Consider the following 57,671-nt stretch of genomic DNA (forward strand, 5'->3'; position numbering starts at 1 on the left):
AACTGCACATTTGAGCTTCTTAAAACCAGTCCTTTTGAGCCAGAAAAAACCACAAAAGTCAAAGTGACTTATCCATTGGATAATAATAACGATAAAGAGGCTTACCAACCTATGCTAGATGAAAATGGTCAACCCTTTGAACTTTTAGAGACCAGTGAATGCCAAAGTTGGCGCAGTATTACCGTTGACTTATCAGGCAGGCAAATAGGATAGGTAAAAAATGAACAATGCTTTCTCAAGCAAGAAAGCATTAGTTAATCAAGATTATTTAAAAATGAACGTGAACAACGCCCACCTTTCAAATGACTATCATTCATCTTAAAAACGATATTTGACACCCACAGTGATAGTTGAATGCTCATTATCTAGCCCCTCTCCATTTGGAGCATAAGATGTCACACCAGTCTTAGTGTTGACTATAGTTACATCAGTCTTCGCTTCAGAGTATTGACTGTATACGTATTCGGCAAACAAGGTGACACTTTGCGTATAATGATAATCATAATTGACAGATACAGAGAGAAAGTCAGACGACTCATGACTATTGTCATAAAAGGTCAAATCACGGTCATAATGATTATCCTTATCTTTAGCATTCACCCAGGGACTCCATTTAACTTGCATACCAATTTCAGACTGCTTAAATTTATAGGCACCAACAAGCCCTAAATAAAGGGCATTAAATTCTTGTTTATAATCAATGCCAACAGTATTTGGAAAAACGCCCACATCAGCGCCATTATTATAAGAATAAGTGCCCCCTATACCGTCCCATTTAAAGGTGTTGTATTGATAGCCTCCCAGCACGCCTAATTGATACTGAGATACATTAATGAGCCAATAAATCGCACTTAAATCGATTTCATAAGCTTGTTTTAATTGTGTCGCAGGACTAATAGAGAGATGTGTATACCCGTGATACTTGAAGATGCAGGATTCAGCTGGAATTAAAAGCCTTTTAGGCAAGGCTTTGAACAGCGTGCCTAGTCATTCTAAGCTGATGTTCAATAACGCAGTATAAAAGGCTTTTAAACCAGCCCTTTGGGAGTCTGTAAAATCACCTACTTCTGCGTTGTATCACCTTAAAAGGCAATAAGCATTCTTACAATAATACGCCTTGAATTAGGCACTTTTACAGGCTCTGAAAACATGCATCTTCAAGTATCACGGGTATTAGGTAGATTGAGTAGAATCCAACCAATCTCGGTCTTCCATATGAGCATTACCATTATTGGTGACTACCGACCAAAACCGCCCCTTGAATGTCCACTGCTCATTTAAATCCCAGTTAGCACCTAATTTAATGATAGGAACATTATTAATATCCCAATCCAGCTGGCTCAGCTTTCTACCTGTACTCTCATAAACAATCTCAGTGGATGAGCCATCTAATACGCCTAACGCCCCCTCAAATGTTAACTGATTATTTTCAGCAATAACCTCAGGGTAACGACTAAGGATAGTATTAGTGCTAATTTTTTCATAAAGCTATATCAAACTCCGAAATGTCAACATATTAATAATGCTGATTAATTTAATTATCTTATCGGCGATAATGATATGAGTAAAAGTTAATATTCACTATCAGACCTCTGTCTAACGCCTTAAGTAAATGAACTTTAAATATACAATGCACTAAATAGACACTGCCAAAAGGTCAACAATTGAGTATAATCGAAGGCAATTAAGATTAAGTCCATTAAACACGCGGTATAATGCATGACCATCAAAACAGACGAACTACGCACCTCCCTATTATGCAAAGTCATTTCTCCTGCGCAATTAGCTTCTGAATACCCTTTAACACAAGCGGCTGCCGATTATCTTATCGAGCAACGGCGAGAAGTCGAAGCCATTATCAGCGGTGAAGATCAACGCTTATTGGTGATCATCGGTCCTTGCTCTATTCACGATACTAAAGCTGCCTTAGAATATGCTGAGCGCCTTGCGAAACTTCATCAAGAGCTAAAAGATGATCTTTGTATTGTCATGCGTGTCTATTTTGAGAAACCCAGGACCATAGTAGGGTGGAAAGGTCTCATTTCTGATCCCGATCTTGATGGTAGCTTTAGCCCCAATAAAGGCTTGCGCATGGCAAGACAGTTATTACAACAAATCACTGAACTTAAATTGCCTATTGCCACAGAATTTTTAGACATGGTCAATGGTCAATACATTGCCGATCTGATCACATGGGGCGCCATTGGCGCTCGCACAACGGAAAGCCAAATTCACCGAGAAATGGCTTCAGCTCTGTCTTGCCCAGTTGGTTTTAAAAATGGCACTGACGGCAATATCAATATCGCCGTCGATGCCGTTCGCGCCGCTCAAGTACCGCATATTTTCTATTCACCCGATAAAGATGGTGCTATGGCAGTTTATCGCACTCATGGTAACCCTTATGGCCATATTATTTTAAGAGGCGGTAAACAGCCTAACTATAAAGCTGAAGATATTGCTACTGCCAGCCAACAACTAACCGCCCTTGGGATCACCCCACGCATGGTAGTCGATTTCAGTCATGGGAACAGTCAAAAACAACATAAACAACAGCTTAATGTTGCCGCAGATATCATGGAACAAATGCGACAAGGCTCCACCGCAATTGCAGGAATAATGGCAGAAAGCTTTATGCTTGAAGGCAATCAAAAGGTGATGAATGATCAGCCCCTTGAATACGGTAAAAGTATTACCGATGCTTGCTTACATTGGAACGATTCAGAAAAGCTTCTAAGAGACTTAGCAAAAGCTTCTCGTGATAGACGTGAATATTTACACAAACGATAAGCACATTACCCAAGCATAAAGGTTATCCCTTTATGCTTCTCTTTTAATGTTCATCAAGAGAATTAATTTCTTTAATATAAAGCATTAATCGTACCAACTTGAATCATATAAGTTAATCACTTGTTTTATTCCTGTTCTTTTCTAAGCAATGTGACTATAATCTCGCCCGAATTTTATCCGTATAATCTCAGGTTGTAGTATGTCCTTTGCCAGCGAGTCAATATCCAAAACCATGGCGCTTCGAATTGAACAATCGGAAGCCAGAGTCATTAAAGTCGTCTTTCCCTCATTAACCAATCACCACAACACACTTTTTGGTGGTGAAGCACTGTCTTGGATGGATGAGACCGCCTTTATTGCCGCAACACGCTTTTGTCGTAAAACCTTAGTAACGGTGAGTTCTGATAAGATTGATTTTAAAAAATCCATCCCAGCAGGAACGTTAGCAGAAATTGTTGCTCGCGTGATATATGTTGGAAACACTTCAATCAAAGTAGAAGTGAATATTTTTGTCGAAAACATGTACGAGGACATAAGAGATCACGCCATAAAAGGCGTATTTACTTTTGTTGCGATCGATAGCGATAGACAACCGACCCCAATTTGGCAGGAACCCACTGAAAAATAGTCTTGTAACCTGATACTGAAATAGCCTAAAACACGATCGCTTTAGGATAGAAAGTGCACTCTTTCTATCCGTAAAGGCCAACTGATTATTCATCTAAAAGGATCAATCTAAATAGGATCGATAAACTCACAATAATCACCATTTTATATTCCCCTTAAAAATGCAGCATTAAAATACACACTTAATTAACAATAAACAAAAGCAATAAAAACAAATAAGCAAAAATAAAAACAACAATAAACAAATGCAGTATTAATAAATACATTCAAAACTACAGAAACCATAAAAAGACAAAATAAAGAACACAATAAAAACAAATAAAGAACAATAGTAAATAATCACCCTTATTATAGAGAGATATGATCGTGTTATTCACTGTAATTCATTAAGAATATTGTGAACCAAGCCTCTATAAATTAAATAAAAAATCAAAAAATGATTATTTTTTGATTAAAAAGTCACTTTATTGGTAATTAGGAATAAAATCGATAGAATAACGAATAGATAATCTGTTACATTAAACTTATTCCCGCACCACAAACTTAACATTAGATAAATTCATGAAGTCTGAAAAACTAACTATTATTATTGCGGATGATCATCCTTTATTTAGAAATGCACTAAGACAAGCATTAACCAACGTATTTACCAATACCCTCTGGTATGAAGCTGATAGCGCAGATGCATTACGATCTTCATTGGATAATCCCGAATTAAATCCCGATCTAATATTACTCGATTTACAAATGCCAGGATCAAACGGTTACTCTACTTTAATCCATTTAAGAGCACACTATCCCAGCATTCCAGTGGTTGTTATTTCAGCATATGAAGATAACGATACTATCAGCAGAGCAATGCACTATGGCAGCTCAGGTTTCATTCCAAAATCAGCTTCTATGGATACGCTCGCTAATGCGATCTCCACTGTTTTATTAGGCGACTTTTGGTTACCCGAAGGCGTTGAATTACAAGAAATCAATAATGATGATATTAATCAAATGGCTTGTAAATTAAAAACATTAACGCCTCAACAATATAAAGTGCTGCAAATGTTCGCAGAAGGGCTCCTCAACAAACAGATAGCCTATGATTTATCTGTATCAGAAGCCACCATTAAGGCCCACGCCACTGCTATTTTCAAAAAGCTTGGCGTGAGAAATCGAACACAAGCCGTCATATCATTAAAACAATTAGAAATGAAAAAAAGCCCGATAGAGTAACACTAATACGGGCTTTGGTGCGCAATGTTCCCATTAAAAATCGATTGTGGTTTTTAATGGGAATGCTGATTCATAAATCGATATCAAAATGCTTAGCATGAAACACTAAGTGCTCTTCTATGAAACTGGCAATAAAATAATAACTGTGATCATATCCAGATTGCATTCTCAATGTAACAGGATAAGCGTTATGTTCAAGCAACGCTTGTAAACTTTCGGGTTTAAGCTCTTTATCTAAAAAAGGATCATCCAAACCTTGATCGATAAAAATGGGCGTAGATATGCCATGAGAGCGTATTAATTCGACTGAATCATATTGCTTCCATGAATCAATATTCTTGCCTAAATACGCAGTAAAAGCTTTTTGTCCCCAAGGCGATGACATTGGATGACAAATAGGACTAAATGCAGAAATAGAAGTATATCGCTCTGATGTTAATCCTAACACCAACGCACCATGTCCCCCCATTGAATGACCCGAAATAGCCCTTTTATCACTTACGGAAAAGTTTGCCTCAATCAGCTCAGGTAATTCAACAGACACATAATCAAACATACGATAATGCTCAGCCCAAGGCTCCTCTGTGGCATTAAGATAAAACCCGGCTCCCTGACCTAGGTCATAAGCCCCATCTTCAGCATCAGCAACGTTATCCCCTCTGGGACTGGTATCCATCGCCACAATGGCAATACCCAGTTTTGCGGCAACACCCAAAGCCCCTGCTTTTTGCATGAAATTTTCATCCGTGCAAGTGAGGCCCGATAACCAATATACAACAGGAACAGGCTGAACATGACTTTGAGGCGGTAAAAAAATGGCAAAACGCATTTCACAACCCGTACTTGTCGACATATGTTGATACTGTTGATGTAATCCACCAAAAACTTTATTACTGCTAAGCAGAGTCAGGGGTGATTTATTTTTCATTAATCATTACCTCAATCACTAAAAGTGGATCACGCTGCGAATACTTTTTCCTGCATGCATTAATTCAAATGCCTCATTAATGCCTTCAAGCGTCATTGTATGAGTAATGAAATCGTCAAGTTTAAAATCACCTTGTAAGTAACGCTCAACAATCTCAGGTAATTCAGAGCGCCCTTTCACGCCACCAAATGCAGAACCTTTCCATACACGTCCAGTCACTAATTGAAATGGTCGTGTACTGATCTCTTTTCCAGCACCTGCCACACCAATGATCACAGACTCTCCCCAACCTTTATGGCAACACTCAAGCGCTGAACGCATCACATCAACATTACCGATACACTCAAAAGAATAATCCACCCCACCATCCGTCAATTCAGTGATGAGCTCGGCAATCGGCTTGTCGTAATGTTTAGGGTTAATGCAATCAGTTGCACCTAGTTTTTGCGCTAACGCGAACTTACTTTCATTGATATCAATCGCGATAATACGGCTCGCTTTAGCCATAGCAGCGCCAATAATCGCTGACAAACCAATGCCACCTAGACCAAAAATAGCCACTGTTGCACCGGTTTCCACTTTCGCGGTATTTAATACCGCCCCCATACCCGTTGTCACGCCACATCCCAACAAACATACCTCCTCTAATGGCGCCTCAGGATTGACCTTTGCAAGGGATATTTCGGGTAGCACTGTATATTCAGAGAAAGTAGAACAGCCCATATAATGAAAAATAGGCTCACCGTCTTTATAAAAACGTGTTGTTCCATCTGGCATCACACCTCGCCCTTGGGTTTCACGTATTTTCTGGCACAAATTAGTTTTACCAGACAAACAAAATTTACATTCACCACATTCAGGCGTATAAAGCGGGATCACATGATCGCCCACAGCAACACTGGTCACACCTTCACCCACAGATTCCACAATACCGCCGCCTTCATGGCCTAAAATACAAGGAAAAATGCCTTCAGGATCATCACCCGATAGCGTAAAAGCATCGGTATGGCACACACCTGTCGCGACAATTTGAATGCGTACTTCACCTGCTTTAGGGGGCATGACATCAACAACTTCCATTGATAAAGGCTGCCCAACTTTCCAAGCAACTGCGGCTTTTGATTTGATAATTTCTGCTGACATATCCTGTCCTGTATTAAAGTGTAATATAGCTAAATCAATAGGTACTAAACCTATCAAATTTCATTAAAATCATTATATTCATTACCCCAAAAATGATAATCATGTAAAATTGAAAATAACTTTTACTGTATAGTAATAATGAAACCCTGTTCATCAGTATTAATCATAGTGAGTAAATAATCATGTTAGGTTGGGAGGGAGTTTGCGAATTCGTGGCTGTTGCCGAAACAGAAAGCTTTACCTTAGCGGCAAAAAAGCTGGGTATTTCAACCGCTCAAGTCAGTAGACAAATCACGGCATTAGAAGCAAAACTCGCCGCAAAACTTTTCTATCGCACAACACGAAAGGTATCGGTCACTGAAGTGGGTAAAATATATTATCAGCATTGTCGCCAAATATTAGACGGTTTAGATGAAGCAGAACGTGCTATCACTAATCTTCACTCTACTCCTCGAGGTTATTTAAAGTTAACCGCTCCAAATACTTACGGTGAACGTACGATTGCCCCTATCATCAACGATTTTATTGCTCGCTATCCAGAACTGAATGTCCAGCTTCACCTATCAAATAAACCATTAGATCTCGTAGATGAAGGCTTTGACTTAGGCATACGCTTAGGGCATTTGGAAGATTCCAGTATGATGGCCAAACAATTATCATCACGAAAACTTTATGTATGCGCGTCTCCTGATTACATCAAGCGTCATGGTTTGCCCGTTCAATTAAGCGATCTTGAGCATCATAATTGCTTACTTGGAACAAAAGATTATTGGCAATTTAGAGATCAAAGTAAAAGACGCAGTCTTCGCGTCAAAGGTAACTTACGCTGTAATAGCGGCCAAGCGCTCACCGATGCGGCATTAAAGAGCATAGGCATTATTCAATTACCTGACTATTATGTCCTTCCCTATATTCAACAAAAATTACTGATTAACCTGTTTGACGATTATATAGATTCAGATGGGATCTGGGCCATATATCCACATAATCGCCATTTATCACCTAAAGTAAGAATGCTAGTGGATTACCTAGCCAAACAATTAACCCCATAAAATTAAATAATAGAAGAGTTGACACCCCTTTCTATTATACTATCCATTAATCAGACTAGACATAAGCCCTTTCAGCGCTGCAGGTTTAACCATTTTTGCCATGAATTCATAACCTCGTTGATGAACATCATCAATCAATGTTTTTTGCGTATTGGCAGTGATCAGGATCCCAGGAATAGACTCACCATAGAGAGCACGGATTCCATCCATTGCATCAACGCCATTTTTACCATCATCTAGATGGAAATCTGACAAAATAATATTCGGTACAACGTGTAAACGAACCAATAATGCCTTTGCCTCATCGAAGGAAGCAGCACAGAACACCTCACACTGCCAACGAGTTAACAAGGATTCCAACCCCGCTAAAATAGCTTCTTCATTATCAATACATAACACCTTAATGCCCGCTAAAGGCTGCATTAAGGAAGGCGTTACACTTAACTGTGGTTTAATGATGGACTGACCAAAAGGAATACAAATAGAAAAAAGCGACCCTTTTGTCAAAATGGATGCCACATGAACTTTATGATTTAGCACACGACTAATACGATCCACAATCGCCAAGCCTAATCCTAAGCCGCTGACCTGTTTAGTTTCAGGATTTTCAAGTCGCTTAAATTCTCTGAAAATATGACTCAAATCAGACTCAGCAATTCCACAACCAGTATCAATCACTTGGATTTCTAATCCATGGGGTCGATGGCGACAACCGAACACCACACGACCCCCTTTTGCATAACGATAAGCATTGGTCAAAAAGTTTTGTAGCACACGCCGCAATAAATAAGGATCAGAATTGACTGTTGCCGAACAAGAAATATAACTAAAATCGATGCCACAATCAGTGGCCATGGCCTCAAACTCTATGGCCAATTCACTCATTAAATTCTTAATCATAAAGTCTTTACGATTCACGTCCACCGTACCAGAGTCTAGCTTTGAAATATCAAGCAAATCCGTCAACAACTCTCCAGCAGCTTTCAATGAACGACCAATATGGGATAAGGTTTCCTGACCTGTTTGATTAAGATCAGGATCTTGGGATAAAGAAGCAGAAAACAAACGTGCAGCATTAAGCGGCTGCATCAAATCATGCCCCACTGCAGCTAAAAATCGACTTTTAGAGGCGTTTGCTTTTTCTTCTTCTGCTTTGGCGCGGATCAATTGTGTATTTAAAACGGACAGTTCATGTGTTCTCGCTGTCACTCGTGTCTCTAAAGTATCATTCATCTCTTGCAAGGCTTTAGCTTGCTCTCGATATTGAGTAATATCAGTAAAGGTCATCACAAAGCCACCGCTCGGAATAGGATTGCCTTGCACCTTAATCACTCGGCCATCTTGCCGTTCCCGCTCTGAAACATGAGATGAGCCTTGACGCATAAATTCCACTCGTTTAGCAACTTGCTCCTCAATATCACCTTCACCGCAATACCCCCTCATTGCATTAAAGCGGATCACATCCGCAATCGGCATGCCCGCTTTTAAAAAGGTGTCAGGATAATCGTATAACTTAACGTATTTTTCATTCCAAGCCACTAAGTTTAAGTCTTTATCAACCACGCTCATACCTTCATAAGCGTGTTCTATTGCCCCACGTAACATTTCCTGACTTAGCATAATTTTTGAAGAAGCATCATCAACAAGATTAAACACTTCATCAATGGCTAAATCTCTGCCATGTACCACAGAATCCATCACTAAAGCCGCACTGGACCCACCTAAAATTCCCGCAAGTAAATGCTCCGTTTGCATCACTAATTCAGGCGGAGCCACTTTATCTCGCATGTCATTTTTGACCGCATCCTTTGAAAATTGAGAAAAACTCTCATAGGCGTCTGAAGCACTCATAAAACGGCTCGCGAGCATTAATAAATCTTGATGAGTAATAGATGTAGAGCGATTGGTTGAAGCACTTTTTAATGCGCCAGGTGTCACAAAAGCACGCGCTTGCATCCTTTCAACAACACCCGCACGACACCAAATAGAACCTAGAATGTAACCTAGAATATTGGCCAGCAAGGCATAAGAAATATCAATGGCATCAGGCCTTATTGCCGACATAAAATCAACATGCAGCACTTGATCACCAACCGAGTCAATCACCTCTTGCCATAAAATGATAAACCAAACACTAAAGCCGGTAATTAAGCCAATGAAAACACCACCACGATTACCATGCGTCCAATACATACCGCCGATTAATGCCGGCGCAAGCTGAGCAAAAGCACCAAAAGATAAAATACCTAAGCCCGCTAATGAACGGCTATCTAACAAAGCGAGATAACACAGATAACCCATACCTAAAATCAAAATAATGGTTAGCCGTCTCGCATTCAGCAACACACTTGAAAAGTGACTAAAGTTTTTTTGCTTAATTTGCTCAGTGCGAAGCATAATGGGGACAACCCATTCATTGCTCACCATGACACTAATGGTCACAACAGCGACAATAACCATACCTGTTGCAGCTGAAATCGTGCCCAAAAGGGCAATAATCGATAAAGAAGGATGTTGTAACACTAAAGGTAAGTTAACCACATAACTATCCGGTGAAACCACATCCCCTAAAATACTTTTTCCTGCCAACGCTATAGGGATCACAAATAAAGCAAATAAAATTAAATAAAGTGGAAACAACCAACGTGCCTTCACTAAGGTTTTCTCACTGTCGCACTCCACCATCATGACGTGAAACTGTCTCGGCATACATAAAAAAGCGGCCATACCCACAAAGAGCTCAGGCAATAACGACATAAAATTAAAGTCGGTTTGGCTGATCACATCTTGACTGACTGTGTTTTGCCACAGATCGCCCACACCATCAAACACATCAAATATGATGATTAAACCAATTAATAAAAATGCAACCAGCTTTACCAGTGATTCAAACGCAATCGCCAATATCATTCCAGGATTATGTTCTGTCGCATTGAGTTTTTGCGTCCCAAATAAAATCGCAAATAAGGCTAAAATCACAGTGATAATCAAAGCTTCTGTTTCAGTATCAAATAATCCCTCCCCTTGCTGAAACAAGCTCATACCAAATACCATGGCTTTTAACTGTAAGACGATATAAGGCATAATGGCAAAAAGGGCAATCAAAGTCACAATAGCCGCTAACACTTGTGATTTACCGTACCTTGCAGCAATAAAATCGGCCACTGAAGTAATATTATGGGTTTTTGTTACCACCACTATTTTCTTCAGTAATCCAAAACCAACAGTAAAAAACAATAATGGCCCGAGAAATATTGGCAGAAAAGACCAAATGTCTTCCGCTGATTGGCCCACTGTTCCTAAAAAACTCCAAGAAGAGCAATACACACCTAAACTCAGCGCATAGATCCACACTTGCATTCGTTTAGTGATTTTAACAAACCAACGTTCAGCTCCCCAAGCTAATAAGAATAATGTCAAAGCATATAAAATGGCTGTTGCACTGATAATAATTGTAAACTTCATAACTCTCTCATTGCTAAGGTATGCCGAACTTTTATAGTGGGTTCAACAGCCCTTAATTTGACTCTCAATATCATCCTAGACTCGTACCAAAGACATTGACTCAGCTCATTTGAAAATACCTGTTTTCATTCATTAAAAATAAATGCCTCAAAAAAGCCAAAATGCACATGCGTAGTCTATCGAGAATAAAAACCAACAGCTATCAAATTCATACAAGTCATTCTCTGAAATAAAACCTATAAGCATTCAATAAAAGAATCCCTCTAAAAACAAACTCAGAAAACCAACAAATAAAACCAAATACAAACAAAATAAAAACAAAGGCTGTTAATCAACAACAAAAAGCCTTGTATTTGAACTGGTTCAAGCCAAAATTTAATGCTATTTTAAAATCACTTTCTCGCCTGAACATTAACAGGGAATTCTAATGGAAGCTCAATCTCTCTACAAAATTCCAAGTACCATAGCCGAAAAAACACTGATAAATGACGAACAATACAAAAAAATGTATCAAGAGTCAGTCATTAACCCAACAGGGTTTTGGCGAGAACATGGTAAACGTATTGATTGGATTAAACCTTATAGCCAAATAAAAAAAACCTCATTTGACGATCATAACCTTTACATAAAATGGTTTTATGATGGCACACTTAACGCTTCAGCTAATTGCCTTGATAGGCACCTCAAACACGATGAAAATAAACTCGCCATTATTTGGGAAGGCGACGATGCCAAAAAACAGCGAACGTTAACTTATTTAGAATTGCACCAACAAGTCTGCCAATTTGCCAATGCACTATTAAGTCAAGGTGTAAGACGTTCCGATGTTGTCACTATTTATATGCCAATGATCCCAGAAGCCATTATCGCTATGTTAGCCTGTGCGAGAATAGGCGCTGTACATTCAGTGATCTTTGGTGGATTTTCTCCCGAATCCATTGCAGCCAGAATAATAGATGGGCAATCAAAAGTGGTCATTACTGCCGATGAAGGGATCAGAGCAGGTCGTATCATTCCATTAAAAAATAATGTGGATGAAGCCATATCGCACACTGACGTTACTTGTGTAGAGAAAGTCATTGTCATTGAACATACTTCAGGCGATGTCACTTGGAATAAAGAAAGAGATGTCAGTTGGCATGCACTCATGAGTACGGCATCAGAGCATTGTCCCTATGAAGAAATGTCTGCAGAAGATCCCTTATTTCTTCTTTATACATCAGGCTCCACTGGTAGTCCTAAAGGAGTTTTGCATACAACAGGTGGCTACATGGTCTATGCATCAATGACTCATGAGTATATTTTTGATCATAAGAAAGACGATATCTATTGGTGTACTGCCGATGTAGGCTGGATAACGGGTCACTCCTATATGGTCTATGGTCCACTCGCCAATGGCGCCACCATTTTAATGCATGAAGGTGTCCCCAACTATCCTAGCCCTTCACGATTAGGCGAAATAATAGATAGGCATAAAGTCACCACCTTATACACTGCACCCACCTTAATACGCTCACTAATGGCAGAAGGAAAAGAGAAATTTTCAGCATTTGATGGCAGTTCATTACGTATTCTAGGATCCGTTGGTGAGCCGATAAATCCTGAAGCATGGCGCTGGTATTATGACACCATAGGAAAACAAACTTGCCCCATTGTCGATACTTGGTGGCAAACGGAAACAGGCGGTGTGTTGATCACTCCGCTACCTGGTGCAACGAACACAAAACCGGGGTCAGCCACCCGTCCATTTTTTGGCGTTCAACCAGCATTGGTTGATAATCAGGGTAGCTTATTAGAAGGCGAAAGCGAAGGTAATCTAGTCATTCTTGACTCATGGCCTGGTCAAATGCGAACGATTTATGGGGATCATGATCGCTTTATTTTAACTTACTTTAAAACATTCAACGGCATGTATTGTACCGGCGACGGTGCACGACGAGATGAAGATGGTTACTATTGGATCACAGGCCGTGTTGATGATGTTATCAATGTTGCTGGGCACCGTTTGGGCACCGCTGAAATTGAAAGTGCACTAGTTGCTCATTCTCACGTCGCTGAAGCAGCCGTTGTCGGATATCCTCATCACATTAAAGGTCAAGGTATCTATGCATATGTCACCTTAAATACAGGCGTAAATGAGAGTGAGCAATTAATACAGGAACTCATTAAGTGGGTACGTAAAGAAATTGGCTCAATCGCCTCCCCCGATCTCATCCAGTGGGCGCCCAGCCTGCCAAAGACCCGATCAGGCAAAATTATGCGCCGATTTTTGCGAAAAATAGCCTCAAATGAAACCACACAATTAGGCGATGCTTCAACCCTTGCCGATCCCAGTGTTATTGATGTTTTAATAGCCAATCGATTAAATAAATAGTACCTACACTCTCTCGAGCTCAATGGCTCGAGAGAGACAAAACCATGATAAAATTCAACAGTACTGGTATGCTTACGGCAAATAAACATCATGATCATGCTACGTGAAATTAAGAGACTACCAACAAGATTCTGTCGATGCCGCCATCAATCACTTTAAACAAACAACAGACTCAGCGGTCCTTGTACTGCCCACTGGCGCAGGGAAAAGCATTGTCATTGCCCAGCTCGCTAAAATCGCAAAAGGACGTGTACTGGTTCTCACCCATGTAAAAGAGTTAGTGGCACAAAATGCAGAAAAAGTAGCATTACTCACCACTGCCGCCAGCATTTATTCTGCTGGATTAAAACAAAAATCCACCTCGGGTAAAACGGTGGTTGCGAGTATTCAATCTGCTGTAAAAAAGCCAGAGCAATTCAATGAAGCCTTTTCATTAGTCATTATCGATGAGTGCCATCGTGTCAGCAGTGAGAAAACCAGCCAATATCAACAATTATTAACTCATCTTTTCAAGCAAAATCCCAAATTAAAATTACTGGGCTTAACCGCCACCCCTTATCGCTTAGGAATAGGGTGGATATATCGACACCATTATCATGGAAAAATGGGTAACCCTGATAACGCCACTTTTGAGAAATGTATTTTCGAATTACCCATTCGTCCTCTGATCAAGTCAGGTTTTCTCAGTCAACCAAAAATGTTAGATGGCCTGTCGGCTCAATATGATTTTAGCCAACTCACACCGTCAAAGGCGGGAGAATATTCAGAAAGTGAAATAGACTCCTTACTTAACCATTCTGGGCGAGCGACAACAGCCATCATCAAACAGCTTATAGAATTAGCAAAAACGCGTCAGGGTATTATTATTTTCGCCGCCACTATCAGACATGCCCAAGAAATGATGGCTCAGCTAACTTCTGAGACCGCCGTCCTCATTACAGGTAGTACATCAGGTCAAGAAAGAGATGCTTATATTACTGCTTTTAAAGCAAGACAAATTAAATTTTTGGTCAATGTCTCAGTACTGACAACGGGCTTCGATGCACCTCATGTGGATTTGATAGCCATATTACGCCCCACAGCATCCGTCAGTTTATTTCAGCAAATGATTGGCCGAGGCCTTAGGATCTGTGAAAACAAGCCTGATTGTCTCGTCATCGATTATGCTGCTAACGGCTATGACCTTTATTTTCCCGAAGTCGGTCAAATAAAACCTAATAGCAAAAGTAAGCCAGTACAAGTACTCTGCCCAATATGCCAATTTGCTAATATTTTTTGGGGAATAACCGATGATGATGGCGATATTATCGAACATTTTGGTCGGCGCTGTCAGGGACTCGTCTCACAAGGTTCAAACCAAAAACAAACCCAATGTGACTTTAGGTTTCGCTCTAAATCTTGCCCTCAATGCGGTGAAGAAAACGATATTGCCGCTAAAATTTGTCAACATTGTCAATCTACACTCGTTGATCCCGATAAACGTCTAAAAGAAGTGCTACAGCAAAAACACCACCACCTTTTCAAATGTCAGACCATGCTATTTGAAAGCCTCGATACGCATTTACTTGTGCGCTATATCGATATAGATGGAAATGATTTTATACAACGCTTTTCAATGCAAACACCTGCACAGATCAGGGCGTTATATGCTATTTTTATTCACTCTCACACACGCACTCCCGGTATCGCGCATCCTAAATACACTGAGCCCAAAGACATCATTCAACATGCAGATAATTTCAGGAAACCCGACCTTCTATTGTTGAAAAAAAATAAAAATCGTTGGGATCTTATCGACACCTTCTTTGATTACCAAGGCCGATACCAAACTGATCGATTCGTTGAATTGGAATAAATACTCTCGCCATTATGAAATACTAAAGCCATATGGTATAAATACGGCAAAGATATTTTAGGAGCTAATATGTTTGTTGTTATTTTTGGCCGTCCAGGCTGCCCTTATTGTGTTCGAGCTGTACAACTATCTGAACAACTTGTTGAAAAAAGAGATGATTTTAATTTTAAATATGTCGATATTCATGCAGAAGGGATCAGTAAAGCCGATCTAGAAAAAACGGTTGGCAAGCCAGTTGAAACAGTCCCACAAATTTTTGTCGATAAAGAACACGTCGGCGGCTGTACTGAGTTTGAACAATATGTCAGAGACAATGATTTATTATAATTGCTCTGCTATCGAAAGAGGTGTTTACACCTCTTTTTTATTGCCCTTATCTTTCCCATTTCCTTTACTAAAAAGATACAAAGCTTAAGCTTATCAATAAATAAAAGGGCTTCACAGTCTGACTTGACGAAAAAGGCCGTTATAAGAAATGATAAAAAACGGCTTGTCATTGGATGCAACAGTGCATCTCGCTCAATGTAAAAACACTTAGTCTATTAGCAATCAACACAATATCGATTCAAAGAATATAAGAAAAAATTAGATGTAAATAGAAATGAAAAAGAAGTGGTGGGTCGTGAAGGATTCGAACCTTCGACCAATTGGTTAAAAGCCAACTGCTCTACCGACTGAGCTAACGACCCATCGAGTATTGCTAATGTCTAAATTCTCACTAATTTTTTAATCAGTGACACCCTTAGAAGGTGGTGACTCGTGCAGGTTTGTAACCTAACCTTATTTGATAATAAAGCGGTTAAAAGCCAACTGCCCTTGCTTTACAAAAAAGCGACTGAGCTAACGACCCATCGAGTATTGCTTATGTCTAAATTCTCACTAATTTTTTAATCAGTGACACCCTTAGAAGGTGGTGACTCGTAAAGGATTTTAACTTCACTTTATTTAATATTAAAGTTGTTAAAAACCAACTGCCCTTGCTTTACAAAATAGCGACTGAGCTAACGACCCATCTAGTATTGCTTGTTTCTACATTATCAATTGAACAACACTATAAAAATAGTGGTGGGTCGTGAAGGATTCGAACCTTCGACCAATTGGTTAAAAGCCAACTGCTCTACCGACTGAGCTAACGACCCATCTGATATTGCTTCTACATTTTATACTCTATACAAGAGTGATGTTCCGTTTTAATTTAGTTTTTAACCTATTGGTTAAAATCCAACGGCCCTTGCTTTACAAAATAGCGACTGAGCTAACAACCCATCAAGTATTGCTTATTTCTAAATACTTCAACTGAATGAGACTTTTAGAAAATGGTGGGTCGTGAAGGATTCGAACCTTCGACCAATTGGTTAAAAGCCAACTGCTCTACCGACTGAGCTAACGACCCATCGAGTATTGCTTATGTCTAAATTCTCACTGTTTTTTAATCAGTGACACCTTTAGAAGGTGGTGACTCGTGCAGGTTTGTAACCTAACCTTATTTGATAATAAAGCGGTTAAAAGCCAACTGCCCTTGCTTTACAAAAAAGCGGCTGAGCTAACGATCAATCTGGTATTGCTTATTTCTAAATGCTTCAACTGAATGAGACTTTTAGAAAATGGTGGGTCGTGAAGGATTCGAACCTTCGACCAATTGGTTAAAAGCCAACTGCTCTACCGACTGAGCTAACGACCCATCGAGTATTGCTTATGTCTAAATTCTCACTGTTTTTTAATCAGTGACACCTTTAGAAGGTGGTGACTCGTGCAGGTTTGTAACCTAACCTTATTTAATATTAAAGTGGTTAAAATCCAACTGCCCTTGCTTTACAAAATAGCGACTGAGCTAACAACCCATCAAGTATTGCTTATTTCTCTATTCTCAACTGAACAACACTTAAAGGGTAGTGGTGGGTCGTGAAGGATTCGAACCTTCGACCAATTGGTTAAAAGCCAACTGCTCTACCGACTGAGCTAACGACCCATCTGGTATCAATATGTTAATGATAAATAACATTTAAAGCCGCTATTACCAATAAACTATTTGAAGCCCTCAAATACCCGTCTCGTTCTGAGGGCGCCTATAATACCGTTTTAATCTCGCCATGCAAGTGCAAATTAAACCTTTTTTGTCAGTTGCCTGAAAAACAATCGAGAAGGTTGATTTTTGAATAACGACGATTACAAATCGGCTAGTTTTTGCTCTGCTATGCGAGCAGCGGCGCTGTTCGCATACTCTTTAATGACATTTTGATAGAATTTACGAGCACTGGTTACATTACCTTGCTTTTTGGCTATCATGCCAAGCTTAACCATGCTATCTGCCCGTTTGGTTGAGTCTTTGTATTTCTCAACTACTGTGGTAAAAGCAGTTTGAGCCTGAACGAGGTCGCCTTTATTATATAACAGTTGACCCAACCAGTAATTTGCATTAGCAGCATATGTCGAATTAGGATACTCATCGATAAATTGACGAAAAGCAGGAATAGCCTCATCATACTGACGCTGTTTAAGCACTAAATTAACCGCTTTTTCATAACTTGCCGTTTCACCTAATGAGCTTGACGCCGCTCCCGTAGGCTGGCTTTTCTTTGGTGTGGTAGCGGCATTTGTTAAGTTAGCGATATCATCATATAACTGCCTTTGCCGCTGCAGCATCTGCTCAATTTGATAACCTTGTTGCTCTGTCAGTCCCCGTAAATCCAAAACATCTTGCTGCAAAGCATCCAAGCGTTGCTGCATCTGAAATTCACTCTGTTGTTTTGCCTTAATAATCCTTTCTAACTTCGCCACTCTTGTATTAATAGAGCTTGAAGCAGTAGCAATATCCTCAACAGGAGCAGGCGCCGCAAAAGCAGCGCCTGTCGTAAGGGATATTGCCGCAATATATGCGGCGACTTTCATAAATTTAACCCTGTACTTTAATTAATAAACCAAAACAGCTCGACGATTTTGAGCAAAGCCAGCATCAGTGCGAGATGTATTAGCAGGTTTTTCTTCGCCGTAACTCACAATACTCATTTGAGACGGTAATACGCCCATTCCTTGTAAGTATTTAGCAACAGATTTCGCGCGGCGCTCACCAAGTGCAATATTATACTCTGGCGTACCACGATCATCAGTATAACCTTCAATCACCACTTTTACATTTGAATGAGCCACTAAATAGGCAGCATGCGCGCTTAAAATTTCTTCAAATTGAGGCGTGATAGTACTATTATCAAATTCAAAATAAATGGTGTTCTCTTTTCTTAACTCTTGAAACTTAAGACGTTGCTGCTCCTCAGGTGAAACGATCGGAGCGACACCACCCGTTTGAACGCCATTTGCTGCTGACTCACTTGATGTCGACCCATTCGTACTTGTTGCATCGGTTTCAGTTTCCGATGTTGAACTACAAGCACTCACTGCCATAATAGGAAGTACAACCAACATTGCTTTAAAGAGCTTATTTAAATCCATTATTAAATCCTTAATCTTATAGTTTAGTTAGAGATATGGTGACCAAGAAGGTGATTTTACTTCCCCTTGTCCCATTGGTAATCTTGCTTTAAATCGCCCATCCATTGATACTGCAGCCAATACCTGTTTGCCTTGATAAGTCGTCCCATAAATGACCATAGTACCATTGGGCGCAATACTTGGAGATTCATCAAGATGCGTTTCAGTCAACACTTGCATAAAGCGTGTCTTTAAATCCATTCTTGCGATATGAAACTTACCCTTTGTCCTATTCACAAACACAATTCCACGTCCATCAGGCATAACAGTCCCACCCAAGTTCCACTCACCTTCAAAGGTCAAGCGAGAGACTTTCCCAGTGTCTAAATAAACACGGTACAACTGCGGCCTTCCCCCTCTTTCAGAAGTAAACAACAAAGATTTACCATCTGGAAACCACTTAGCTTCTGTATCAATAGCATAATGATTAGTGACACGTTTCAGGGCTTTAGTCGCAATATCAACAATATAGATATCAGGCTGTCCATCTTTTGAAAGCGTAATCGCTAATTTTTTACCATCTGGTGAAAACGCAGGCGCGCCATTTATATTGGGATAACTCGTCACTTTGGTTCTTGCCTGGGTATAAATATCTTGGATATAAATCTCAGACTTTTTATTTTCAAAACTGACATACGCTAACCGTCTTCCATCTGGTGACCAGCTTGGGGACATTAATGGCTCAGGTGAACGTAATAACATTTGCTCGTTATAACCATCATAATCGGCAATCATTAACCGATAAGGAAATTTATCACCATGCTTCACTACAACATATGCAATACGCGTTAAAAAGGCCCCTTTAATCCCAGTCAATTTCTCATAAACAATATCACTGATCCTATGAGCATATTGCCTAAACTGCGCATCAGAAATCACCGCTTCACGAGTATCAAGGACTAAATCACTTTTCACAGCCGTTGGAGTCTGCTGTGCTTTGATTAAATCAATTAATTCAAAGGTGACTAAATACTGCCCTGCGCCATAAGGTTTAACCGTACCAGCAACAACGGCTTCAGCACTCACATTCTTCCAACTCGCGGCATTAAAATCACTTATACTCGATAAGGTTTTTTGTGGTAGTCCAAATGTATCAATAGGATTGAATGTACCACTTCTCGCTAAATCAGCTGTCACTACATCTGATATTTGTGAAGGCGCTGGACCTTGGCCTTCCCATTTGAACGGCAATACAACGATAGGCCGCGCCGCATCAACCCCTTCGGTAATTACAATGTCCAATGCAGCCTTGACTGGCGCTGAACAAAATACAAGTATTAAAACTAAATATTTTCCTAATACTTTCATAAGAATCCTTTAATTAAACTTATCGGGAGACACTGTTAAGTTGATTTCTCTTAACTTTTCATAAACATCCGGCTCAGCAGATACAGGTAAACGTCCGGCTTTTGTTATTGCCGTTTTCGCTGCGCGACAAACAACATTATCACCACCCAATGTTTTCACCGCAGTGACAAAACCATCCTTAGCCAAACGAATAAACACTTTACAACTTTTCCCTCTCATTGATTCATTCGTCACTAAGTTTCGCTCTATCGTCGCTTTTATCATTGCACGATATTTATTGACCTCAGACACCAACTGTTTATTTTTAAGACTAGAAAGATTGGCTTGCTCTTCTGCTAACGCTTCTTGCATCATTCTTTCTTGTTCTTGGCGTGCTTTTTCTTCGGCTTGTCGTTTACGCTCAGCTTCTGCTTTTCGCTTACGTTCATCAGCCGCTTTTTTCGCGGCAACCTCTTCTTGCTTACGTTTTTCTGCCGCCTGTTTCGCTGCAGCCTCAGCAACTTGTCGCTCTTTTTCTTTTTGTTTACGTTGATTTTCAGCTTGTTGCGCTTTTTCCAATTCTTGCTGCTGCTTTAATTTAGCCGCTTTCGCAGCCGCCAATGCCTGTTGCGTTTCTTTTTCTTTCTGCTGGCGCTGTTGCTCAAGCTTCTTAATTCTTAACTGTTCTTGCTCTCTGTCTTTTCTCGCTTTGTCCGCTTGACGTTTGAGCTCATCTTGTCGCTGTTTTTCTTTTCGCTCAGCGGCTAACTTTTGTGCTTTAAGCTTTTCAACCTGCTGGTTAACTTGCGATTGATTAACAACCACCGCTTGTAATGCTGGCGCACTTGCCTGAGGAATGACATCAGGTTTATCATCAAACTTAAGATTCAGCACCAGCAGTACTATCACGCCTATGTGTATTGTTGCCGAAATAGAAATCGGTATACTTAACTTCGGTTTTTTAGCCACCTATTTCTCCTTTGGCGCATCAGTCATTAAACCAACCGAAGGCACACCTGCGTTTTGTAACGTCACCATTAACTGGATCACTTTTTCATAGGCAATACTTTTATCCGCTTTAACAACAACCGGCCTTTGAGGCTCAAGTTGAATGATTGCAGCCACTCGTACTGCCATATCATCTAAGCTTAATGTCTCACGATTACTCACACTGCCCACATCCAAATAATAATCCCCTTGTGCATCAATAGATGCAACAACAGGCGGTTTACTGTCCGCAGGCAAAGACTCTGCAGCACCTTGAGGTAAATCGACTTTCACTCCTTGAGTGACAATAGGCGCTGTGACCATAAAAATAATCAAGAGAACCAACATGACATCGATATAAGGCACAACATTGATCTCAGCCACAGGACGACGACGTTTTCGTTGATAGCCCTGTTGCATTATCCTTTTTCCTTTTCACTGTAAGCTTGACGGTGCAATATACTGGAAAATTCTTCCATAAAATTCGCATATGCCATTTCAATTTTTTCAACCTGTGTTGAAAAACGATTATATGCAATTACAGCAGGAATAGCGGCAAATAATCCCATAGCTGTTGCAATCAATGCTTCTGCAATCCCAGGGGCAACCATTGCAAGAGTGGCATTTTCCACCGCACCAAGAGCAATAAAAGAATTCATAATGCCCCATACAGTACCGAATAAACCAATATAAGGACTGGTTGAGCCAATCGTTGCTAATAATGGCAAATGGGTTTCTAAATTATCTAACTCTCTCGATAAAGAGACCCTCATGGCTCTATAGCTACCATCCATCACAGCTTCTGGAACTCGGCCGTTTAATTTGCTCAAACGAGCATATTCTTTAAAGCCTGTCACAAATAATAATTCCGTCCCAGTATTACTCTCTTGGCGCGCAGAAAGCTCTTGATAGAGTTTGTTTAAATCAACACCCGACCAAAATTTATCTTCAAACTTATCAGCTTGTACTTTCGCAGAAGTCAATAATTTTCGCCTTTGTAAAATCACCCCCCACGACACAACGGATAGCGCTAACAAGGTCAACATGACAAATTTAACCAGTAAACTGGCCTGTAAAAATAGACCCACTAAAGAGATATCAGCTTCCACAGGAAAACTCCTTGATAATATTTTTCGGTATAGCTTTAGGTTTCATTTCAGATAATGAGATACAAGCCACTAAGATCATTGCTTTACAATACACCACGCCCATTTCATCCACGAGCTGCTGTTCAAATAACAAAGAGGCACGATTAACCTTATTGACCTTAGTCTCCACTATTAAGTTCTGTTCTAATCTTGCCGGTTTACAAAAATCAAGTTCACTGTGTTTAATTGCAAAAGCCAAATCATCTGCCAGTAGATCAGCCTGACTGATCCCCAGTTCATTTAGCCACTGACTTCTTGCACGTTCAAAGAACTTTAAATAATTGGCATGATAAACCACACCACCTGCATCCGTGTCTTCATAATAGATAAAAATGGGCCAGCGAAATATCACGTTAATAAATGCCAATCTAAGTAAAAATAAAGGCATACTATACCTAGCCTATCGCCAATTGTGAATGCTCTGGCAAAATCAGATGCTACAATACGTAACAAGAATAAAGAGAAAAAAACACCATACAAGCTTTAACTCACCCAAACTTAAGTATAAAGAAATAAAACAAACTCCAGACTCAATAATCAAAACAACAAGTTAAACTTTAGTCCAATCGAAGTCCATCCCCCTTGATATAGCAATTGGAAGTAGAAAAAGCGGTATGTTTAACATTAGAGAAGATTAATAATCTGATAACATTGATTTATTAATGAAAAAAGAAAACAACATAAAAAACAATTTAATTTCATCCAGTTACTTAATGAAAGTTCTTTTTATCAACATTTGGAAAAACAATAAGCATTAGAATTACTAATCAATTAACTCAGTTTTTCTCGTTTGTGATCACTAGTTGAAAACCCTATCATTACCACGTTCTCAGGAAGTGTCTACTAGCAGAGATGAGAACATAGAGCTTTATGCTTTAGTAAATGATTACAGAAGTGTTTCCACAGCTTCTTGTGCATGACTTCCTTCCTTCAATTTGTTGATTGCAAACCATATTTTTGCAGCCCGCTGAACATTCAGCGGGCATTTTTCTTTATATGAGCATAAAATCAACGTTTTTATTCATTAATTCAATCAATTTTTACGTTTTAGGCATAGTTTAAATAATTAATTATCATTAATATCATTATCGTAATACCTGCGAGCGGTTCTGTTCCTGAAAATAATAGTAATTTAATCGTTTTCGCCGCCAACAATAGACATCAATATTTAGTGATCTGGATCACAACTCGCCGATTCCGCTCTCTTTCATCAACCGAAAGATTAGAAGCAATCGGCCGCTTCTCACCGTGTACCACGGTCAAAATACGATCGGTATCGATACCACTTTCCAGCAAAACCCCTTTAAGTGCATCCGCTCTCTTCTGTGATAAGGATTGATTATAATGCCTAGAACCATAACTATCGCTATAGGCATCAATTAAAACCAATTCAACATTCGAATCAAAAGCCAAATAAGCTTTAAGCTTTGCTAACTGTTCTTGAGCCGCCGACGTGAGCTGAACTCCACCCGATTGATAAGACAAAACAGTCAATGAAATGTCTTCAAATGAAAAAGGTAATAATTGAGACACACAAGCCTTAAATGCGCTAAATGTCGATTTAAAATTAGCGGATGACAAACCGACCGACACTTGATCTTGCACATTGTACCAATCGTTGTAAGAAAAGGTCGGCTGCATACCTAAATCAAGTTGCGCCAACACATTCCAAGCTAAATCATCCAATAACTCACCGCCAAATGAAGGATAAAAATCAAACTCCGTCAGTAAATAACCCGATTTTCCCGGTTGCCACTTAGGAGCAAGACTTTTCAATGTAACAGGCGTTTTCTTGCTGGGTTTAACCCACATATCCAAGGTAAAATTTAAATTGGTGTCTTTACTCGCTCGACTGGTAAATACCGCTTTGCCATAAGCAGGAATATCATGAACTAATTGGCATGATAACGGATCATTGAGACTAAGCTGCCACTGCGCGGTGTCGAGATCAGCAATAAAGGATCGCAAGTCAGCCTTCACTGGAAAAGAACCACATAAAATAAGAGCCATAAATATACGCCAGCGCATATCAAAATACCTTCGCTATCGAATAATACTCATTATCGGCCTACACTTTGATTGCTTTAGGGGATAAGGATGCTAAATCATGATTTTCATCAGGCACGTTTCAATCGTCTCTTTTGACAGCCCCTCAAAACATACATTTTCAAGTCGCTTGGGGATAGGTATAATAATGCCAGATAAATTATTAGGATAATTGCATGACTGACATTTGCGACGCGCATAAAATGAAACACCGTTTTAGAGGCTACTTTCCTGTTGTCATCGACGTAGAAACTGCAGGGTTTAACGCTCAAACGGATGCGTTGCTAGAAATAGCGGTAACGCTACTGAAAATGGACAAAGAAGGTCACTTGGTATTAGATAAAACACTTCATTATCATATCGAGCCTTTTGAAGGTGCTAACCTTGAGCCTGAAGCATTAGCATTTAATGGCATCGATCCAACGAATCCTCTTAGAGGGGCTGTAGACGAAAAGCAAGCCTTTTTAGACATATTCAAAGAAGTCAAAAAAGCACAAAAGGCAGCCGATTGCCATCGCAGTATCATTGTGGCCCATAATGCTGCCTTTGATCATGGCTTTGTCACTAAAGCCATAGAACGTAATGGATTAAAACGCACTCCATTTCATCCTTTTGCGACTTTTGATACAGCAACCCTAGCAGGGCTTGCCATTGGGCATACCGTACTGGCTAAAGCCTGCTCAATGGCAGGAATTGAATTTGATAACAAACAAGCCCACTCAGCCTTATATGATACTGAGCGAACAGCTGAACTGTTTTGTCTTATCGTGAATCGCTGGAAAAGTTTAGGTGGCTGGCCGTTGATCCATGAATCAAAATCAGCAGAAGATGAAGACAGTGTCAACTCACCCGTAGAGGCATAACCTGAGTTTATCCTCTGAGCCTAATATTCAAGCAATAAAAAAAGCTGCGATAATCGCAGCTTTTTAATACTATTAAATACGCATTGGATCAGAGTAAGTTATAGCTCGTCAGCATTATTGCTAAGGTAAGATGCAACACCTTCTGGACTTGCATCCATACCTTTGTCGCCTTTTTCCCAACCAGCTGGGCACACATCACCGTGCTCTTCGTGGAATTGAAGTGCATCAATCATACGTAGCATTTCATCAACGTTACGCCCCAGTGGTAAGTCATTCACCACTTGATGGCGAACTTGGCCCGCCTTATCAACAAGGAAAGATCCGCGGAAAGCCACACCCGCTTCTGGATGCTCAACATCATATGCCTTACAGATCTCATGTTTCACATCAGCAACTAAGGTATATTTAACTTGCCCAATACCACCTTGATCGACAGGAGTATTACGCCATGCATTGTGGGTAAATTGTGAATCGATAGATACACCAATAACTTCAACACCACGCTTGTTGAACTCTTCAATACGGTGATCAAAAGCGATCAACTCAGAAGGACAAACAAAAGTAAAATCAAGTGGGTAGAAAAAAATTACCGCTGGCTTACCTTTAATTGCTTCGCTTAGGTTAAAGCTGTCAACAATTTCACCATTACCCAGTACAGCTGCCGCTGTGAAATCAGGTGCCGAACGGCCTACTAATACGCTCATTTTATGTCTCCATCTATGGATTGAATAAGATCATCTACAAAAAGCTACAGGCATTATAGGCAGTGTATAGCAAGGTACAACCTATTTAAGACTAATATCGATAAATTTAAATTTAAATCACCTTCATATGCACAAATTACCAGCAGTTTGACCTTGTAAAAATCAAGGAAATACAATCGATAAAGGCAGAGATATGATCTTTATATGTTAATGACAAATCATAAGCACTGGACAAGTAATAAATAGACGTCACACTATAGGACTTTTCGTCACTCAAACAATAAGAAAGAAGCTTATGAATGCTGTCGTGATTGCCGTTTGTTTAATGTTGGTGCTCAGTATAGCTAGAGTTAATGTCGTTATTGCATTAACCGTTAGCGCACTTGTCGCTGGGTTAGTGGGGGGCATTGATATACAACATACTGTCGATGCCTTCAATACCGGTTTAGGTGGTGGTGCTCAAATTGCCTTGAGTTATGCATTATTAGGGGCATTTGCCGTTGCGCTTTCCCATTCAGGCCTAACCACCTTAATTTCACAAAAAGTCATTAGTGCTTTAGGCAAAGAACAGAACACCAGCAATATGAATAAAGTCCGTTGGGGATTATTGTTAGCGATCCTAGCCATGGCTATTTCATCGCAGAACCTCATACCGATACATATCGCCTTTATCCCTATTTTGATCCCACCACTGTTACATGTTATGTCAAAGTTAAAACTTGACAGAAGACTTGTTGCTTGTGTGATCACTTTTGGTTTAGTCACGACTTATATGATCATTCCAGTCGGCTTTGGTGGTATTTTCTTAAATAATATTCTTTTGGCTAATCTCAATAATAACGGCCTTCACGCAGTGCGGGAACAGATACCCAGCGCCATGTTACTGCCTGCAATAGGCATGATAGTCGGATTACTCATTGCTGTATTTATTAGCTATCGAAAGCCGAGAGAATACAGTGAATCGGCGATTTTAAAAGCTGAACCCGAAGAAAAAATACAAAAGAAAAATATCATTATTGCCGTTACAGCCATTTTATCTGCATTAACAGTCCAACTTTACACGGGTTCGATGATTTTTGGCGCCTTAATGGGCTTTATTATTTTTAGCTTTTCTGGGGCATTAAAACATGTCGCCGATCAAGATATTTTCAATCAAGGTGTGCGCATGATGGCCAATATTGGCTTCATCATGATTTCAGCTGCTGGCTTTGCCGCGGTGATAAAAGCCACTGGTGATGTCAATACATTAGTGGCCTCATTACATGACATCATTGGGAATAATAAACCCCTTGCTGCCTTTTTAATGTTACTTGTCGGTCTGCTTATCACCATGGGGATAGGCTCATCCTTCTCGACCATTCCCATTATTGCCACCATCTATGTGCCACTCTCGTTAGGTTTTGGCTTTTCCGTGCCTGCAACTATCGCACTCGTGGGAACCGCAGCAGCATTAGGAGATGCAGGCTCACCCGCATCAGACTCAACCTTAGGGCCCACTGCTGGCCTCAACGCAGATGGTCAACACGATCATATCAATGACAGTGTGATCCCCACTTTCATTCATTACAACATTCCCTTACTGGTATTTGGCTGGATTGCTGCCATGGTACTCTAATCAAGCATGAAACAGCCAATAAAAAGGGAGCTATTAGCTCCCTTTTTATTGCATCACTTAATGGTAACTATTTATTAATTACCACTTATTGATCATTTAGTCCCGAATATTTTATCTCCAGCGTCACCCAATCCAGGTAAAATATAGCCTTGTTCATTGAGACAATCATCAATTGCCGCAGTATATAGTTCAACATCCGGATGGGCCGCTTTTAATGCTTCCACGCCTTCAGGTGCAGCAACTAACACTAACGCTTTAATGGCTGTACAACCCCTATCTTTTAATAAATCAATGGTGGAAATCATAGAGCCCCCTGTCGCAAGCATAGGATCAACAACCAAAGCGATACGCTCATGAATATGACTGGCTAATTTTTCAAAATACGGAACAGGCTGCAAGGTTTCTTCATCACGATACATCCCCACCACGGAAATTCTTGCACTAGGCAAATGTTCTAATACGCCGTCCATCATACCAAGACCCGCACGTAAAATCGGCACAACAGTCACTTTCTTACCTTTGATTTGCTCCACACTGACAGGACCGTTCCACCCTTCAATCGTCACCGTTTCTGTTTCAAAATCCGCCGTTGCCTCATAGGTTAATAAACTACCCACTTCAGCAGCTAGCTCACGAAAACGTTTAGTACTGATATCACCTTCACGCATCAATCCCACTTTATGGCGGACTAAAGGGTGGTTGACTTCAACGACTTTCATAGGTTTATCCTCTTTTTATTGATTTTTGAGACAACAAATTTGCATAATCTTAGTGTATTTGTTCTCATTCTAAAACATAAAATTTCCATATATGAGCCCTTATCACACTTTAAAACACTAAACATGGCTTTCGACCCCTTCAGCAAACTGATAGAATGGCGCCGCATAAAATCCTATAACGATGTACCCGTACCTGAGAGGATCTTCGTGAGCACTCCAACTACTCCATTGAGCTACAAAGACGCAGGTGTCGATATTGATGCCGGAAATGCACTTGTCGATAACATTAAATCTGCAGTAAAACGCACTCACCGCCCAGAAGTCATGGGCAACCTAGGTGGCTTTGGCGCACTCTGTGAGCTTCCCACTAAATATAAACACCCTGTTCTCGTCTCTGGCACTGACGGTGTTGGCACGAAACTAAGACTGGCTATCGATCATAAAAAACATGACAGTGTGGGTGTTGATCTTGTTGCCATGTGTGTTAACGATTTAATCGTATCCGGTGCCGAGCCTTTATTTTTTCTCGATTATTATGCAACAGGAAAACTCGATGTTGCGACAGCGACCGCAGTCGTTAACGGTATTGCTGAAGGTTGCCATCAATCTGGGTGCGCCTTAATCGGCGGAGAAACCGCTGAAATGCCGGGTATGTATGAAGGTGAAGATTACGATCTTGCCGGTTTTTGTGTCGGTGTTGTTGAAAAAGAAGAGGTCATTGACGGCAGTAAAGTTAAAGCAGGCGATGCGCTCATTGCATTAGCGTCAAGTGGCCCTCACTCCAATGGTTTTTCTCTCATTCGTAAAGTCTTAGAAGTCAGCGATGCAGATCCTCTGACTTTATTAGGTGATAAGCCATTAATCGATCACTTAATAGAACCAACCAAAATTTACGTTAAATCCTTACTTAAACTGATTGCAGCATCAAATGTGCATGCGATGGCCCATATCACAGGAGGAGGATTTTGGGAAAATATTCCTCGTGTATTACCCGATGATTGCAAAGCCATCATTCAAGGCCAATCTTGGCAGTGGCCAGCAGTCTTTCATTGGTTAATGGATAATGGCAATATCAGTGAATTTGAAATGTACCGCACGTTTAACTGTGGTGTCGGTATGTTGATTGCCTTACCCCAAGATAAAGTCGAAGCAGCACTATCACTATTAGCAGAAGAAGGCGAGCACGCTTGGTTGATTGGTCATATTGCGCATCGTCAAAGTGATGATGAACAAGTGGAGATAGTTTAATGGCGCAGCCTTGTCGTATTTTAGTTCTTATTTCTGGTAATGGCAGTAATTTACAAGCCATTATGGATAGCTGTGATGATAATCCACAAGCAGATATTGTAGGGGTGATCAGCAATAATCCTAATGCCTACGGCTTAACCCGTGCGCACATGGCTGAAGTGAATACTAGCTGTATTATTCCTCATCAGGATGAAAGCCGCCTTGAATATGACAAACGCCTTATTACAGCTATTGATCACTATCAGCCAGATTTAATTGTATTGGCCGGTTTTATGCGGATTTTAAGCGATGAGTTAGTGTTAAAATATGAAGGTAAAATGCTCAACATTCATCCTTCTTTACTGCCTAAATATCCAGGTCTGAATACCCATAAAGCCGCATTAGCTTCCAATGACAAAGCGCATGGCGCAAGTGTTCATTTTGTCATCCCTAAATTGGATGCAGGCCCCGTTATTTTACAGGCTAACGTTCCAGTTTATGACGACGATACCCTTGATACCTTAGCTGAACGAGTGCATGAACAAGAACATCGAATTTATCCACTCGTAGTGAAGTGGTTCAGTTTAGGTCGTCTGCATATGAAAGACAATCTCGCTTATTTGGATAAACAGTGTCTGCCTATTAACGGCTACGCCTCAGATTAATTCATACTCCAGCTGGAGCCACTTCTCCTCTTAACTCCTAAGTGGCTCCAATACCCTGATTAAAACCTCTTGCGCCATTACCTATTACCTATTACCTATTACCTATTACCTATTACCTATTACCCATTACCTATTACCTATTACCCATTACCCATTACCCATTACCCATTACCCATTACCCATTACCCATTACACATTACCCAGAATAAAGCGAATACCTCTCTTACGTATAAAAAATGATATACTTGCCGAGAATGCTGCCAACCTGAACAGGAAAACCTGAATGAAAAATATTATCTGTGATATTGATGGTGTACTCTTACATGACAACAAACTTATCCCCGGAAGTGATAACTTTATTAAACGCATTTTAGAACAAGGTAATCCACTGGTTTTATTAACTAACTACCCCGTTCAAACCGCAAAAGATCTGCAAAATAGACTCGGCGCTGCTGGCATTACCATTCCAGAATCTCACTTTTATACCTCTGCAATGGCAACGGCAGATTTTTTAACACATCAAGATGGAAATAAAGCTTATGTGATAGGGGAAGGTGCCTTAACCCATGAACTCTATAAAGCGGGTTTTACGATCACCGATATCAACCCCGACTTTGTCATCGTCGGTGAAACCCGCTCTTACAATTGGGATATGATCCACAAAGCAGCTAAATTCGTCGCCCAAGGTGCGCGGTTTATTGCCACTAATCCTGATACCCATGGCCCTTCTTACAGCCCTGCATGCGGTGCATTATGCGCACCGATTGAAAGGATCAGCGGCCATAAGCCTTTTTATGTTGGCAAGCCCAGCGCATGGATTATTCGTTCAGCACTCAATCACCTTCAGGCACACTCAGATAACACTATTATTATTGGTGATAATATGCATACCGATATCCTTGCAGGCTTTCAAGCTGGTTTAGAAACGGTTCTGGTTACCAGTGGAGTGAGTCAGCTCAGTGACATAAACCAATTCCCTTTTAGGCCTAATCACATCTTTGATTGCGCAGAAGACATTAACATAGTTTAATGAGGCTGAATGAATTGATTTTTAAATCATCTTATCGATAATTACATTCCGTTACAGTCTTCTATTTCATTAAATCAGTCTAAAGGTACATCATACTCACAGATTTTATTTAACATTAGTCATGGTTGTGATAAAAAGAACAAAAAATTAACAGGAAAGAAACATGCGCGTGTTCGTAATCGTTTTTTTATTAGCACAAATTATCGCTTGCAGCCCCAATGAAACTGCAACCAAAGCTTCATTTGATGAATCTCATATTCGTCAAGATATTAAAATTCTCTCATCCGATAAATTTGAAGGCCGAGCACCCAATACCTATGGAGAAAAGCTAACCTTACAGTTTCTCACTCGCTCATTTGAAGAAATGGGTCTAAAAAAGCCTAATGATAACGGTTATTTACAGGCCGTTCCAATGATAAGTTACTCCGCTTCAAAGAAACAAGTGATCCGCTTAGGTGATCTTAATCTACAAAGTGGACAAGACATCATGTTGAACAGTCGACACGATAATGAAAACATTGATATCCAACACGCCCCATTGGTTTTTGTTGGATATGGTATCAATGCCCCCGAGTACAAATGGAATGATTACAGGGATATTGATATGAAAGGAAAAATAGCCTTAATTTTAGTCAATGATCCCGGTTTCGCTCACCCTAACAGTGAGTTATTTGATGGAAAAGCAATGACCTATTATGGACGATGGACCTATAAGTTTGAAGAAGCCAGTCGCCAAGGGGCGCTTGGCGCCATTATTATTCATCAAACGAAACCTGCAGGATACCCTTGGTCAGTAGTCACCAATAGTTGGAATGGCCCGCAACAAGATCTACAACCCAATAAAAACGACACCAACAATCGCATCTTAGTCGAAGGCTGGCTCACCTTTGACAGAGCAAAACAACTCTTTAAACAGGCAGGTTTGCCCCTTAAAAATGTGTTAGACAGGGCTTCAGCCAGTGAAATAAACCTGCCTCTGAACATGACAGCCTCTATTTCATTTAAAAATAAAACTAGTTATTCAAACAGTTATAATGTTATTGCCACACTACCAGGCTCAACGCAAGCTGATGAACATATTATTTTCACCGCCCATTGGGATCATATTGGTACAGACAAACAAAAGACAGGTGATAACATTTATAATGGCGCTGTCGATAATGCTTCGGGCACGGCAGGAATGCTAGCCATAGCAAGAAAATTTATTCAACTCGCTAAAGAGAATGGCCCACTAGCCCGCTCTTTAACCTTTATTGCCACTACAGGAGAAGAACAAGGTTTATTAGGCTCTCGCTACTATGTGGATCACCCTATCTACCCATTGTCTGAAACTGTCGCCGTTTTTAATTTAGATAGCAGCAATATTTATGGTCCCACCACGGATTATATTATTGTGGGAAAAGGCAAATCTGAACTTGAAGATTATCTGATAAAAAATGCCACGCTTCAGCAGCGCCATGCCATTAGTGAAGCCAAACCTGAAGTCGGTGGTTTTTTTCGCTCAGATCATTTCAGCTTTGCTAAAAATGGCGTCCCTGCCGTTTTTGCTGGAGGTGGAAACCACCCCATCGATGAAGCAACGGCAATAAAGAAAGCACAGATGAAAAAGAATGTACAAGGCTGCTATCATGATATTTGCGATGAATACCGTGAAGATTGGGATTTACGTGGCGCCATTGAAGATCTCAATGTGTATTTTAATGCTGCAAACGAATTAGCCAGCAATCATGATTGGCCAGGTTTCTATAAAGGCAGTGAATTTTACTCTTTAAGGCCTGCCCACCCTCCTATTACAGATTAAAGCCTCTTTTTATTAAAAGAAGTAAATCAAATATGTTAATTTTTACTTCTTTTAATACTGCAAATAAAAACAATAAAACACCAATTGAATAAATAAACACTCAAAATAACAACTAAAATGGTTCAATTCATTTTTTTCAATTTTTTATCCCCTCTATTGCATAACCCTTAATCTATGACCTTTCACAGCACCATGTAATTATTATATGCTTAACAAAAGGCTATAAAAATGAATATTCAATAATTATAATGCGAAGTAAATGGCGTTTTTATCAATAAAAAGCCAGTTTATATGAATAATTTCCGTTTTAAAGTTTGAGAAAAACATCACTTAATGTCACAGTAGACTCAATTCAATACAAGTTCGCCAGCTCAGGAGTTTTATTATGTGTTCAATTTTTGCCATTTTAGATATTCACTCGAATGTGACTGCACTTAGGCAAGTTGCCCTTGAAATGTCAAAACTACTTCGTCATCGCGGACCTGACTGGTCGGGCATTTACAACAGTGATAAAGCCATACTGGCCCACGAACGTTTGGCCATTGTAGACATTGATAATGGCGCTCAGCCTTTGATCAGCCAAGATGGTAACCTCATATTGGCTGTTAATGGTGAAATCTATAACCATAAAGCACTAAAAACTGAACTAGGCAATAAATATCAGTATCAAACGCAATCAGACTGTGAAGTTATCTTAGCTCTCTATCAAGAATACGGTGTGGATTTTCTGGATAAGCTCAACGGCATTTTCGCTTTCGTTCTCTATGACAAAGTAAAAGACAGTTACTTAATTGGCCGCGATCACATGGGCATTATTCCGCTCTATACTGGACGAGATGCAGATGGACAATTTTATGTTGCCTCTGAAATGAAGGCCTTAATGCCTGTATGCAAAACAGTCGAAACATTTAAACCTGGCCATTACTTTTGCAGCGAACTGAGTAAGCCTGTGCAATATTACCAGCGTGATTGGCGTGAATTTTCTCAAGTGGCTGACAATGCCGCTAGTGTTGATGAGCTGCGCGATGCATTAGAAGGCGCTGTTAAACGTCAACTCATGTCTGATGTTCCCTATGGTGTATTGCTGTCAGGTGGACTTGACTCATCCGTTATTTCAGCCATTACGCAAACATTTGCCAAGCGCCGTATTGAAAATAACAGTGAAACGAGCGCTTGGTGGCCTCAGCTGCACTCTTTTGCCGTTGGCCTTGAAGGCGCCCCCGATCTTATCGCCGCGAAAAAAGTCGCCGATGCCATTGGCACGATACACCATGAGATGACCTTTACCTTCCAAGATGGATTAGATGCTTTAACTGATGTCATATACCACTTAGAAACCTATGATGTCACCACCATCCGCGCCGCCACGCCCATGTATTTAATGGCAAGAAAGATTAAAGCTATGGGGATTAAAATGGTCTTATCCGGTGAAGGCGCCGATGAATTATTTGGTGGTTACCTGTATTTTCACAAAGCCCCCAATGCACAAGCATTCCATGAAGAACTCGTCAGAAAACTCGATAAACTGCATTTATATGATTGTTTGCGCGCCAATAAAGCCATGGCAGCTTGGGGCTTAGAAGCACGTGTGCCTTTCCTCGATAAAGAATTTATGGATGTGGCTATGCGCATTAATCCAGAAGCAAAAATGTCAAAAGACGGACGCATTGAAAAGCATATTTTGCGTGAAGCTTTTGAGCATAAATTACCTGAGTCAGTTGCTTGGCGTCAAAAAGAACAATTCAGCGACGGTGTTGGTTATTCATGGATTGATGGACTTAAAGATCATGCACAGGCCCAAGTCAGCGATCAGCAACTCGCCAGTGCTGAATTTAAATTTCCCCATAACACGCCAACGACAAAAGAAGCTTATTTCTATCGCTGCTTCTTTGAAACACACTTTCCATTACCAAGTGCCGCTGAGACTGTTCCAGGCGGTAAATCCGTTGCTTGCTCAACACCAGAAGCGCTAGCATGGGATGAAAGCTTGCAAAACATTGTCGATCCTTCTGGCCGCGCCGTTCAATCGGTCCATGATAAAGCCTATTAATTACTGCATACACTGAAATAACGACTCACTGGGTTTATTGATAAAAATAACGGGTGAGTCGTTAACGTCTTATTCAGTCACAGCACATACAACAAGAAATTAATATAAGCAATTGTATAAATTGATTATTTACCTGATTTAATCGAACAAGTTATAGTAAAAGACACATAAGGAAAAGCCCATTAAAATAATGTGGCTAATGACAGCAAGACTTTAGGACATCCATGCGTTTTTACAGCTTATTACTGATCTTATTCGTTTTATTGACCCAACAGAGTATATGTGTCGCCACCATCAATCCCTTTCATATTCAACGGGGTGACATACTCATCAATAAAAATCACCACCAATGGTATATGGTTCACATCCTCGCATTAGAAAAAAATGAACAGCAGCAGATTATTGCCCACAGCATCATCTATCGAGCACAAGAGCACAAACCCACACTAGCGAGCCTGAATCAAAGTCTTATTGCCAACCAACACGCTCAAGTGGATATCAATGATTTTAAAGAGTGGCACAAATTAACCCATAAAAATCCCTCATCCTATGACCTTAAAGGTTATATTCATTACCTTAAACATGCGCATTTTGAACGTTATGTGCATTTCACCGGACAAAATAAAGAAAAAATAATCACTCAGTCTATGGCCTTTGATCAAAAAGCCAATAAGGAAAAGCAGCGAGGTCATGTGAATAATGCTATCGATTTATACAAAAAAGCCATTGAACTCTATCCCAAAAATACCACAGCAATGGAACATTTAGCCTCCTTGTATATGGAAACTGATTTATATGAAGACGCATTAGTCTTATTTGAGTCATCCTTACACATTCATCCTGACAACAGCTCAGGGCTATTATTACTCGGCCAATGTCTACTGAATATGGAACGTTTTTATCAAGCTAAACGGGTTTTTCAAGATGGGATCCATTTATTTCCAAAACAAAAAGAACTGTTTGTTCACTATCATCAATGTGCATTGAAGAAGCAAAATAGCCGTCACCACTCGCCTATAATGTTGTAAGCTCCCTCTTTACACATCAACTCAACATCATTGATACTCATCTTAATGCTACCCACTCCTTAGCAGCCACTTTAAGCCATTAATTCTGGTAAATCTTTAAATAGTGCAAGCGCTTCAGGATTCTTTAGCGCATCTGCATTATTCACAGGACGATTATGAATGACATTTCTAACCGCAAGTTCAGCCATTTTTCCCGATATGGTTTTTGGAATATCAGCTACTTGAATTATCTTTGCTGGTACATGACGTTGAGTGGTATTTTCCTTAATGGTTTGTTTAATATTATCCATTAACACCGCGTTCAATGTCATGCCCTCCCGTAACACAACAAACAAAACAACACGCACATCGCCTTTCCACCCTTGCCCCACCACTATCGATTCTACAACCTCATCCACTTTTTCAACTTGACGATAGATTTCAGCCGTTCCTATTCGTACTCCACCAGGATTAAGTACCGCATCCGAACGGCCATAAATAATCACCCCAATTTGCGCTTCATGTTGCACTAACTCCGCATAATCCCCTTGAGCCCATATATTGTCATAACGAGAAAAATAAGCGTCATGATATTTATGATCCCCAGCATCATTCCAGAAATAGACTGGCATTGAAGGAAAAGGCTTTGTACATACTAATTCCCCCCTAGCACTTTTATCTTTAGGTCCTATTAATGACTTTCCTTGTGGATTAAGCACCTGCACCGACATCCCTAACCCAATACATTGCAACTCACCACGAAATACAGGCAAAATAGGACAGCCAAGTGCGAAGCATGAAATAATATCAGTCCCCCCCGAAATGCTTGATAAACAAAGATCAGACTTGACCTCTTTATACACAAAATCAAAACTTTCATGTACTAAAGGAGAACCTGTCGATAATACCGTTTTCAGGTGAGGTAAATGATGGCTTCTCTTTGGCTTCACACCCGCTTTTTCAAGTGCCGAAATATATTTGGCACTTGTCCCAAACACATTAATGTTTTCTTTTTCGGCAATATCCCAAAGTATTTCAGGATGTGGTGAAAATGGTGAGCCATCATATAAAATAATCTTTGCTCCCGTCATTAAACTCGACACCAGCCAATTCCACATCATCCACCCACAAGTGGTATAGTAAAAAATAGTGCTGTTTTCAGTTAAATCAACATGAAATACTAATTCTTTATAATGCTGTAATAATGTTCCCCCCGTGTCATGCACAATACATTTAGGCACACCTGTCGTTCCAGAACTGTGCATAATATAAAGTGGATGTTCAAAAGAAACAGGAACAAAGGTCATTTCCTCATGCTCCAAAGCCTGTATATCTGAGTAAGAATGACTCTCCGCCTTAATGAGTGGTAGCTGTTTCTTTATCTCTGCTTGCGATAGCTGGTGATTAATATAGGGAACAACAACAAGGTGGCCGACACTATCAATATGAGGCAATATACGGTTAATTCGTTCAAGGTTATCTAATATCTTACCATTATAGATATAAGCATCTGTGGTAATAATAACCTTTGGGGCGATTTGCCCAAACCTGTCTAATACTCCTTGAAAACCAAAATCAGGTGAACAACTTGACCAGACAGCTCCTAAGCTAGTAACAGCTAACATAGCAATAACTGTTTCGGCAATATTAGGCATGAAACCTGCCACTCTGTCTCCCTGCACTAAATTCTGTTTTTTTAACCAAGAACTCAACTTAGCAACTCGAGAATAAAGATCGGCATAGCTCAATGTTTGCAGCTTACCCCTTTCATCGTAACTGACAATAGCCAGTTTATCATCTCGGCGCCTTAATAAGTTTTCAGAAAAATTGAGTGTTACCCCCTGAAACCAGCAAGCTTTCTCCATTTCTTGTGTATGTTCAAGCACACGACTAAAGGGAGTGTAAATAACAAAGTCGCCATACTCCCACACATACTGCCAAAACAAGGTCGGTTGATTAATGGAAAACTCATAGAGTGACAAATAGCTGGAAAAGGAATACCCATTTTGATTTAAATAAGCCATAAATCCAATGAGATTAGACTGCTTAACTCTATCTTCTGAGGGGGTCCATAATGGTATTTCCATAAGATTAATCCATTAATGGTCATTGCTTATATCAAATATTAGCGGGTGTTTATGGTAATTGCATAGTCCATTAATCCAACATTGAACCAATTATACATTCCCTATTGTGTATAAGCCCATTCCCCTTCAATCGACAAACTCATTACCAGCCAATGACCCTGATGATGACAACCTTGATATGTTGACACCGATGATAATCAACATGCCACCTATTATCATATCCAATGTCATTGCCTCTTTCAAAAACAAAGCTGAAAAAATAAAAGTAACCGTTGCAGTCAACGTTGTCCACCAAAATACAAGACTTCTTATACCGCTCCTTATCGGTATCGCCTCGCATTTTAAGACATAATCCTAAACAAAAAGCCGCAATATAAAGCCTGATACAAGCAATAGCTATACCGCCTAAATCGACAGTCAAAAAACGAACAATCACACTGTGAGTGCCCCAAAAGAACACAACAATAGAGCCGTAAAAGACCCCCAATAAAAAGATGACTCAGGCATATTGATATCCATAGACAAAACACTCCATGAAAATAAGCTTATGTTCATTTATTACACTAACAAGTATGCATTAATATTAGCCACTCTCGTAACAATCAAGGAATGTTGACATTGCACTTGAGTATAAAAACTAAAACTTAAACTCAATACGCGTCGTCACATAAACGGGCACAGCTAAGGGATTCGTGTCTGCTTTTTTATACTGAATTTTACTCAATGCTTTCATGCCACTGTAATCCCAAAAACCTTCAGGCTCAGACTTTACTATCTCGGGGTTGAACACGTTACCATTCGAATCAATTAAATAACGAATTTCAACAAACCCTTCAGTATCTTTAGGGGGCATTCTTTTCGGTCCAATATTCATCCTAAAATAGTCGTTATCTTGAATCCAATATTGCGTTAACTCACTAACATCAATCACCTTCGGATTTTGATTTAATAAAATGTCAGGACTGCTTGAACAGGCAGATAGCAAGGAAAATACCGCCCCTGCCAAAATAAATCTTAACGTCATATTATTCTTTTACTCTCCATTTCCCATTGAATGAATCCGATAACAATACACAAGCATATCAATTAGTCGTATGTTCAATAGTAAATATTATGTTTAAAAAATAATTTTATCCCTCAATTTTTTTAAACTCAACAACAACCAAGTATTACAAATGTAAATTACACCATCATGCTATATGGATATAACCAGACAGCAATACAGGCCTTATGCTCTAACGACGGCGTAATAGTACTCAAACTGCACGCCACAAAATAAAAATAAATATCTAAAAGTATTAGACTTTACCTATTGAGTTTATATCTAACATTAATGATAATGCGCGCCCCTAAATAAGCAATCACATATCAACCATGCCACAAGCCATTGAACTTATCGATAATCTCATCGCACACATAGCACAATTTCAAAGCGCCAGCACCACAACAACCGACTCAACATCACAGTCTCAGCACACTGCTCTTGATATTCAGCGCCGTATTAACGAATGCGAAGGGACCATAGCATTAACTCATTATGCTCCTGTCAGCACTGACTTAAACGAAAACAGCTTATCACTGGATGAGTCGTCCAACATCAGTAAAAAACTGGGTAAAATTGACAAACTCTATACGGAAGCAAAGGTTGATTATAATGTCGACATCCAAGAAACATGCTTAATCACCAGCCAGCAAGACATGCTGAAAAAAATGGACTTAGTTGATCACGATGGTGGCAAGACAAGTAAAACCAAATGGGTGATCAAAGACGGGCAATTATATGTTGCTAGCCATGCTCCTTGGCGACAACCCACCAACCCATCAAGTGATGATAAGAAAAAAATTCATCATCCTGAATTTAGCATCAACTCCTTCGACACCCTAAAAAATGATATGGCACAAGGCGGTGTGTTTTGTGGTGGAGAGCTTAAGGTGAATGAAAACGGCAAAGTCATCTCATTTAACATCGACTGCAGTTACAGTAAGGAAGGCGGTAAAGGCGAATATAAGCAACAGGCAAAAGAAAATGGCTACGCCAGTTTACTGCATTTTAATCAATTAGGTTTGCTACCTGACAATTTAGACGAGTTAAGTATTGGTTAATAACAGAGGATTAAAATGGGGGGATTTGAACTCTGCCCTGAGTGTGGCAGCCCCCTGAATATTACACATCGATCCACTATCGCTTTACTGAATATCATAAAGCACATCATTAAAACTCATTAAGCAGACCGCCAGTTTATTCGTGATAAGTATGAGCTGTTTTGACAAAACCACACAGTGACTAGAATATTATCTCGAATAACACGCTTACTTTGCTCTATAATTGCCCAATCTGTCATTTTAAAGGGTTGATCATTGAAATAGAGTTGCTTAACGAGTTGATCCAATTTGGTGAAGTGGATCTCCACCTTTTCAATCGTATCGGCATCGGTATCAATGACAAAACTCATCATGTTATTGCTGCGATGGTAAGTGATCACCCTTCCCTGCCATGAGCTGACCCAATCCCGAGGACAATCAACATATTCTGGTACGCTTAATCTCTCCGTTTGAGGATAAGTTTTAAATGAACATATGAATATGATTAATATAAAGGTGATCCCTTGTACTCTACTCAATACGATATATTCTCTGAAAACCATTAAAGTATTTAACAATAAAATTGACAGCACTACCACCAGTGATCTCTGCCAATTACCGTATGACTATCACTCAAAGAAAGACGATTAATCACACCTTATAGATTTCGATAAATAGAGCTGAGTTCATCTGCACGAATTGACTGACCTTCACTGAATTCATACATACAAGCGTCATCAGTGTAATCCATAAAATTATTGATAGGATCCAGCCCTGCCGCTTTACTACCTCGAGTACAACTATCACGATTCACCGGACAACCATAGGCGGCACTTCTTTCTGCTGGAGTATCACTCACAAAGTCACCAGACCCACGGCACCCGCCTTGAAAAGTATGATATAAGCCAAGCCAATGCCCCACTTCATGGGTACCTGTATCCCCTTCATTGTAGGGCGTCGCACTGCCATTAGGCAAAGATTCAAATAACACAACGACCCCATCATCAATCGGATCTGAGGCATAATCACTGGGGAAAGTCGCCCAACCTAATAAACCACCGCCATTATTAGTGTAAAAATTTAAATCAGAAGCATCTCCCTGACGTAAAGCTGTTTTCATTTGCCTTTCGGCACTGGAGCCGTAATCAGCATTAAACCAGGCATCATCTTGGCTCACATCGATTGAGACTAAATTAAAGGTAAAAGGTGTCGTACTATACGCACTATTGAGCACAGCGATTTGTGCATTAATATCAGCAATGGATACTTGGCCATTGTTATCACTGTCGGTAATAATATGCATATAAACATCGACAGGAACAGAGGCAATACTGCGAAGACTGTTGGCGCTTCTTGAGGCTTTTATTCGCAGTTCCTGAAAGTGTTTTTCCTTCATCATTGCTTCGTTATCACTAGGGTGTTTAGTGCCACAATAACGATCATAAGTTTTTTTTTCGACGTTATTAGTCGCCTTAGATTGAGCCAAAAAAGGTAATAACAAAAGGGGTAAGGCTGATATTACAAGAAGTATTTTATTAGACTTCATTAATAATTTCCTTATTAAGTGAATATTGTTCATAGGCGTGAATTTTTAGACAAAAATTTTTATATGTTAATTTCTAAACGTGAACTGTCCAAAAATATTTCAACACAGATATCACTTTATTAATTAATAATAACCATTAAACCCGAGTTAACATTAATCATAAAGCTAAGATATATCCTAGAATGCAGTTTAAACTAAGTCAAACATTAGAACCTTCTAATCCTTGAATATTATGGGATTATTATTAGAGCATTAGCAGAATATTATGTGACTACAACCTAACGCTTAATTATAAGTAACTAGAAACAATTAACCACCCACAATTAATCAACTAAAGTATTACAGTATATTTAAACGTAAAAAAACTCAAATAAACCCTCCCTTGAAAGTTAGACACAAAAAATAAGGAAAATAAGAAAATAAGGAATTAAAAATATCTAAAAAAATTAAAGAAAATTAAATAAATCAAATAAAGAATTAAATAATAAATGCCATCATCAGCAATATTGGCAAAGGGCAATCTTTTCAATTGCAGCCAAGCAAACCTTAAAGGAAGCCCCAAGAGCAATGTCACCATGATTGAAATCATAAGGTTACCTATCACCCCCCCCCTTTTACTTCATCTGCAAAAAATAGCAATGACCAAGATAAAGCTAAACACCCCATCAGTACTACTAGGCCTATTCTGACTTGAATAATGTATTTTTTCTCGATTTTAAATTCTTGCATAAATCCCTTAAAGCCCAAGCGACTTCAATCATAAAGCACATTAACAGCTGATTTAATTAGCTTATCAACAATACTCTTACAGGAATTTTATCATCATCTAAGACAACCACGACTTAAGATGCTCTCATCAATAAGTCGCATTTGGGCCAGGTTCAAATATAGAAAAGTATTTTTAAATCTATACAGGAGTAAATAGCGCACTTCTACTGTAAACAAAGGACAAATACAAAAGTGCACACTTGTTAAGCCTGTCCTTTCTTTGCTTTCTTTCACTTCTTTATCTTCACTATGTAAAAAGTCAGTGTCAGTCAGCAGGTAAGTTCATGACTTCACTCAACGGCAGCCTTAATAGTACTATTGATTGTGTTCATAAAGAATATTAGAGTCTAAATCATTATACCAAAGATAAGACCTGACTCTGTGTCTTTTCTTAAGTTTCAATTGAGTGATTGATACTATTGTTTCATATTAAAGATCGGGTGCAAAGGAACCTTCAACAACCAGTCCAATATTCTCTATTACCAAAGGAAGAATATCATCTGAAGTATTAATAAGACCATCACGCCCATAAGCTCTAACATGATATTGATTTTCACTAATTAAACGATAATAAAAATACTGTGGTTCCTGCATCAATCCCTGCGAGGCATCATACAAAAATACCATGGTGTTTTCGGGAAGAGATGCTTCCAATATTTGAAGTGTTTCTGGGTAATGACCATTTTGTACTTTATAAAATTCAATGGCTTGAATAACACTGGTTAAATGTATTTTTGTTTGTTTGACTACCAGATCATCATAGATCCCACCTTCAGATGAATGACCTTCATTAACAAAAGCAAAGTAACCTATAGATCCATATAAGATTAAACTAAAACCAATGCCAGCAATACCGACAGCCATTAACTTAGTATGCTTTATTAATACTCCCCAGACAATTGCCATTAGACCAAATAAAATGCCAAAAAAAGGGATAAATGACATTCCACCGATAATATAACCCAGACAACCAACGGACTTTTTTTCATATTTCATAATTAACAACTTCCTTATTGTTCACTGAAACTTTCCATGTTAAAAAGCAAACATTAAAATACCATTCGCTCACGACAATGTAAACAAAATGTTAAAGCAAAGTATCAAGACGAATGATCATAGAATGTACCTAAGGATATATTTTTATTATTAATCAAAAACGAGCAAAACAATGTACTTTTATTGAGGCATAACAGGCTGATCACACCCAATTAGAGGGATTGGTGTGCAGGTAAATGAACAACCACGTTTAACCTGATCTTGTTTAAACCCTTGTTCAACACATTGTTCAAAGGAGAAGCGCCCGCACTGTTAAGCCCGTCCTATCTCTGTTTTTTAGTTCCTTTATACATAAACTCCTTATCTGCGAGCAGGCAAGTTCATGACTTCACTCAACGGGAACATTTATATTTGCTTTGATTTATATATTCATTACTATTACAACTAGTATAAAGTTGCAAAAATAATTAAATAGATTATAATCCACCCCCCCTTTCCAAGGGTAGTAAGATTAATTATAAAAGTAAAAAACACCAGGTTCAAGCACTGAAAAACATGAACCATTATAATCAACAAATTACTAAATTACTAAATTACTAAATTACTAAATTACTAAATTACATATTAATGGATTAATTACATGAGTAAATGTACTAAGTTTTTATTATTATCAATTCTATTATCTATTTCTTCAACGTCTTCAGCAGCTAAATATACATCTGTTATTTCATCAAAGGATTACAGCTTTGAATTATCAAAGGATAAAAACTATAAAAAAAAGTTGAAAATCTCAGATAAATCATTAAATGGTAATATAATTAAAACACACAAATTACTAGACAATGCATTTGTCAATCTACAATCATTAAAACAAAAAATAGAGCCAGAATTAAAAAAAGCAATGGAAGATTCTGGACTTCACTTCCGTTGGTTTAATTTTTCGGTAACAGGGCCTATAGAAATAAAGTTAAGTGGTACTTCAAGTGGCAAAATTAAAGCAGAAATAAGTAAATTTAGTTTATATGGAAAAGCAAAAGCAGAAAAAAGTTGGTATTTAAATGCTTATGCAACCTTATCTCTCAAAAATGCCTACGCTTCGGGTGAGTATGATCCTTCAACGGGTAAAATAAATAACTTGCAATTAAAAAGTAAATTAAAATTTGATTTTGACTCGACACTTAATTACGTAATACCACATATTGATGATATAGCTAGTTATTTTGGTAAAAAGTTAATCATAAAAAATATGAACAATATTGTTTCAGAATATCAAGGATATAAAACTGCTTATGGATTAAATAAAGTTATTCCTGCTAATAAATATGTTTATAATGGTATTGATTTTAGCTGGAAACTTGATCAACTTTTAACAGGGATGATAGCAGGGGAATTCATTCGTATTTCTATTAATGATGTTGATTTAAACCCATCAGCTAAACCACTAATATGTTCTCAGCCTGGACAAATGTCATGGAACAAAAAGATTACAGAAATCAGCCTATCTGATGAAGTGTATTTTAAAATCAATAGAAAAGTTACACAGAACTGTCAATGGTCTGGAGGTGGAGGATCGACTTTCCCTGATTTCTAACCTTTCATAATCATAAAGGTTAGAAATACAACGTCAATAATTAGGGGTATTTTCCCCTAATTATTGACGTTATATCCTAAATCGAGTAAACCTTTCATTGTTAGTGTGATCTAATGCCCTAATGGGGGTTATCAAAAACATTAAAAAATTCATTGTTTAATTATTCTCAAGATATTGAATTTATGACAACTTTACATCCGCATAAAATACGCACAATACTTGGCTAACTTAGAACTTAACGATGGGTGATGTTGGTTATTTTGCTTAACCGAATGTGCGAAAGTATTGCCTAGGATCAGGGCAACACCTCGAATAGCAGTGCACGTTAGTGTGTCCAATCTCGAAATGATGTTGCAATTTTAACTTGTTAGGTGCCTGCTTACTATCCATACTAAAACCCATGAATTTTCTCCTTGAGCCAATCCCCTTTACCTTCTTCTACAGTAAAATTAAATTCGCAGCCTTTCTCGTTCAAAAGTTTAGTTAGTGCTAATAGAAGGTCCTTATTAACCCCCTTTACCCTTTTTAAATTTGGATACACTTAATTTGATTGCTGTGACAAACTCAACAATGTATGCCTCTTTTAGGTTTCTAACACCTTCAATACAACCATGAATAATACAGCGATTTGCAGTTGTATCATCTAGTTCACCGGTGAATAACTTACCTTTGTCATTATATTCCATTCGTATAGTATAACTCCCCTTTCGGGATAAGCTGTCACAACTTCCAGTGCTATAGATAGTCACTTTTTTCATGGTTTGATTAGCCTACTAAAGTTGTAGTTAACAGCTTATTCAACAGCAACAGGATAATCTTCCAGACTGCTTACTCTTTTTTTAATACCAACCCTAGATCACAGCATTAAGCTAGATCACACCGCTAACCCATTGTTTTAAAATTATTATATACTAAAAAAATCAACTATTTATCAAGAATAGCAATGGCGCTACAATTATGGATAAATAACTGGCGAATTTTGGTTCAATCTAACAAAAAAGAGATAACAAGTGCCTAATCCCCTCATCATCTCTGTCCACTTTGTGCGGGCGTTCTGCCCGCTTTCAGCCGACTCCCCGTCGCATACACCCGCCGACTTATTTATGACATGACTTAATATTTCTCAGATGAATTGACTATTTCTGTGGCTTTTTCATCACTCATTTGACCAAAAAGTGCAGCCATCATCAGCCTGATCCGCTTCTCGGCGCTACCAAATTTGCTGGGATTCATGGTATAAGGCACATGAAAGTCCACTTCACCGACTTTTTGACCTTGCTGGTACGCTTTAATTTCGGCATCTTGTAAATATAATGCAAGATCCCATCTCCAAAGCCCCTCATATTCAAGGGTCAATTTACTCAAATCATGTTTTGCCCCACTATCTATGATCTTATAAGTATAGTGATTCTCTGTGAGCCAACTCTCCATCGCCTCTAAAAAACCTTCCCGAGTCGCATCATCTTTCACAATCACGATATCAGCTTTATTTGTCATAGCCTTAATGGGCTGAGCAGCATAACGAGGAGAGCCACAACCCGATAAAATCAGTAACGTAATAAAAACAAATAAAAATCGGTTACATCTTTTCATCATCAACCTTCCTGTTGTCCCTGTTAAAATGTTATATTTATGTTATTACTTGAAAATAAGGCGAAATAATAAAGCATTATAAATCAATTGTATACTTTTATAATATCCTCTACATTCGACAAATCTTATTCGAATAAACTGGCGTTAATCACCTTGTGGCCAACTCATCATGTGATGTTGTGATTCATTTCTAGGTTAATGGCTTCTAGGTTGATGGCTTCTAGGTTGATGGCTTCTAGGTTGATGGCTTCTAGATTAATGGCTTCTAGGTTGATAACTTCTAGATTAATGGCTTCTAGGTTAACAACTTCTAGATTGAACGTAGCGAAAGGAGAAACCCACACACAGTTAAGCCCGTCCTATCTTTGTTTTGTTTAATTTCTTTATCTTCTCTACGTAAAAAGATATCAGTCAGCAGGTAAGTTTATACCTTGACTCTAAGAGAGTGTTTCAGGCGTACGAGGATCTTTGTATCGTATACTGTCTATCACAGCACTATTTTTATCCTCATTTTTGAACGAAATATATAAATGAAGCACACAATACCGCGCTCAGCCTTCAAAGGCCGGTGACAGCGCCTATTTGAGTTACTCATCTAGAAGAATATTGAAACCACCATAAATTAAACGCTTACCATCAAAAGGCATAGGGTTGTTATCGGGATGCATCCTTGGATCGTCCATCATTGCTTTCCAAGCAAGATCACGAGCCTCTTTGGAAGGCCATGTGACCCAAGAAAACACGATTGATTCATTGGTTTCTCGTTTTACGGACATGGGGAATGACGTAAATTCACCTTCGGGAACATCATCTTCCCACGTTTCTACTATTTTTAATGCGCCATTTTCTTTAAATATAGCGGCAGACATTTTTGCGTGTTCAATGTACTTTTCTTTATTCGTGGTGGGTACAGCGGCAACAAATCCATCGACATAATGCATTTCACTCTCCTTAATAAGCGATAAAATATAAACAGTCTCCTTCAAACATTGACTCACCCATAAACCAAGTCGAAGGAAATCAAATCTACTATTAATGATAACTGTCTATGAATGCAGCCCATCCGTAAATACAGCTAAAGGTTATTAATTAGTCAAGTAACTTTTTGGTGTCTTGATTACTCTTTCTGATGTTTAACAAATATCCAGTATTAAACTGGTATTAATATATTAAAAATAATTATGGTTTTGGTTTCTGGCTGCTGCCTCGACTTGTTAGCTGATATTTAATTCGCATCTGAGACTCTAAATAATTTGTTTTTACGACCATATTCATTATGGTAGCCAAGAATAATTTTATTTGTGTTGACTTTATTGTTTTCAAAGCAGTCAATCAAATACCACCAAAAGTCCTCTTTTTTTATAAGATTACTAAACACATTCGCCTTTAAGCCAAAGACAGCATCATCAACTTTTGACTTTTCCGATGGTTCATTATTATTAATATAGTGACGGGTTGTAAAATTACAGTATTCAGCAAGCCTTACTGAGTCTTTTGCTGCAACATCCCTAATCACATAGTGAGGCGTATATATTTTTGACTCAATATAATTTATATCTGTATACATCGAGGGCTCTCGGCCATTTTTAAGTGCAATCATTAAATCCAAAGCTTTTTCAACTGCCCCTTTAGGATCTTTTGATGTGAGGATTGATGCATGAAAAGCGGCGTTAATTTTATTAGAATGACTTTCTATGGATTTTATGATCTTAGAAGTTATAGCTGAATCACTTAAATTACGCTCACTGGACTCAAAACATAAATATGCTTTGCCAACCTCTTCTATAGCGGCAACTGATAAAAAATAAGCTCTAGCTAAATGATCATTTTTGAGTAAAAGATTAGCTTCTTTTATCAGCTGCTTTGCGTTATCAAATGAAGCTAATGATAAATCTTTTAGAATATTAACAGTAAACCTAAATTCGGGTGGAATTCTTGATGTTCCCATCGTTCACCTAACCTTTGTATAGTTCGTTTTCTCAATTTAATCTGCTTTTACTTAACAAACATACTTTTACTCTTTCCCAATCTCAGTTAGTCAAAACACACATGACTAATACACTGTATTTAAATCAGTTAATAACAATACTGATACGCCCATACTATCAACAGTCCTTCTAACTAAACCATTACCCATAAATACTAAAACCTTTGAAATCGAATGCGCTAAATCACAATTTTCAGTAAAAAACCAGTCCATACTTGACCCAACACACTCAATTCGAAGCTATACACTGCCTTTGTTTTTTGCTTTTAGTCCCCATCGAAATTGACGAAAATATTTTATCAGTCATCGCGTGAGCGAGGCACGGATGCCGAGGTAGCCTTAGTTGAATCAGGGATGATGAATCTAAGGCGATAGCGATGACTGTTAATAAAATAATAAGGCGCTTAACTTCGTCTGGGGCAGCAAGGTGATCCAAGAGGGAATTGCTGTGGTTTCCCTTTTGGCCCTGTGTGAGTGGGCACTCACTATGTTCCATTAAGCGAAGCTTAATATTTTCCACCTGCTGCAGGCAATTAGCATCAATAAGGCCATGGTTAATAGAAAACCAGTCCAATATAAATAGACTAGGTGAATACATAAAAAGGAAGGAACAGCTTCATGAAAAGAAAAGTATTGAACTCAGAAGTTCAAGTATGACAAATCAATGTCATACTCAAACCCCACTAATGTGTCAGTCACACATTAGTGATTACAATCTGGGCCATGTTCATGGTCATCATCCATAAACTCATCATCGCCTTCTTGATGCTGCATCACGCCCCAACCATCACTCATGCCGCCAAACTCACTGGCGAAATCATTGAGACTCGATTCTTGCGCAACCAGCGCATCATATTCAGGTACCATGTTTAAGCACACAATGAGCTCCCACTTACCCGACTCGTCGTTTAACAGCAGCTCAACTTCACCTTCTAACGCTTTCGTTTGAATATCTTCTAAGGCCGACTCTGCATCTCTTTGATCGTCAAAAACTAAAAAGAAATCAATATCAAGCGCTTTCGATAAATCAATGCCAGCATCCGCCATGGCCGCTAACATTTTACCATTATCATCATCTGGGTATTGCATAAACCATTCTCCAATCTTATAAGCAGATAATATTCACTTTTAGCCAGCCGCTAAAATCTTGACAGACTCACCATTAAACGTCACGGTTTCTCCCGCTGTTACCTTTTTACGTTTACGGGTTTCAATCTCGCCATTAACCTGCACAAGACCTTCAGAGATCACATGCTTAGCTTCACCACCCGCACTCATCCACCCCTGCACCTTCAAGACTTTATAAAGCTCAATGTATTCTTCACCCGCTAATAATGTTAGTTCAGCCACTTGATTACTCACTTAGACTCGCCTTTATCAAAATATATTGCGCCGCATTATACCTGAACTCATTTACAGTGTCTGTTTCAACCAAGGTCACAACACATTCGACAATGACAGCTTACCAATAAAAAATGAGTAACAGTGCAAGACTGTTACTCATTTCTCTAGCAAACTCAGGTTAAAACCTGGTCAATCCAATATTAAAAAATGCACATTATCCGCGGCTAGTCACTTCAAGTAAGTGATAACCAAATTGTGTCTTAACCGGTCCTTGGACTTCATTCAATGGCGCACTGAATACAACCTCATCAAACTCTTTTACCATCATACCAGGACCAAATGAGCCTAAATCTCCACCTTGTGACGATGAAGGGCATGAAGAGTTTGCCTTAGCAACGTCACCGAAATCAGCACCCTCTAAGATTTCTTGCTTTAACTCTGCACATTTTTCTTCAGTGCTCACTAAAAGGTGTCTTGCTGTGGCTTGTACCATAATGTTACTCCAAAAATAAAGGTAAGCCGATGATGATAGCAATACATCGGCATCAATAAACGCTGTCAGTATAAAAACAAAAAACGATTTTAAAAAGCCCTATCGCTACTTTGTTTCAAAATACCCACTCAATTAGTGGCTAGCTTGTTGTTGCTTGAGCTGCTGTGCAGTCCAATTGTGAATTTTTAATGTCAACACTTCCATGGGTAATGCACCCGATGTTAATACTTGATCATGAAATGCCCGTAAATCAAAATACTCTCCTAATTCCGCCTGCGCCTCTTCCCTTAATGCCAATATTTTCAATTGACCCACTTTATAAGACAATGCTTGTCCGGGGATAGCCATATAACGCTCAACTTCCGCAGTAATATCCGACTCCGCCATGGGTGAGTTATCTTTCATATATTGAATCGCTTGCTCACGGCTCCAACCTTTTGCATGTAATCCCGTATCCACGACTAAACGCATGGCTCTGAGCATTTCATCGGAAAGTTTACCAAAATATTGATATGGATCCGTAAACAGTCCCATTTCGATACCCAAATACTCGGCATAAAGCGCCCAGCCTTCTTCAAAGGCATTATAACCCCCAAAGCGCTGGAATTCTGGCACGCCAGTGAGCTCTTGCTTAATGGCAATTTGAAAATGGTGACCTGGCGCCGCCTCATGAAGTGATAACGTCGTCGTGCCCCATTTAGGCTGCGCCTTAAGGTTATAAGTATTGATGTAAAACACCCCAGGGCGAGAACCATCTACCGCTGGCGCTTCATATGAGGCCCCCGCAGCGGATTGCTCTCTGAAACTTTCAACAGGCTTTACCACATAGTCGGCTTTGGGCATCACATCAAAATAGGTTGGCAACTTGACATTAATTTTATCTTTCAGCTGCATGTAAGCCTCTATAAGCGCTTCTTTATCTTCAAAGAAATATTCAGGCTGGGATGAAAGTGAAGTAAAAAATGCAGCAAGATCCCCTTTAAAGCCTACTTGTTCACGGACGTTATCCATCTCAGCGCGGATCCGTGCCACTTCCTTAAGGCCCATTTCATGGATCTCATCCACAGGTATGGTCGTCGTGGTGTGCTCATTGGCCAGTTGCTGGTACCAAAGTTGTCCATTGGGTAGTCCCCACCAACCATCACTTCCACGAGCAGCAGGCAAGTAACGCTTTTCTAAATACGTATTAAAATCAGACAAGGCAGGAATGAGCTGCTCCAGAATAAGCGCACGATATTGTGTGGTCAGCCGCTTTTTTTCATTCGCCGTAAAATCACTTGGAAAATTCTTAATCGGCTGATAAAACACACTGCTAGTAACATCTTCTACTATTTGCGCTTGTAACTGGGGGATCATGCGCTCCACTAACGCACGGGGAAGCACCACTTGACTCTCAATGCCCTCATTCATGCGCACTTGCGCATCGCTAAGCCACTGAATAAATTCTTTTATTCGAGCCTGCCAGTTTTCATAATCTTGCACTGTGTTAAAAGGCTGAGCACTATCGCCACTGCCTAATTGCACCATAGTGATTATATCGCTAGAGAATTGATCCATTGGCATAAAGTAGTGAGGAAAGGCTTCATCCGCTAATGCCATATTCCTATCATACATAAACACATCGTAGCTCAACTGCAATTCCGTCGGCAGCGCTTGACGATCAATTTTTTTAAGCTTAGCTAAATACTGAGTATTAAGCTCATGACGCTGTTTTAAATAGTCATCGGTTAGATCATTAGTAAACTGATGATCATAATCATGGACGCCGACAAAGGTCGCATCCAATGGGTTAAGTTTTAAATAATCTTTGAAATATTGATCCACTAACTGTAAATATTTTTGCTCTTGACTCTCATTACGTGCCACTTGATCCTCGGCGTTATTTGCCGTTTCTTGTGGCGCATTCGGTGAGCAAGCACTCACTCCCAATGTTAATCCAATCAAAATGGCTAAAACTGCTTTTTTCATTTTTTATTTTACCTTATCAATAGACAGTCATTTTTTTCCTATACTAAATAAAAGACCGTCAATGGAGCTGATCATGATGTACGCCGTTAATCAATCCGATATACGCGATCCTGACACTGGGATTTACAATTACACTTACTTCTTAGAATCCTTCCAGCACGAATGGAAACGCCATATTAGAACCAATGAAAGCTTGATGTTATTGTATCTATGTCCAAACATTCATGAAACAGTAACACAACCTTATTTATTAAAATCGTTAATTACTCATGTGCAAGCAAACCTCAGAAACAGCGATTTATTCGGTCGGCTCGATCCCCAACGCTTCGCCATTGGGATTTTCTCTATCACCCCTGCAGTCACCCAAGTGATCATCAATCGAATCGAAAAAACCATTTTGGATTTTAATCAGCAATACAGCCAACAACATGCTACTCAAGTGGACTTCACCTTAGCTGCCTGCGCCTGTAAACCCAATAATGCGTTACATGTTGAATTACTGTTTGAGAAATTAGAGCAAGTCAGTAACGAAATAAACTGCTCAAATGACAAAGTCACTGTGATCACTCACCTTTAATATCCAGTCAGTCATAAGACAAGCAATAAAAAAGCCCCTATTTGGGGCTTTTGAAAAACATAATATAAAAACTACAAACTTACATTATGGATCCGTGCTTTCTCTTCAATATAAGACAAGTAACTGGTCGCACTGCGTTTTGTCTTTTTATCATTCGCTGCAAGTTTGGCGCGTTTATAAGCTTGCTTATACTCTTTTAAGCTCAAATAAGCCAAAGCTAGCTCAAACTGTGCTTCACCAGGATTCTTAATACCCGCAGATAATGACTTTTTAAAGGCACTAACTGCAGACTGATAGTTTCCTTCAAGCGCCAATGTTCGGCCTTGCTTTAAATAAAGCTCACCATCATTATCGATAGCGGCCGCTTTACCATAATAACTGGCCGCCTCTTTTAGCTCTTTCGCGTTATGATAAAAACCCGCTAATGTGCTTAAGCTTTTCTCATTAGTCTCAATCAAGCCTGATTTAAGGGCTTTTTCAAAAACTTTTGCTGCACGGTAAGGCGAGCCTTTTTGTGCAAGTAATTGAGATAATCGAGTCACGTTAGCGCCAGTTTCTAAAAAGCCATTTTTATAGGCTAAATCATAAGTGGCTAAAGACTTAGTGTAATCTTCAGTCATCAAATAAAACTGCGCTAACTGCACCCAAAGTCGCTTATCGTCTTGGAATAAAGGCACCATGACTTCAAGCACTTTAACGGCATTTTTATATTGTTTCTTGTTAAAATAAGCCGTTAATTTCATTTGATAAAGCCCTTTATCAGGCTTATCACTTAGTGCAATACCTTTATCAACCACTTCAAGCACTTTATTCCAGTTTTTCTCTTCAGAATAGGCAATACCAATACGGCGGTAAACTTGCGCATCTTCCTTACAAGTAAAGCTCATCCAATCATAATAATAAGGAATGGCTTGCTTAAACTGTTTCTCTTGCAATAACAAATCAGCATATAAACGCATCGTACCAGCGTGATCAACACCACCTAATACGTTTGCATCAACCGCTTCTTTCAAGTATTGAAGTGCTTTCTTCATCTGCCCTTTTTCGGCATAGAAGTTACCTAGCATTCTAGCAACATACGCTTTATCGAAGGTTTTTCTAGGATTAGCTTCAAGCAATATGCTCAAGGCTTCATCTAAATTCCCCTCAGAATACGCCGCAAAAGACTTTTGGACTTTTTTAGCCACACTTTGACCAACAGCTTTAGACTGACGCGCATCGATAGGGCATTTTTCGGCGGCATAAGCCGTATTAACCACACTGCTTGCGACAAAGGCTGTGCCACTGGCTAAAGAAAGAACAAGTGCAGCTGCGATTGAATTCATCTTAACCATCACTATTACCTCCCTTTATCCAATTTAAAGTCAAGCTGTACAGTTAAACCGGGTTGTTTAATGGCTTTACCATCAACAATTTTAGGCTTGTACTTCCACTTACGTAAGGCTTTACGTGCTTCTTTATCAAAGACGCGCTTAGGCTCAGCTTTGATCACTTTAACGTCTTCAACACCACCAATTTCATTAATGGTAAAGCTCAACTGTACCCAACCTTCTTTACCATCACGCGCGGCGGCAATCGGGTATTGGGGCTCAATTCGAACAATCGGTGTTGCATCGCCGTCACGGGTCATCATGCTACCCATTTTAAAACCTGTGTCCGTCGCAGCGGCATTCACTCCACCCATATTAAACGAAATATTCGTATCAATATCACTTGAGCTATCCGGTGGCGTGATATCTGGTTTTGGTGGCTGCTCTGGTGGCGTAGGAGGCTTAGGTTTTACCCTTGGCTTTTTCGTCGCTGTGGCATCTTGTTTGCTCATGGTAATTTCGATCACTGGCGAGTCTGTAGAAGTAACGTGGCGGGTTGGACCGCCACCTACTAAAAAGGCCATAAAAACGAATAGAGCAAAAGTCACAGCACCACCAATTAGCAATGATACTATTACTCTTATCATATTAGTCTTTCCCCGCTGAAACCGAAATCTTATCGATACCTGCTTTTTTCACATTATCCAAAACTTTAATCACTAAGCCATGTTGGGCTTCTTTGTCAGCTTGAATAAGGACGGCCGCTTCTGGTGCTTCAGCAAGCATTCTTTCTACGTTTGCTGTTACACGTTCGATATCAACTTGACGATTTTCCATCATGATAACGCCGGTTTTACTGACGCCAATGAAGATGTTAGCCGACGGTTTCTTAGTCGCTTGAGATGCTTCTGGCTTGTTATAATCTAGGCCTGAAGGTTTGACAAACGATGTTGTTACAATAAAGAAGATCAACATGATAAACACGATGTCTAACATCGGTGTCATATCAATTTGCGCTTCCTCTTCCACGCTGGAGTGCTTTCTACGTGCCATGTTCAATCTCTCTCTAGTGGTGCGGCATGCTGTCTTTTAGCTTTTCAATACTGATTTTCATTTGTGCATCAAGACGAGTACTGAAAAATACTCCTGATAACGCTGCAACCATTCCTGCCATTGTCGGCATGGTTGCCATTGAAATACCAGCTGCCATCATACGCGCATTACTCGTGCCATGAACTGCCATAATTTCGAAGACTGAAATCATACCGGTTACAGTTCCCAGTAAACCTACCATAGGACAAATTGCCACTAAGGTTTTAATGATCAGCATACGAGCCGTTAAATCTTGCTTTGCTTGGGATATCCAAGCTTCACGGATCCGGTGTGCATACCAAGAGGTTGAATCCTCTCTTTCATCCCATGTGTGAATGATTGCTTGATGTTGCTTTGGCGATACCCATTTCAAATACCAGTACCGCTCAAGCATCAATACCCACATGACAAATAACACTGCCGCTACAATCCAGAGGACATCGCCTCCGGAGGCCATGAAGCCCCTGACGGAATCCCATAAGTCCATCAGGTATAGCATCATTAGTCGTTCCTCTTCTCAGCGTGAGCAGCAATAATACCTGCACTTTGCTCTTCAAGTACTTGAACAATCGTCTTGCTACGAGCAACAACAATTGCATGAAGAAGCATTAACGGTAGCGCCGCTACTAGCCCTTGTACTGTCGTCATCAATGCCATAGAAATACCGCCAGCCATCAGTTTTGGATCGCCAGTACCAAACAGTTGGATACTTTGGAAGGTCGCAATCATACCGGTTACGGTACCTAATAGACCCATCATAGGCGCAATGGCCGCAAGCACTTTAATGATTGAGATACGAGACTCAAGTGCTGGGGTTTCTTTCAGAATGGCTTCATCTAGTTTCAGCTCAAGTGTTTCAACATCAACATCTTTATTGTTGTCATACACTTTAAGCACACGACCTAAGGCGTTATTACCAGGCTTGTCTAAGTTCTTACGCTGGGCTTTCACTTTCGCACCTACAACACCCAGTGTCACTAAACGCTCAAGGGCAATTAAGGCGCCTAAGATAAGTAAAACAATAATGATATAACCAATGGTTCCACCGGCCTCAATACGCTCTTCAATCGTCGCTTTTTGAGTGAAGATGTTTAAGAGCACACCACGTACAGGGTCAATATACAGTTTAGCGTAACCGGTTTTGGTTTCTTCAAACTTCTTGATAGGCGAAACTTGATAACCGTCAGGTTGTTGAGATAATTCCTGAATAAGGTTTAACTCAGGGTTATAAACCACATACTCATTATTCGCTAATAAGTTAAAGGTACCCACACGGGTCACTTTAGTGTTTTCAACACTGCCATTAATGTCAGTCACTGTGCCATCGAAGGTCACAACTTTACCTGACTCAACCATTTCAAATAACTGTGCTTCCCAAAACTTATGTAGCTCTTCAATTTTAGGCAGCTGCTTACGGGCTGCAAGCTCCTCAATAAAAGTATTACGGCCTGGGTATTGTGCACTGATATTCGATGCGGCCAGCTTACCAGCGAAATCACCCGCATCGCCTTTCACCACACCAAACATCTCACCTAAATCACCTTGAGCGGTTTTTAAGTCTTCTTCTAACTGAGCAATTTTACGCTCGTTATCCAAAAATGCTTGGTTTAAGTCTTTACCACGTTGTTTTTCATTTGCTAGGGCTTGTTTTTCGCGTTTCAATAACGCGGCTTTGTCCCCACGCTCATTTCTGAACTCTTGCTCACGTTTCTTGTTGACTTTCGCATCGGTAGCACGATCCGATTGAACTTGCTTTAAAAGTTGGTCAATGGTTTTCGGTGCATCAGCGGCACTCACCATGCCAGACATTAGCGACAGAGTAGAAGCAAGGATTGCTGTTTTTATTAACTTCTTCATTATTGTGCAGCCTCCGCAGCTGGAATGGGTAACGCAAAGAGATCAGGTGCACCTTGTTTACGTGCAATACGGATACCTTTGGTGATATCGCGTAAATAGCTATCATCTAGCTTTTCCCAACCCTTAGTGTCAGCGTTGTACATCCATGCTGATTTTTGATCTAAACTTTGTGCGTACAAAGCAACACGACCTAAACGAAAGAAATCAACCAAGATTTCTTTACCATCCATGTTTAACTTACCGGTATCCACTGCCACAAAATTACCATAGTCACGCTCAATGCTGTATGC

Annotated in this window: 56 protein-coding genes and 5 tRNA genes (2 of these 61 cut by a window edge); 19 read left to right on the forward strand and 42 right to left on the reverse strand. The window is 39.5% G+C overall.

The features are described from left to right. Window positions 1-213, forward strand: partial view of a hypothetical protein gene (locus Q0779_RS09845; RefSeq protein WP_298772122.1) — the final stretch only. The gene continues 306 nt to the left of window position 1, outside the view; only the last 213 of its 519 coding nucleotides appear in the window; its start codon lies off the left edge, out of view; it ends in the stop codon at window positions 211-213. A 105-nt stretch (window positions 214-318) separates the two neighbouring features. Here the strand turns inward: Q0779_RS09845 and Q0779_RS09850 are convergent, their stop codons facing one another. After that, entirely contained in the window at window positions 319-966 is a 648-nt protein-coding gene (locus Q0779_RS09850) for an omptin family outer membrane protease (RefSeq protein WP_298772124.1), read from the reverse strand. Between the two features lie 207 nt (window positions 967-1,173). Further along, complete coding sequence (locus tag Q0779_RS24005; protein ID WP_367180808.1) at window positions 1,174-1,476, reverse strand: omptin family outer membrane protease; 303 nt, start codon at window positions 1,474-1,476, stop codon at window positions 1,174-1,176. Between the two features lie 243 nt (window positions 1,477-1,719). On the opposite strand from Q0779_RS24005, the gene Q0779_RS09855 reads away from it, so the two are divergent. The 3 genes from Q0779_RS09855 to Q0779_RS09865 all read left to right on the forward strand — a co-directional run bounded on the left by Q0779_RS09855 (window position 1,720) and on the right by Q0779_RS09865 (window position 4,638). Next, window positions 1,720-2,787 carry a 3-deoxy-7-phosphoheptulonate synthase gene (locus tag Q0779_RS09855; protein ID WP_298772126.1) on the forward strand — a complete coding sequence of 356 codons (1,068 nt, stop codon included), beginning with the start codon at window positions 1,720-1,722 and terminating at the stop codon, window positions 2,785-2,787. 199 nt (window positions 2,788-2,986) lie between these two features. Beyond that, window positions 2,987-3,415 (forward strand): acyl-CoA thioesterase, encoded by a 429-nt coding sequence (locus tag Q0779_RS09860; RefSeq protein WP_298772128.1) that lies wholly within the window; start codon window positions 2,987-2,989, stop codon window positions 3,413-3,415. Between the two features lie 560 nt (window positions 3,416-3,975). Next, window positions 3,976-4,638 (forward strand): response regulator transcription factor, encoded by a 663-nt coding sequence (locus Q0779_RS09865; RefSeq protein ID WP_298772130.1) that lies wholly within the window; start codon window positions 3,976-3,978, stop codon window positions 4,636-4,638. 70 nt (window positions 4,639-4,708) lie between these two features. Here the strand turns inward: Q0779_RS09865 and fghA are convergent, their stop codons facing one another. Both fghA and Q0779_RS09875 read right to left on the reverse strand, forming a co-directional pair. After that, entirely contained in the window at window positions 4,709-5,548 is an 840-nt protein-coding gene (gene fghA, locus Q0779_RS09870; RefSeq protein WP_298772234.1) for an S-formylglutathione hydrolase, read from the reverse strand. A gap of 36 nt (window positions 5,549-5,584) precedes the next feature. Beyond that, the gene (locus tag Q0779_RS09875) at window positions 5,585-6,709 is read right to left on the reverse strand and encodes an S-(hydroxymethyl)glutathione dehydrogenase/class III alcohol dehydrogenase (protein ID WP_298772132.1); all 1,125 of its coding nucleotides are present in this window, start codon (window positions 6,707-6,709) and stop codon (window positions 5,585-5,587) included. 182 nt (window positions 6,710-6,891) lie between these two features. Between Q0779_RS09875 and Q0779_RS09880 the strand changes: the two genes are divergently transcribed. Next, complete coding sequence (locus tag Q0779_RS09880; protein ID WP_298772134.1) at window positions 6,892-7,761, forward strand: LysR substrate-binding domain-containing protein; 870 nt, start codon at window positions 6,892-6,894, stop codon at window positions 7,759-7,761. A gap of 39 nt (window positions 7,762-7,800) precedes the next feature. On the opposite strand, the gene Q0779_RS09885 is transcribed toward Q0779_RS09880, so the two are convergent. Next, window positions 7,801-11,226, reverse strand: a complete 3,426-nt coding sequence (locus Q0779_RS09885; protein ID WP_298772135.1) for a NahK/ErcS family hybrid sensor histidine kinase/response regulator — start codon at window positions 11,224-11,226, stop codon at window positions 7,801-7,803. A gap of 427 nt (window positions 11,227-11,653) precedes the next feature. Between Q0779_RS09885 and acs the strand changes: the two genes are divergently transcribed. From acs to Q0779_RS09900, 3 genes are all read left to right on the forward strand, one after another. Then, entirely contained in the window at window positions 11,654-13,600 is a 1,947-nt protein-coding gene (gene acs / locus Q0779_RS09890; RefSeq protein ID WP_298772136.1) for an acetate--CoA ligase, read from the forward strand. Window positions 13,601-13,703: 103 nt separating this feature from the next. Continuing rightward, the gene (locus Q0779_RS09895) at window positions 13,704-15,455 is read left to right on the forward strand and encodes a DEAD/DEAH box helicase (RefSeq protein ID WP_298772137.1); all 1,752 of its coding nucleotides are present in this window, start codon (window positions 13,704-13,706) and stop codon (window positions 15,453-15,455) included. A gap of 69 nt (window positions 15,456-15,524) precedes the next feature. Next, entirely contained in the window at window positions 15,525-15,782 is a 258-nt protein-coding gene (locus Q0779_RS09900) for a GrxA family glutaredoxin (RefSeq protein WP_298772138.1), read from the forward strand. Window positions 15,783-16,068: 286 nt separating this feature from the next. On the opposite strand, the gene Q0779_RS09905 is transcribed toward Q0779_RS09900, so the two are convergent. The 13 genes from Q0779_RS09905 to Q0779_RS09965 all read right to left on the reverse strand — a co-directional run bounded on the left by Q0779_RS09905 (window position 16,069) and on the right by Q0779_RS09965 (window position 24,391). Then, a tRNA-Lys gene (locus Q0779_RS09905) sits at window positions 16,069-16,144 on the reverse strand. Window positions 16,145-16,518: 374 nt separating this feature from the next. Further along, window positions 16,519-16,594, reverse strand: a tRNA-Lys gene (locus tag Q0779_RS09910). Window positions 16,595-16,772: 178 nt separating this feature from the next. Further along, a tRNA-Lys gene (locus Q0779_RS09915) sits at window positions 16,773-16,848 on the reverse strand. A gap of 212 nt (window positions 16,849-17,060) precedes the next feature. Next, window positions 17,061-17,136 (reverse strand) — tRNA-Lys (locus Q0779_RS09920). A 212-nt stretch (window positions 17,137-17,348) separates the two neighbouring features. Continuing rightward, window positions 17,349-17,424, reverse strand: a tRNA-Lys gene (locus Q0779_RS09925). Between the two features lie 197 nt (window positions 17,425-17,621). After that, a complete protein-coding gene (gene ybgF, locus Q0779_RS09930) occupies window positions 17,622-18,344 on the reverse strand; it encodes a tol-pal system protein YbgF (RefSeq protein WP_298772140.1) in 723 nt (240 codons plus the stop codon). Window positions 18,345-18,365: 21 nt separating this feature from the next. After that, a complete protein-coding gene (gene pal / locus Q0779_RS09935) occupies window positions 18,366-18,902 on the reverse strand; it encodes a peptidoglycan-associated lipoprotein Pal (protein WP_298772144.1) in 537 nt (178 codons plus the stop codon). 27 nt (window positions 18,903-18,929) lie between these two features. Next, window positions 18,930-20,249, reverse strand: a complete 1,320-nt coding sequence (gene tolB / locus Q0779_RS09940; protein WP_298772146.1) for a Tol-Pal system beta propeller repeat protein TolB — start codon at window positions 20,247-20,249, stop codon at window positions 18,930-18,932. Between the two features lie 9 nt (window positions 20,250-20,258). Next, complete coding sequence (gene tolA / locus Q0779_RS09945; protein WP_298772148.1) at window positions 20,259-21,197, reverse strand: cell envelope integrity protein TolA; 939 nt, start codon at window positions 21,195-21,197, stop codon at window positions 20,259-20,261. Next, window positions 21,198-21,635 carry a protein TolR gene (gene tolR / locus Q0779_RS09950; RefSeq protein ID WP_298772150.1) on the reverse strand — a complete coding sequence of 146 codons (438 nt, stop codon included), beginning with the start codon at window positions 21,633-21,635 and terminating at the stop codon, window positions 21,198-21,200. Then, a complete protein-coding gene (tolQ, locus tag Q0779_RS09955) occupies window positions 21,635-22,324 on the reverse strand; it encodes a protein TolQ (RefSeq protein ID WP_298772153.1) in 690 nt (229 codons plus the stop codon). The genes tolR and tolQ overlap by 1 nt, the downstream gene beginning before the upstream one ends. Then, window positions 22,314-22,715, reverse strand: coding sequence for a tol-pal system-associated acyl-CoA thioesterase (gene ybgC / locus Q0779_RS09960; protein WP_298772236.1), 402 nt, complete (start codon window positions 22,713-22,715; stop codon window positions 22,314-22,316). Before ybgC ends, tolQ begins: the two co-directional genes overlap by 11 nt. Window positions 22,716-23,524: 809 nt before the next feature. Then, the gene (locus Q0779_RS09965) at window positions 23,525-24,391 is read right to left on the reverse strand and encodes an OmpA family protein (protein WP_298772155.1); all 867 of its coding nucleotides are present in this window, start codon (window positions 24,389-24,391) and stop codon (window positions 23,525-23,527) included. Window positions 24,392-24,585: 194 nt separating this feature from the next. Between Q0779_RS09965 and rnt the strand changes: the two genes are divergently transcribed. Then, a complete protein-coding gene (rnt, locus tag Q0779_RS09970; protein WP_298772157.1) occupies window positions 24,586-25,272 on the forward strand; it encodes a ribonuclease T in 687 nt (228 codons plus the stop codon). A gap of 98 nt (window positions 25,273-25,370) precedes the next feature. On the opposite strand, the gene Q0779_RS09975 is transcribed toward rnt, so the two are convergent. Beyond that, entirely contained in the window at window positions 25,371-25,976 is a 606-nt protein-coding gene (locus tag Q0779_RS09975) for a peroxiredoxin C (RefSeq protein WP_298772159.1), read from the reverse strand. 295 nt (window positions 25,977-26,271) lie between these two features. Here Q0779_RS09975 and Q0779_RS09980 point away from each other — a divergent pair, with 295 nt between their 5' ends. Further along, window positions 26,272-27,591 (forward strand): Na+/H+ antiporter family protein, encoded by a 1,320-nt coding sequence (locus Q0779_RS09980; protein WP_298772161.1) that lies wholly within the window; start codon window positions 26,272-26,274, stop codon window positions 27,589-27,591. A 92-nt stretch (window positions 27,592-27,683) separates the two neighbouring features. Here the strand turns inward: Q0779_RS09980 and upp are convergent, their stop codons facing one another. Next, complete coding sequence (gene upp, locus Q0779_RS09985) at window positions 27,684-28,310, reverse strand: uracil phosphoribosyltransferase (RefSeq protein ID WP_298772163.1); 627 nt, start codon at window positions 28,308-28,310, stop codon at window positions 27,684-27,686. 207 nt (window positions 28,311-28,517) lie between these two features. Here upp and purM point away from each other — a divergent pair, with 207 nt between their 5' ends. The 6 genes from purM (at window position 28,518) to Q0779_RS10015 (ending at window position 36,111) form a co-directional block, all read left to right on the forward strand. After that, window positions 28,518-29,558: a phosphoribosylformylglycinamidine cyclo-ligase gene (gene purM / locus Q0779_RS09990; RefSeq protein WP_298772165.1), complete on the forward strand. Its 1,041-nt coding sequence runs from the start codon at window positions 28,518-28,520 to the stop codon at window positions 29,556-29,558. After that, window positions 29,558-30,202: a phosphoribosylglycinamide formyltransferase gene (gene purN, locus Q0779_RS09995; RefSeq protein WP_298772167.1), complete on the forward strand. Its 645-nt coding sequence runs from the start codon at window positions 29,558-29,560 to the stop codon at window positions 30,200-30,202. The genes purM and purN overlap by 1 nt, the downstream gene beginning before the upstream one ends. A gap of 283 nt (window positions 30,203-30,485) precedes the next feature. Beyond that, window positions 30,486-31,232, forward strand: a complete 747-nt coding sequence (locus Q0779_RS10000; RefSeq protein ID WP_298772169.1) for an HAD-IIA family hydrolase — start codon at window positions 30,486-30,488, stop codon at window positions 31,230-31,232. 163 nt (window positions 31,233-31,395) lie between these two features. Beyond that, window positions 31,396-33,033 carry a M28 family metallopeptidase gene (locus Q0779_RS10005; protein ID WP_298772171.1) on the forward strand — a complete coding sequence of 546 codons (1,638 nt, stop codon included), beginning with the start codon at window positions 31,396-31,398 and terminating at the stop codon, window positions 33,031-33,033. A 385-nt stretch (window positions 33,034-33,418) separates the two neighbouring features. Then, complete coding sequence (asnB, locus tag Q0779_RS10010; protein ID WP_298772172.1) at window positions 33,419-35,083, forward strand: asparagine synthase B; 1,665 nt, start codon at window positions 33,419-33,421, stop codon at window positions 35,081-35,083. Between the two features lie 224 nt (window positions 35,084-35,307). After that, window positions 35,308-36,111 carry a tetratricopeptide repeat protein gene (locus Q0779_RS10015; RefSeq protein WP_298772173.1) on the forward strand — a complete coding sequence of 268 codons (804 nt, stop codon included), beginning with the start codon at window positions 35,308-35,310 and terminating at the stop codon, window positions 36,109-36,111. A 71-nt stretch (window positions 36,112-36,182) separates the two neighbouring features. Here Q0779_RS10015 and Q0779_RS10020 read toward each other — a convergent pair whose 3' ends face one another. The 3 genes from Q0779_RS10020 to Q0779_RS10030 all read right to left on the reverse strand — a co-directional run bounded on the left by Q0779_RS10020 (window position 36,183) and on the right by Q0779_RS10030 (window position 39,201). Beyond that, a complete protein-coding gene (locus tag Q0779_RS10020) occupies window positions 36,183-38,177 on the reverse strand; it encodes an acetoacetate--CoA ligase (protein WP_298772175.1) in 1,995 nt (664 codons plus the stop codon). Between the two features lie 142 nt (window positions 38,178-38,319). After that, complete coding sequence (locus Q0779_RS10025; RefSeq protein WP_298772178.1) at window positions 38,320-38,613, reverse strand: hypothetical protein; 294 nt, start codon at window positions 38,611-38,613, stop codon at window positions 38,320-38,322. 201 nt (window positions 38,614-38,814) lie between these two features. After that, entirely contained in the window at window positions 38,815-39,201 is a 387-nt protein-coding gene (locus tag Q0779_RS10030) for an energy transducer TonB (protein WP_298772180.1), read from the reverse strand. Between the two features lie 350 nt (window positions 39,202-39,551). Between Q0779_RS10030 and Q0779_RS10035 the strand changes: the two genes are divergently transcribed. Next, window positions 39,552-40,280, forward strand: coding sequence for a hypothetical protein (locus tag Q0779_RS10035; RefSeq protein ID WP_298772182.1), 729 nt, complete (start codon window positions 39,552-39,554; stop codon window positions 40,278-40,280). 119 nt (window positions 40,281-40,399) lie between these two features. Here Q0779_RS10035 and Q0779_RS10040 read toward each other — a convergent pair whose 3' ends face one another. The 4 genes from Q0779_RS10040 to Q0779_RS10055 form a co-directional block, all read right to left on the reverse strand. Then, on the reverse strand, window positions 40,400-40,798 hold the full coding sequence (locus Q0779_RS10040) for a hypothetical protein (RefSeq protein ID WP_298772183.1): 399 nt from the start codon (window positions 40,796-40,798) through the stop codon (window positions 40,400-40,402). Window positions 40,799-40,917: 119 nt separating this feature from the next. Then, a complete protein-coding gene (locus Q0779_RS10045) occupies window positions 40,918-41,805 on the reverse strand; it encodes a zinc metalloprotease (RefSeq protein WP_298772185.1) in 888 nt (295 codons plus the stop codon). A gap of 600 nt (window positions 41,806-42,405) precedes the next feature. Next, window positions 42,406-42,534: a hypothetical protein gene (locus Q0779_RS10050; RefSeq protein ID WP_298772187.1), complete on the reverse strand. Its 129-nt coding sequence runs from the start codon at window positions 42,532-42,534 to the stop codon at window positions 42,406-42,408. Window positions 42,535-43,002: 468 nt separating this feature from the next. After that, on the reverse strand, window positions 43,003-43,569 hold the full coding sequence (locus tag Q0779_RS10055; RefSeq protein WP_298772189.1) for a type II secretion system protein GspG: 567 nt from the start codon (window positions 43,567-43,569) through the stop codon (window positions 43,003-43,005). Between the two features lie 640 nt (window positions 43,570-44,209). Here Q0779_RS10055 and Q0779_RS10060 point away from each other — a divergent pair. Continuing rightward, complete coding sequence (locus tag Q0779_RS10060; RefSeq protein ID WP_298772191.1) at window positions 44,210-45,160, forward strand: hypothetical protein; 951 nt, start codon at window positions 44,210-44,212, stop codon at window positions 45,158-45,160. A gap of 506 nt (window positions 45,161-45,666) precedes the next feature. Here Q0779_RS10060 and Q0779_RS10065 read toward each other — a convergent pair. From Q0779_RS10065 to Q0779_RS10105, 9 genes are all read right to left on the reverse strand, one after another. Then, entirely contained in the window at window positions 45,667-45,846 is a 180-nt protein-coding gene (locus Q0779_RS10065; RefSeq protein ID WP_298772193.1) for a hypothetical protein, read from the reverse strand. Between the two features lie 427 nt (window positions 45,847-46,273). After that, on the reverse strand, window positions 46,274-46,756 hold the full coding sequence (locus tag Q0779_RS10070; protein ID WP_298772195.1) for an Sbal_3080 family lipoprotein: 483 nt from the start codon (window positions 46,754-46,756) through the stop codon (window positions 46,274-46,276). A 164-nt stretch (window positions 46,757-46,920) separates the two neighbouring features. Further along, window positions 46,921-47,097, reverse strand: a complete 177-nt coding sequence (locus Q0779_RS10075) for a hypothetical protein (RefSeq protein ID WP_298772197.1) — start codon at window positions 47,095-47,097, stop codon at window positions 46,921-46,923. A gap of 243 nt (window positions 47,098-47,340) precedes the next feature. Beyond that, window positions 47,341-47,694 carry a DUF1428 domain-containing protein gene (locus Q0779_RS10080; protein ID WP_298772199.1) on the reverse strand — a complete coding sequence of 118 codons (354 nt, stop codon included), beginning with the start codon at window positions 47,692-47,694 and terminating at the stop codon, window positions 47,341-47,343. 284 nt (window positions 47,695-47,978) lie between these two features. Continuing rightward, a complete protein-coding gene (locus tag Q0779_RS10085; protein WP_298772201.1) occupies window positions 47,979-48,701 on the reverse strand; it encodes an AbiV family abortive infection protein in 723 nt (240 codons plus the stop codon). A 741-nt stretch (window positions 48,702-49,442) separates the two neighbouring features. Further along, a complete protein-coding gene (locus tag Q0779_RS10090; protein ID WP_298772203.1) occupies window positions 49,443-49,829 on the reverse strand; it encodes a ribonuclease E inhibitor RraB in 387 nt (128 codons plus the stop codon). A gap of 39 nt (window positions 49,830-49,868) precedes the next feature. Further along, window positions 49,869-50,102 carry an RNA-binding S4 domain-containing protein gene (locus tag Q0779_RS10095; protein ID WP_298772205.1) on the reverse strand — a complete coding sequence of 78 codons (234 nt, stop codon included), beginning with the start codon at window positions 50,100-50,102 and terminating at the stop codon, window positions 49,869-49,871. Between the two features lie 196 nt (window positions 50,103-50,298). Beyond that, window positions 50,299-50,577, reverse strand: a complete 279-nt coding sequence (locus Q0779_RS10100; protein WP_298772207.1) for a peptidylprolyl isomerase — start codon at window positions 50,575-50,577, stop codon at window positions 50,299-50,301. Window positions 50,578-50,709: 132 nt separating this feature from the next. After that, the gene (locus Q0779_RS10105; RefSeq protein ID WP_298772209.1) at window positions 50,710-52,545 is read right to left on the reverse strand and encodes a DUF885 family protein; all 1,836 of its coding nucleotides are present in this window, start codon (window positions 52,543-52,545) and stop codon (window positions 50,710-50,712) included. 73 nt (window positions 52,546-52,618) lie between these two features. Between Q0779_RS10105 and Q0779_RS10110 the strand changes: the two genes are divergently transcribed. Next, window positions 52,619-53,122 carry a diguanylate cyclase gene (locus tag Q0779_RS10110; RefSeq protein ID WP_298772211.1) on the forward strand — a complete coding sequence of 168 codons (504 nt, stop codon included), beginning with the start codon at window positions 52,619-52,621 and terminating at the stop codon, window positions 53,120-53,122. Window positions 53,123-53,193: 71 nt separating this feature from the next. Here the strand turns inward: Q0779_RS10110 and Q0779_RS10115 are convergent, their stop codons facing one another. The 6 genes in view from Q0779_RS10115 to Q0779_RS10140 are tightly spaced (at most 13 nt apart) and all read right to left on the reverse strand, a layout consistent with a single transcriptional unit that may run on beyond the window. Beyond that, the gene (locus Q0779_RS10115; RefSeq protein WP_298772213.1) at window positions 53,194-54,456 is read right to left on the reverse strand and encodes a hypothetical protein; all 1,263 of its coding nucleotides are present in this window, start codon (window positions 54,454-54,456) and stop codon (window positions 53,194-53,196) included. A 5-nt stretch (window positions 54,457-54,461) separates the two neighbouring features. Next, the gene (locus tag Q0779_RS10120) at window positions 54,462-55,079 is read right to left on the reverse strand and encodes an energy transducer TonB (RefSeq protein WP_298772215.1); all 618 of its coding nucleotides are present in this window, start codon (window positions 55,077-55,079) and stop codon (window positions 54,462-54,464) included. Window position 55,080: 1 nt separating this feature from the next. Next, window positions 55,081-55,485 carry a biopolymer transporter ExbD gene (locus Q0779_RS10125; RefSeq protein WP_298772216.1) on the reverse strand — a complete coding sequence of 135 codons (405 nt, stop codon included), beginning with the start codon at window positions 55,483-55,485 and terminating at the stop codon, window positions 55,081-55,083. Between the two features lie 13 nt (window positions 55,486-55,498). Then, on the reverse strand, window positions 55,499-56,026 hold the full coding sequence (locus Q0779_RS10130) for a MotA/TolQ/ExbB proton channel family protein (protein ID WP_298772217.1): 528 nt from the start codon (window positions 56,024-56,026) through the stop codon (window positions 55,499-55,501). Then, window positions 56,026-57,381 carry a MotA/TolQ/ExbB proton channel family protein gene (locus Q0779_RS10135; RefSeq protein ID WP_298772219.1) on the reverse strand — a complete coding sequence of 452 codons (1,356 nt, stop codon included), beginning with the start codon at window positions 57,379-57,381 and terminating at the stop codon, window positions 56,026-56,028. The genes Q0779_RS10130 and Q0779_RS10135 overlap by 1 nt, the downstream gene beginning before the upstream one ends. Beyond that, on the reverse strand, window positions 57,381-57,671 hold the 3' end of the coding sequence (locus Q0779_RS10140; RefSeq protein WP_298772221.1) for a DUF3450 domain-containing protein. Its footprint extends 492 nt past the window's final position; the window shows 291 of its 783 coding nt (coding positions 493-783); the start codon falls outside the window, past its right edge — the gene reads right to left on this strand; its stop codon occupies window positions 57,381-57,383. The genes Q0779_RS10135 and Q0779_RS10140 overlap by 1 nt, the downstream gene beginning before the upstream one ends.

The sequence above is a fragment of the uncultured Shewanella sp. genome (genome assembly GCF_947491715.1).
In the GTDB taxonomy this organism is placed as follows: domain Bacteria; phylum Pseudomonadota; class Gammaproteobacteria; order Enterobacterales; family Shewanellaceae; genus Shewanella.

What these genes read in the sequence shown, in the direction of transcription:
- purN (WP_298772167.1), top strand. Translation starts at nt 29,558, where the DNA reads ATGGCGCAGCCTTGTCGTATTTTAGTTCTTATTTCTGGTAATGGCAGT.
- Q0779_RS10090 (WP_298772203.1), bottom strand. Translation starts at nt 49,829, where the DNA reads ATGCAATACCCAGATGATGATAATGGTAAAATGTTAGCGGCCATGGCG.
- Q0779_RS10125 (WP_298772216.1), bottom strand. Translation starts at nt 55,485, where the DNA reads ATGGCACGTAGAAAGCACTCCAGCGTGGAAGAGGAAGCGCAAATTGAT.
- upp (WP_298772163.1), bottom strand. Translation starts at nt 28,310, where the DNA reads ATGAAAGTCGTTGAAGTCAACCACCCTTTAGTCCGCCATAAAGTGGGA.
- Q0779_RS09860 (WP_298772128.1), top strand. Translation starts at nt 2,987, where the DNA reads ATGTCCTTTGCCAGCGAGTCAATATCCAAAACCATGGCGCTTCGAATT.
- Q0779_RS10060 (WP_298772191.1), top strand. Translation starts at nt 44,210, where the DNA reads ATGAGTAAATGTACTAAGTTTTTATTATTATCAATTCTATTATCTATT.
- Q0779_RS10000 (WP_298772169.1), top strand. Translation starts at nt 30,486, where the DNA reads ATGAAAAATATTATCTGTGATATTGATGGTGTACTCTTACATGACAAC.
- Q0779_RS10080 (WP_298772199.1), bottom strand. Translation starts at nt 47,694, where the DNA reads ATGCATTATGTCGATGGATTTGTTGCCGCTGTACCCACCACGAATAAA.
- asnB (WP_298772172.1), top strand. Translation starts at nt 33,419, where the DNA reads ATGTGTTCAATTTTTGCCATTTTAGATATTCACTCGAATGTGACTGCA.
- Q0779_RS09880 (WP_298772134.1), top strand. Translation starts at nt 6,892, where the DNA reads ATGTTAGGTTGGGAGGGAGTTTGCGAATTCGTGGCTGTTGCCGAAACA.
- Q0779_RS10020 (WP_298772175.1), bottom strand. Translation starts at nt 38,177, where the DNA reads ATGGAAATACCATTATGGACCCCCTCAGAAGATAGAGTTAAGCAGTCT.
- Q0779_RS09975 (WP_298772159.1), bottom strand. Translation starts at nt 25,976, where the DNA reads ATGAGCGTATTAGTAGGCCGTTCGGCACCTGATTTCACAGCGGCAGCT.
- Q0779_RS10120 (WP_298772215.1), bottom strand. Translation starts at nt 55,079, where the DNA reads ATGATAAGAGTAATAGTATCATTGCTAATTGGTGGTGCTGTGACTTTT.
- pal (WP_298772144.1), bottom strand. Translation starts at nt 18,902, where the DNA reads ATGGATTTAAATAAGCTCTTTAAAGCAATGTTGGTTGTACTTCCTATT.
- Q0779_RS10050 (WP_298772187.1), bottom strand. Translation starts at nt 42,534, where the DNA reads ATGCAAGAATTTAAAATCGAGAAAAAATACATTATTCAAGTCAGAATA.
- Q0779_RS09865 (WP_298772130.1), top strand. Translation starts at nt 3,976, where the DNA reads ATGAAGTCTGAAAAACTAACTATTATTATTGCGGATGATCATCCTTTA.
- Q0779_RS10085 (WP_298772201.1), bottom strand. Translation starts at nt 48,701, where the DNA reads ATGGGAACATCAAGAATTCCACCCGAATTTAGGTTTACTGTTAATATT.
- Q0779_RS09855 (WP_298772126.1), top strand. Translation starts at nt 1,720, where the DNA reads ATGACCATCAAAACAGACGAACTACGCACCTCCCTATTATGCAAAGTC.
- Q0779_RS10115 (WP_298772213.1), bottom strand. Translation starts at nt 54,456, where the DNA reads ATGGTTAAGATGAATTCAATCGCAGCTGCACTTGTTCTTTCTTTAGCC.
- Q0779_RS10105 (WP_298772209.1), bottom strand. Translation starts at nt 52,545, where the DNA reads ATGAAAAAAGCAGTTTTAGCCATTTTGATTGGATTAACATTGGGAGTG.
- Q0779_RS10030 (WP_298772180.1), bottom strand. Translation starts at nt 39,201, where the DNA reads ATGACGTTAAGATTTATTTTGGCAGGGGCGGTATTTTCCTTGCTATCT.
- Q0779_RS10130 (WP_298772217.1), bottom strand. Translation starts at nt 56,026, where the DNA reads ATGATGCTATACCTGATGGACTTATGGGATTCCGTCAGGGGCTTCATG.
- Q0779_RS10100 (WP_298772207.1), bottom strand. Translation starts at nt 50,577, where the DNA reads ATGGTACAAGCCACAGCAAGACACCTTTTAGTGAGCACTGAAGAAAAA.
- Q0779_RS10135 (WP_298772219.1), bottom strand. Translation starts at nt 57,381, where the DNA reads ATGAAGAAGTTAATAAAAACAGCAATCCTTGCTTCTACTCTGTCGCTA.
- Q0779_RS09965 (WP_298772155.1), bottom strand. Translation starts at nt 24,391, where the DNA reads ATGCGCTGGCGTATATTTATGGCTCTTATTTTATGTGGTTCTTTTCCA.
- rnt (WP_298772157.1), top strand. Translation starts at nt 24,586, where the DNA reads ATGACTGACATTTGCGACGCGCATAAAATGAAACACCGTTTTAGAGGC.
- Q0779_RS10045 (WP_298772185.1), bottom strand. Translation starts at nt 41,805, where the DNA reads ATGAAGTCTAATAAAATACTTCTTGTAATATCAGCCTTACCCCTTTTG.
- Q0779_RS10055 (WP_298772189.1), bottom strand. Translation starts at nt 43,569, where the DNA reads ATGAAATATGAAAAAAAGTCCGTTGGTTGTCTGGGTTATATTATCGGT.
- ybgF (WP_298772140.1), bottom strand. Translation starts at nt 18,344, where the DNA reads ATGAAAGTCGCCGCATATATTGCGGCAATATCCCTTACGACAGGCGCT.
- tolR (WP_298772150.1), bottom strand. Translation starts at nt 21,635, where the DNA reads ATGCAACAGGGCTATCAACGAAAACGTCGTCGTCCTGTGGCTGAGATC.
- Q0779_RS09885 (WP_298772135.1), bottom strand. Translation starts at nt 11,226, where the DNA reads ATGAAGTTTACAATTATTATCAGTGCAACAGCCATTTTATATGCTTTG.
- Q0779_RS10065 (WP_298772193.1), bottom strand. Translation starts at nt 45,846, where the DNA reads ATGGAATATAATGACAAAGGTAAGTTATTCACCGGTGAACTAGATGAT.
- Q0779_RS10035 (WP_298772182.1), top strand. Translation starts at nt 39,552, where the DNA reads ATGCCACAAGCCATTGAACTTATCGATAATCTCATCGCACACATAGCA.
- Q0779_RS10005 (WP_298772171.1), top strand. Translation starts at nt 31,396, where the DNA reads ATGCGCGTGTTCGTAATCGTTTTTTTATTAGCACAAATTATCGCTTGC.
- Q0779_RS10015 (WP_298772173.1), top strand. Translation starts at nt 35,308, where the DNA reads ATGCGTTTTTACAGCTTATTACTGATCTTATTCGTTTTATTGACCCAA.
- tolB (WP_298772146.1), bottom strand. Translation starts at nt 20,249, where the DNA reads ATGAAAGTATTAGGAAAATATTTAGTTTTAATACTTGTATTTTGTTCA.
- acs (WP_298772136.1), top strand. Translation starts at nt 11,654, where the DNA reads ATGGAAGCTCAATCTCTCTACAAAATTCCAAGTACCATAGCCGAAAAA.
- Q0779_RS10070 (WP_298772195.1), bottom strand. Translation starts at nt 46,756, where the DNA reads ATGATGAAAAGATGTAACCGATTTTTATTTGTTTTTATTACGTTACTG.
- Q0779_RS09980 (WP_298772161.1), top strand. Translation starts at nt 26,272, where the DNA reads ATGAATGCTGTCGTGATTGCCGTTTGTTTAATGTTGGTGCTCAGTATA.
- Q0779_RS09875 (WP_298772132.1), bottom strand. Translation starts at nt 6,709, where the DNA reads ATGTCAGCAGAAATTATCAAATCAAAAGCCGCAGTTGCTTGGAAAGTT.
- Q0779_RS09900 (WP_298772138.1), top strand. Translation starts at nt 15,525, where the DNA reads ATGTTTGTTGTTATTTTTGGCCGTCCAGGCTGCCCTTATTGTGTTCGA.
- Q0779_RS10110 (WP_298772211.1), top strand. Translation starts at nt 52,619, where the DNA reads ATGATGTACGCCGTTAATCAATCCGATATACGCGATCCTGACACTGGG.